The organism is Siminovitchia jepli, from assembly GCF_047228825.1.
GTDB lineage: Bacteria > Bacillota > Bacilli > Bacillales > Bacillaceae_C > Siminovitchia.
Genome location: NZ_JBFEGN010000012.1, coordinates 1 through 57,671, shown reverse-complemented (window position 1 = coordinate 57,671; position 57,671 = coordinate 1). Strand labels below are relative to the sequence as shown.

At 45.5% G+C, this 57,671-nt stretch carries 58 protein-coding genes and 1 riboswitch (1 of these 59 running past the window's edge); of the genes, 15 read left to right on the top strand and 43 right to left on the bottom strand.

The features are described from left to right. From AB1L08_RS07390 to AB1L08_RS07360, 7 genes are all read right to left on the bottom strand, one after another. On the bottom strand, positions 1–272 hold the 5' end (the start) of the coding sequence (locus tag AB1L08_RS07390; protein WP_413064025.1) for an acyl-CoA dehydrogenase. The gene continues 865 nt to the left of window position 1, outside the view; only the first 272 of its 1,137 coding nucleotides appear in the window; its start codon is at positions 270–272; its stop codon lies beyond the left edge, outside the window. Positions 273–285: 13 nt separating this feature from the next. Then, entirely contained in the window at positions 286–1,422 is a 1,137-nt protein-coding gene (locus tag AB1L08_RS07385; RefSeq protein WP_413064024.1) for an acyl-CoA dehydrogenase, read from the bottom strand. A 26-nt stretch (positions 1,423–1,448) separates the two neighbouring features. Next, positions 1,449–2,300 carry a 3-hydroxybutyryl-CoA dehydrogenase gene (locus AB1L08_RS07380; protein ID WP_413064023.1) on the bottom strand — a complete coding sequence of 284 codons (852 nt, stop codon included), beginning with the start codon at positions 2,298–2,300 and terminating at the stop codon, positions 1,449–1,451. A gap of 13 nt (positions 2,301–2,313) precedes the next feature. Beyond that, positions 2,314–3,504, bottom strand: coding sequence for an acetyl-CoA C-acetyltransferase (locus AB1L08_RS07375; protein ID WP_413064022.1), 1,191 nt, complete (start codon positions 3,502–3,504; stop codon positions 2,314–2,316). A 137-nt stretch (positions 3,505–3,641) separates the two neighbouring features. After that, on the bottom strand, positions 3,642–5,753 hold the full coding sequence (locus AB1L08_RS07370) for a heterodisulfide reductase-related iron-sulfur binding cluster (protein ID WP_413064021.1): 2,112 nt from the start codon (positions 5,751–5,753) through the stop codon (positions 3,642–3,644). A 161-nt stretch (positions 5,754–5,914) separates the two neighbouring features. Further along, positions 5,915–6,976, bottom strand: a complete 1,062-nt coding sequence (locus tag AB1L08_RS07365) for a FecCD family ABC transporter permease (protein ID WP_413064020.1) — start codon at positions 6,974–6,976, stop codon at positions 5,915–5,917. A gap of 14 nt (positions 6,977–6,990) precedes the next feature. After that, the gene (locus AB1L08_RS07360) at positions 6,991–7,203 is read right to left on the bottom strand and encodes a substrate-binding domain-containing protein (protein WP_413064019.1); all 213 of its coding nucleotides are present in this window, start codon (positions 7,201–7,203) and stop codon (positions 6,991–6,993) included. A 121-nt stretch (positions 7,204–7,324) separates the two neighbouring features. Further along, a riboswitch (cobalamin riboswitch) is annotated at positions 7,325–7,522 on the bottom strand. A gap of 126 nt (positions 7,523–7,648) precedes the next feature. Between AB1L08_RS07360 and cls the strand changes: the two genes are divergently transcribed. Then, the gene (cls, locus tag AB1L08_RS07355) at positions 7,649–8,851 is read left to right on the top strand and encodes a cardiolipin synthase (protein WP_413064018.1); all 1,203 of its coding nucleotides are present in this window, start codon (positions 7,649–7,651) and stop codon (positions 8,849–8,851) included. Positions 8,852–9,148: 297 nt separating this feature from the next. Here the strand turns inward: cls and argS are convergent, their stop codons facing one another. Further along, entirely contained in the window at positions 9,149–10,819 is a 1,671-nt protein-coding gene (argS, locus tag AB1L08_RS07350; protein ID WP_413064017.1) for an arginine--tRNA ligase, read from the bottom strand. An 8-nt stretch (positions 10,820–10,827) separates the two neighbouring features. Then, complete coding sequence (locus AB1L08_RS07345) at positions 10,828–11,259, bottom strand: YwiB family protein (protein WP_413064016.1); 432 nt, start codon at positions 11,257–11,259, stop codon at positions 10,828–10,830. 328 nt (positions 11,260–11,587) lie between these two features. Here AB1L08_RS07345 and AB1L08_RS07340 point away from each other — a divergent pair, with 328 nt between their 5' ends. Continuing rightward, entirely contained in the window at positions 11,588–13,639 is a 2,052-nt protein-coding gene (locus AB1L08_RS07340; protein ID WP_413064015.1) for a transglycosylase domain-containing protein, read from the top strand. Between the two features lie 38 nt (positions 13,640–13,677). Here the strand turns inward: AB1L08_RS07340 and AB1L08_RS07335 are convergent, their stop codons facing one another. From AB1L08_RS07335 to AB1L08_RS07320, 4 genes are all read right to left on the bottom strand, one after another. Then, a complete protein-coding gene (locus tag AB1L08_RS07335; RefSeq protein WP_413064014.1) occupies positions 13,678–15,504 on the bottom strand; it encodes an ABC transporter ATP-binding protein in 1,827 nt (608 codons plus the stop codon). Continuing rightward, on the bottom strand, positions 15,501–17,228 hold the full coding sequence (locus tag AB1L08_RS07330) for an ABC transporter ATP-binding protein (protein WP_413064013.1): 1,728 nt from the start codon (positions 17,226–17,228) through the stop codon (positions 15,501–15,503). Before AB1L08_RS07330 ends, AB1L08_RS07335 begins: the two co-directional genes overlap by 4 nt. A gap of 525 nt (positions 17,229–17,753) precedes the next feature. Then, the gene (locus AB1L08_RS07325) at positions 17,754–18,266 is read right to left on the bottom strand and encodes a YwhD family protein (protein ID WP_413064012.1); all 513 of its coding nucleotides are present in this window, start codon (positions 18,264–18,266) and stop codon (positions 17,754–17,756) included. Between the two features lie 15 nt (positions 18,267–18,281). Beyond that, positions 18,282–18,938, bottom strand: a complete 657-nt coding sequence (locus tag AB1L08_RS07320) for a site-2 protease family protein (protein ID WP_413064011.1) — start codon at positions 18,936–18,938, stop codon at positions 18,282–18,284. A gap of 147 nt (positions 18,939–19,085) precedes the next feature. On the opposite strand from AB1L08_RS07320, the gene thmT reads away from it, so the two are divergent. Further along, positions 19,086–19,271, top strand: coding sequence for a 2-hydroxymuconate tautomerase (gene thmT / locus AB1L08_RS07315; protein WP_413064010.1), 186 nt, complete (start codon positions 19,086–19,088; stop codon positions 19,269–19,271). A 31-nt stretch (positions 19,272–19,302) separates the two neighbouring features. On the opposite strand, the gene AB1L08_RS07310 is transcribed toward thmT, so the two are convergent. Continuing rightward, entirely contained in the window at positions 19,303–19,812 is a 510-nt protein-coding gene (locus AB1L08_RS07310; protein ID WP_413064009.1) for a YwgA family protein, read from the bottom strand. A gap of 60 nt (positions 19,813–19,872) precedes the next feature. Beyond that, positions 19,873–21,174, bottom strand: a complete 1,302-nt coding sequence (locus AB1L08_RS07305; RefSeq protein WP_413064033.1) for an HD domain-containing protein — start codon at positions 21,172–21,174, stop codon at positions 19,873–19,875. A 225-nt stretch (positions 21,175–21,399) separates the two neighbouring features. Between AB1L08_RS07305 and AB1L08_RS07300 the strand changes: the two genes are divergently transcribed. Continuing rightward, on the top strand, positions 21,400–22,116 hold the full coding sequence (locus tag AB1L08_RS07300; protein WP_413064008.1) for an RsfA family transcriptional regulator: 717 nt from the start codon (positions 21,400–21,402) through the stop codon (positions 22,114–22,116). A gap of 27 nt (positions 22,117–22,143) precedes the next feature. Here the strand turns inward: AB1L08_RS07300 and lipL are convergent, their stop codons facing one another. Continuing rightward, a complete protein-coding gene (gene lipL, locus AB1L08_RS07295; RefSeq protein WP_413064007.1) occupies positions 22,144–22,983 on the bottom strand; it encodes an octanoyl-[GcvH]:protein N-octanoyltransferase in 840 nt (279 codons plus the stop codon). A gap of 31 nt (positions 22,984–23,014) precedes the next feature. Further along, positions 23,015–23,995 carry a phosphate acetyltransferase gene (gene pta, locus AB1L08_RS07290; RefSeq protein ID WP_413064006.1) on the bottom strand — a complete coding sequence of 327 codons (981 nt, stop codon included), beginning with the start codon at positions 23,993–23,995 and terminating at the stop codon, positions 23,015–23,017. A gap of 164 nt (positions 23,996–24,159) precedes the next feature. Between pta and hemQ the strand changes: the two genes are divergently transcribed. Together hemQ and gerQ are read left to right on the top strand one after the other, a co-directional pair. Further along, entirely contained in the window at positions 24,160–24,912 is a 753-nt protein-coding gene (hemQ, locus tag AB1L08_RS07285) for a hydrogen peroxide-dependent heme synthase (RefSeq protein ID WP_413064005.1), read from the top strand. A 116-nt stretch (positions 24,913–25,028) separates the two neighbouring features. After that, positions 25,029–25,490: a spore coat protein GerQ gene (gene gerQ / locus AB1L08_RS07280; protein ID WP_413064004.1), complete on the top strand. Its 462-nt coding sequence runs from the start codon at positions 25,029–25,031 to the stop codon at positions 25,488–25,490. A gap of 106 nt (positions 25,491–25,596) precedes the next feature. On the opposite strand, the gene AB1L08_RS07275 is transcribed toward gerQ, so the two are convergent. The 3 genes from AB1L08_RS07275 to AB1L08_RS07265 form a co-directional block, all read right to left on the bottom strand. Next, positions 25,597–25,968, bottom strand: a complete 372-nt coding sequence (locus AB1L08_RS07275; protein ID WP_413064003.1) for a DUF423 domain-containing protein — start codon at positions 25,966–25,968, stop codon at positions 25,597–25,599. Positions 25,969–25,987: 19 nt separating this feature from the next. Beyond that, positions 25,988–26,245, bottom strand: coding sequence for a DUF5327 family protein (locus tag AB1L08_RS07270; protein ID WP_413064002.1), 258 nt, complete (start codon positions 26,243–26,245; stop codon positions 25,988–25,990). Positions 26,246–26,311: 66 nt separating this feature from the next. Next, positions 26,312–26,992 carry a uracil-DNA glycosylase gene (locus tag AB1L08_RS07265; RefSeq protein WP_413064001.1) on the bottom strand — a complete coding sequence of 227 codons (681 nt, stop codon included), beginning with the start codon at positions 26,990–26,992 and terminating at the stop codon, positions 26,312–26,314. A gap of 169 nt (positions 26,993–27,161) precedes the next feature. Here AB1L08_RS07265 and AB1L08_RS07260 point away from each other — a divergent pair, with 169 nt between their 5' ends. Continuing rightward, the gene (locus AB1L08_RS07260; RefSeq protein ID WP_413064000.1) at positions 27,162–27,485 is read left to right on the top strand and encodes a YflT domain-containing protein; all 324 of its coding nucleotides are present in this window, start codon (positions 27,162–27,164) and stop codon (positions 27,483–27,485) included. A gap of 247 nt (positions 27,486–27,732) precedes the next feature. Here the strand turns inward: AB1L08_RS07260 and AB1L08_RS07255 are convergent, their stop codons facing one another. From AB1L08_RS07255 to mobA, 4 genes are read right to left on the bottom strand one after another with little or no spacing between them, the layout of a single operon-like run. Continuing rightward, on the bottom strand, positions 27,733–28,761 hold the full coding sequence (locus tag AB1L08_RS07255) for a ThiF family adenylyltransferase (RefSeq protein WP_413063999.1): 1,029 nt from the start codon (positions 28,759–28,761) through the stop codon (positions 27,733–27,735). 5 nt (positions 28,762–28,766) lie between these two features. Continuing rightward, the gene (gene moaD / locus AB1L08_RS07250) at positions 28,767–29,009 is read right to left on the bottom strand and encodes a molybdopterin converting factor subunit 1 (RefSeq protein ID WP_413064032.1); all 243 of its coding nucleotides are present in this window, start codon (positions 29,007–29,009) and stop codon (positions 28,767–28,769) included. Continuing rightward, positions 28,993–29,457, bottom strand: a complete 465-nt coding sequence (locus AB1L08_RS07245) for a molybdenum cofactor biosynthesis protein MoaE (RefSeq protein ID WP_413063998.1) — start codon at positions 29,455–29,457, stop codon at positions 28,993–28,995. Before AB1L08_RS07245 ends, moaD begins: the two co-directional genes overlap by 17 nt. Continuing rightward, positions 29,447–30,040 carry a molybdenum cofactor guanylyltransferase gene (mobA, locus tag AB1L08_RS07240; protein WP_413063997.1) on the bottom strand — a complete coding sequence of 198 codons (594 nt, stop codon included), beginning with the start codon at positions 30,038–30,040 and terminating at the stop codon, positions 29,447–29,449. The genes AB1L08_RS07245 and mobA overlap by 11 nt, the downstream gene beginning before the upstream one ends. 174 nt (positions 30,041–30,214) lie before the next feature. Here mobA and pdxK point away from each other — a divergent pair, with 174 nt between their 5' ends. Further along, the gene (pdxK, locus tag AB1L08_RS07235; RefSeq protein ID WP_413063996.1) at positions 30,215–31,009 is read left to right on the top strand and encodes a pyridoxine/pyridoxal/pyridoxamine kinase; all 795 of its coding nucleotides are present in this window, start codon (positions 30,215–30,217) and stop codon (positions 31,007–31,009) included. 285 nt (positions 31,010–31,294) lie between these two features. Here the strand turns inward: pdxK and AB1L08_RS07230 are convergent, their stop codons facing one another. Continuing rightward, positions 31,295–31,474 carry a hypothetical protein gene (locus AB1L08_RS07230; RefSeq protein ID WP_413063995.1) on the bottom strand — a complete coding sequence of 60 codons (180 nt, stop codon included), beginning with the start codon at positions 31,472–31,474 and terminating at the stop codon, positions 31,295–31,297. 156 nt (positions 31,475–31,630) lie between these two features. Between AB1L08_RS07230 and AB1L08_RS07225 the strand changes: the two genes are divergently transcribed. After that, positions 31,631–31,978: a YojF family protein gene (locus AB1L08_RS07225; protein ID WP_413063994.1), complete on the top strand. Its 348-nt coding sequence runs from the start codon at positions 31,631–31,633 to the stop codon at positions 31,976–31,978. Positions 31,979–32,000: 22 nt separating this feature from the next. Next, positions 32,001–32,684 (top strand): bacillithiol biosynthesis deacetylase BshB2, encoded by a 684-nt coding sequence (gene bshB2 / locus AB1L08_RS07220; RefSeq protein ID WP_413063993.1) that lies wholly within the window; start codon positions 32,001–32,003, stop codon positions 32,682–32,684. A 39-nt stretch (positions 32,685–32,723) separates the two neighbouring features. Here bshB2 and AB1L08_RS07215 read toward each other — a convergent pair whose 3' ends face one another. The 7 genes from AB1L08_RS07215 to AB1L08_RS07185 form a co-directional block, all read right to left on the bottom strand. Further along, positions 32,724–33,596 carry a Cof-type HAD-IIB family hydrolase gene (locus tag AB1L08_RS07215; RefSeq protein WP_413063992.1) on the bottom strand — a complete coding sequence of 291 codons (873 nt, stop codon included), beginning with the start codon at positions 33,594–33,596 and terminating at the stop codon, positions 32,724–32,726. Between the two features lie 519 nt (positions 33,597–34,115). Beyond that, positions 34,116–36,251, bottom strand: a complete 2,136-nt coding sequence (gene recQ, locus AB1L08_RS07210; RefSeq protein ID WP_413063991.1) for a DNA helicase RecQ — start codon at positions 36,249–36,251, stop codon at positions 34,116–34,118. 58 nt (positions 36,252–36,309) lie between these two features. After that, a complete protein-coding gene (locus tag AB1L08_RS07205) occupies positions 36,310–37,269 on the bottom strand; it encodes an L-threonine 3-dehydrogenase (protein ID WP_413063990.1) in 960 nt (319 codons plus the stop codon). Positions 37,270–37,305: 36 nt separating this feature from the next. After that, complete coding sequence (locus AB1L08_RS07200) at positions 37,306–38,493, bottom strand: glycine C-acetyltransferase (protein ID WP_413063989.1); 1,188 nt, start codon at positions 38,491–38,493, stop codon at positions 37,306–37,308. A gap of 183 nt (positions 38,494–38,676) precedes the next feature. Next, positions 38,677–39,774: a hypothetical protein gene (locus AB1L08_RS07195; RefSeq protein WP_413063988.1), complete on the bottom strand. Its 1,098-nt coding sequence runs from the start codon at positions 39,772–39,774 to the stop codon at positions 38,677–38,679. Positions 39,775–39,853: 79 nt separating this feature from the next. After that, the gene (locus AB1L08_RS07190) at positions 39,854–40,042 is read right to left on the bottom strand and encodes an SE1832 family protein (RefSeq protein ID WP_413063987.1); all 189 of its coding nucleotides are present in this window, start codon (positions 40,040–40,042) and stop codon (positions 39,854–39,856) included. Between the two features lie 50 nt (positions 40,043–40,092). Continuing rightward, a complete protein-coding gene (locus AB1L08_RS07185; protein ID WP_413063986.1) occupies positions 40,093–41,292 on the bottom strand; it encodes a CynX/NimT family MFS transporter in 1,200 nt (399 codons plus the stop codon). Between the two features lie 122 nt (positions 41,293–41,414). Between AB1L08_RS07185 and AB1L08_RS07180 the strand changes: the two genes are divergently transcribed. Beyond that, entirely contained in the window at positions 41,415–42,392 is a 978-nt protein-coding gene (locus tag AB1L08_RS07180; protein WP_413063985.1) for an NAD(P)H-quinone oxidoreductase, read from the top strand. 32 nt (positions 42,393–42,424) lie between these two features. Further along, the gene (locus AB1L08_RS07175) at positions 42,425–43,222 is read left to right on the top strand and encodes a YihY/virulence factor BrkB family protein (protein WP_413063984.1); all 798 of its coding nucleotides are present in this window, start codon (positions 42,425–42,427) and stop codon (positions 43,220–43,222) included. Here AB1L08_RS07175 and AB1L08_RS07170 read toward each other — a convergent pair. Further along, positions 43,213–44,796 carry a bifunctional metallophosphatase/5'-nucleotidase gene (locus AB1L08_RS07170; RefSeq protein WP_413063983.1) on the bottom strand — a complete coding sequence of 528 codons (1,584 nt, stop codon included), beginning with the start codon at positions 44,794–44,796 and terminating at the stop codon, positions 43,213–43,215. The genes AB1L08_RS07175 and AB1L08_RS07170 overlap by 10 nt on opposite strands. 197 nt (positions 44,797–44,993) lie before the next feature. Here AB1L08_RS07170 and AB1L08_RS07165 point away from each other — a divergent pair, with 197 nt between their 5' ends. Continuing rightward, positions 44,994–45,749: an AAA family ATPase gene (locus tag AB1L08_RS07165; RefSeq protein ID WP_413063982.1), complete on the top strand. Its 756-nt coding sequence runs from the start codon at positions 44,994–44,996 to the stop codon at positions 45,747–45,749. Positions 45,750–46,170: 421 nt separating this feature from the next. Further along, the gene (locus AB1L08_RS07160) at positions 46,171–47,190 is read left to right on the top strand and encodes a DUF1646 family protein (protein ID WP_413063981.1); all 1,020 of its coding nucleotides are present in this window, start codon (positions 46,171–46,173) and stop codon (positions 47,188–47,190) included. 85 nt (positions 47,191–47,275) lie between these two features. Here AB1L08_RS07160 and AB1L08_RS07155 read toward each other — a convergent pair whose 3' ends face one another. From AB1L08_RS07155 to gltC, 6 genes are all read right to left on the bottom strand, one after another. Further along, positions 47,276–48,184, bottom strand: coding sequence for a DUF1002 domain-containing protein (locus AB1L08_RS07155; RefSeq protein WP_413063980.1), 909 nt, complete (start codon positions 48,182–48,184; stop codon positions 47,276–47,278). Between the two features lie 9 nt (positions 48,185–48,193). After that, complete coding sequence (locus AB1L08_RS07150) at positions 48,194–49,231, bottom strand: SepM family pheromone-processing serine protease (protein WP_413063979.1); 1,038 nt, start codon at positions 49,229–49,231, stop codon at positions 48,194–48,196. 128 nt (positions 49,232–49,359) lie between these two features. Continuing rightward, positions 49,360–50,142: a cobalamin-binding protein gene (locus AB1L08_RS07145; protein ID WP_413063978.1), complete on the bottom strand. Its 783-nt coding sequence runs from the start codon at positions 50,140–50,142 to the stop codon at positions 49,360–49,362. Between the two features lies 1 nt (position 50,143). Further along, entirely contained in the window at positions 50,144–50,602 is a 459-nt protein-coding gene (locus AB1L08_RS07140) for a nucleoside deaminase (RefSeq protein ID WP_413063977.1), read from the bottom strand. A gap of 36 nt (positions 50,603–50,638) precedes the next feature. Beyond that, complete coding sequence (locus AB1L08_RS07135; RefSeq protein ID WP_413063976.1) at positions 50,639–51,328, bottom strand: phosphoribosylaminoimidazolesuccinocarboxamide synthase; 690 nt, start codon at positions 51,326–51,328, stop codon at positions 50,639–50,641. Between the two features lie 97 nt (positions 51,329–51,425). Next, positions 51,426–52,328: a glutamate biosynthesis transcriptional regulator GltC gene (gltC, locus tag AB1L08_RS07130; RefSeq protein ID WP_413063975.1), complete on the bottom strand. Its 903-nt coding sequence runs from the start codon at positions 52,326–52,328 to the stop codon at positions 51,426–51,428. Between the two features lie 172 nt (positions 52,329–52,500). Between gltC and gdhA the strand changes: the two genes are divergently transcribed. Next, positions 52,501–53,877 (top strand): NADP-specific glutamate dehydrogenase, encoded by a 1,377-nt coding sequence (gene gdhA, locus AB1L08_RS07125; RefSeq protein WP_413064031.1) that lies wholly within the window; start codon positions 52,501–52,503, stop codon positions 53,875–53,877. Positions 53,878–53,906: 29 nt separating this feature from the next. On the opposite strand, the gene AB1L08_RS07120 is transcribed toward gdhA, so the two are convergent. From AB1L08_RS07120 to AB1L08_RS07105, 4 genes are all read right to left on the bottom strand, one after another. Continuing rightward, complete coding sequence (locus tag AB1L08_RS07120; protein ID WP_413063974.1) at positions 53,907–55,286, bottom strand: FAD-binding oxidoreductase; 1,380 nt, start codon at positions 55,284–55,286, stop codon at positions 53,907–53,909. Between the two features lie 276 nt (positions 55,287–55,562). Continuing rightward, on the bottom strand, positions 55,563–55,988 hold the full coding sequence (locus AB1L08_RS07115) for a DUF1801 domain-containing protein (protein ID WP_413063973.1): 426 nt from the start codon (positions 55,986–55,988) through the stop codon (positions 55,563–55,565). A 104-nt stretch (positions 55,989–56,092) separates the two neighbouring features. Beyond that, positions 56,093–56,512 (bottom strand): VOC family protein, encoded by a 420-nt coding sequence (locus AB1L08_RS07110; protein ID WP_413063972.1) that lies wholly within the window; start codon positions 56,510–56,512, stop codon positions 56,093–56,095. Positions 56,513–56,756: 244 nt separating this feature from the next. Beyond that, positions 56,757–57,671: IS1634 family transposase (locus AB1L08_RS07105; RefSeq protein ID WP_413063971.1), on the bottom strand; the 915-nt coding region annotated here is incomplete at its 5' end.

Sequence of the window (57,671 nt, the reverse complement as noted above, 5' to 3'; positions counted from 1 at the left end):
GTATGGGCGGAAAGTGTCACGCCAGTAGATGCACAGACACGGGATAATTCTTCCACCGCGATGCAATAAGCCAAATAGTCACTGCCGATCCCGCCATAAGATTCCGGCCAAGGAATACCTGTTAATCCGAGGCCGGCCATTTTTTCAAATATCTCCATATCAAAGCGTTCTTCTTCATCACGTTTCGCGGCTGTCGGTTCCACTTCGTTTACTGCAAAATCACGCACCATTTTCCGAATCATTTCATGCTCTTCGCTCAACTTAAAATTCATCCAAACCACTCCCCTAGTTCAACAAATGTTTACTGATCACCATTTTTTGAATTTCGCTCGTGCCCTCGTATATTTCCGTGACTTTCGCATCCCTGAAATACCTTTCGGCCGGATAGTCTTTCGTATAGCCGTAGCCGCCAAAAATCTGCACAGCCTCGATCGCCGTGTCTACCGCTGTTTTGGATGCGAACAGCTTTGCCATCGATACCTCTTTGACACATGGTTCACCGGATGCGCACATCGCAGCCGCCCTGTATACGAGCAGTCTTGCACTTTCAACATTCGTCGCCATGTCAGCGAGTTTAAAGGCAACCCCTTGCTGTTCGGCGATCTGCTTTCCGAACTGTTTTCTTTCCTTTGCGTATTCGGCTGCGGCTTCCAGCGCCGCTTCCGCGATACCGAGCGCTTGGGCGGCGATGCCGATGCGCCCGATATTTAAGTTGGACAGGGCAACTTTAAAGCCCATCCCCTCATCACCGAGCATATTTTCTGCCGGAACCTTCATGTCGTCAAACGTGATGGCAACCGTCCGGGATCCGTTCAGCCCCATCTTTTTCTCATCCTTTCCGATCACAAGACCCGGCGTGTCTTTGTCGACTATAAATGCCGAAATGCCGCGTTTTCCAAGTGCCGGATCCGTCACGGCGAACACGATATAGATGTCGGCTTCCCCGCCGTTCGTAATAAACACTTTGGATCCGTTGATGATAAATTCATCGCCCTTTCGGACCGCGCTTGTTTTGATGGCGCCCGCATCCGAGCCCGCACCCGGCTCCGTCAGGCAGAAAGCGGCGAGCGCCTGGCCTGCCGCCAGCTTTTCCACATATCTTTCCTTTTGTTCTTCTGTCCCAAATTTCAATATCGGGTTTGTACCGACGGATGTATGGACCGACAAAATGACCCCAACCGTTGCACTTACTTTGGAAAGCTCATGAATGGCGATAATGTAGGAGATAAAATCCATACCCGCGCCGCCGTACTGCTCCGGTACTGTAATGCCCATCAATCCCAGTTCGCCCATTTTATTCAAAATGGCACGCGGAAACTTTCCGGCTTCCATTTCCTCGATTACCGGCGTGATTTCGTTCTTTGCAAACTCGCGAACCATGTCCCTCATCATCAATTGCTCTTCAGTAAATCGAAGGTCCATGCCCTAACCTCCCCTGTTGTCATGTGTTACTCATACATATAAAAACCGCGGCCGGCTTTCTTTCCAAGCCAGCCGGCTTTTACATATTTTCTTAATAATGGGCATGGTCGGTATTTATCATCCCCAAACCCTTCATGAAGCGTTTCCATAATGTACAGGCAGGTGTCAAGCCCGATAAAATCCGCGAGCGTGAGCGGTCCCATCGGATGATTCATGCCGAGTTTCATCACTTCATCAATCGCTTCTTTCGTCGCCACTCCTTCATACAATGTGTAGATCGCTTCATTGATCATCGGCATGAGCACCCTGTTAGAAACAAATCCCGGGAAATCGTTCACTTCCACAGGCACCTTGCTCAACGATTTTGTCATGTTTTCAATCGCCTGGTACACTTCATCTTCCGTGGCAAGCCCGCGAATAATTTCAACGAGTTTCATAACAGGTACGGGATTCATAAAATGCATGCCGATCACTTTTCCGGGCCTCTTTGTTGCAGCAGCAATTTCCGTAATGGGAAGTGATGACGTATTGGATGCCAAAATGGCATGCTCCGGGGCATACTGATCCAGCGTTTCAAAAATGCGTGTCTTAATTTCCATGTTTTCAACGGCTGCTTCGATGGCAATATCTGCCTGTTCTGCATCCTTTAAATCAGTGGAGATGATGAACCGCTCCAAAATGCTCTTTTTCTCGCTTTCTGTCATTCTTTCTTTTTTCACTTGGCGATCCAGGTTTTTCCGGATAACATCAAGTCCTTTTTCCACAATATCTTCCTGTAAATCATTCAGATATACCTGATACCCTGCCTGCGCACATACTTGGGCGATCCCCGAGCCCATTTGTCCTGCTCCCACCACTAATACGTTTCGAATTTCCATCGTTTCTCCTCCCTCAGTTTGATTTCGGAACTTCAATCATGACGGCATCTCCCTGGCCGCCCCCGGAACAAATCGAAGCGATGCCGGTTCCTCCGCCGCGCCGTTTTAATTCGTATGCAAGTGTTAAAATAATCCGGGTGCCGCTTGCGCCGATCGGATGTCCCAGGGCCACCGCGCCGCCGTTAACGTTAATTTTTTCATTGTCCAAGCCGGCAATTTTTCCGCTTGTCAAGGCAACGGCCGCAAATGCTTCATTAATTTCAAACAGGTCGATCTCCTCCGGGGTTTTCCCCGTTTTTTCCAGCAGCTTATTAATGACGAGTCCCGGTGTCTGCGGAAAATGTTGGGATTCGACAGCAATTTCCGCATGGCCGACAATATAGGCGAGCGGTTCTTTTCCTTCCCGTTTTGCCCGTTCTTCGTTCATTACCACAACCGCTGCCGCACCATCATTTACTCCAGGGGCATTCCCTGCCGTAATGGTTCCGTCCTTGTCAAACGCAGGCTTCAATTTGGCGAGTTTCTCAAGCGTTGTATCTTTTCTCGGCGCTTCATCTCTTGCAACGACCACCGGTTCGCCTTTTCGCTGCGGGATCTCAACAGGAACAATTTCCTCGTCAAGCATGCCGTTTTCAATTGCTGCCAGCGCCCGTTTATGGCTCCTGAGCGCCCACTCATCCTGCGCTTCTCTTGTTATGTCAAATTCCTTCGCAGTATGATTTCCGTAGGTTCCCATGTGAACTCCGGCAAACGAGCAGGTCAAACCGTCATGGGTCATCAAATCAACCAATGCGGCGTCGCCCATTTTATAGCCCCACCGTGCTTGGGGAAGGATATAGGGGGCATTCGACATGGACTCCATTCCTCCGGCCACGATCACTTCTTCATCACCCGCCCGGATGATCTGATCAGCCAGCGTAACCGCCCTCATGCCTGATGCACACACTTTATTGATCGTTTCTGTTTTTACTTCCCACGGAATTCCCGCCTTCCTTGCTGCCTGTCTCGATGGAATTTGTCCTTGTCCGCCCTGCAGCACCGTTCCGAGTATGACCTCCTCGACTTCTTCAGGCTTTACACCCGCACGCAGCATGGCTTCCTTAACGGCGATTCCCCCAAGATCCGCTGCCGTCAAGGAACTGAGTGCTCCTCCAAATTTTCCGAATGGCGTGCGTGCTCCCGCAACAATTACTGACCTCGTCATCATTCCCTCTCCTTTATTCGTATTCTGTTAATTTAAGAATATATAAAAGTATAAAGCGCTTCCAGTAAATTGACTGAACGCTCGCTCGGAAAAGGGCCCAAGGGAAGGTGCTTCAGTGGGCTGAAGCACCTTGACCATTAACAAGCCTCTTCTTTCCCTTCCCCGCAGACCGCTTTTTCAAGCAATTCTGCCACATCGTATGTCTTTACGGTATCCTCTACTTCCTTCGCTTTCGTTCCGTCCGACAGCATTGTTAAACAGTACGGACAACCCGAGCTGATGACAGAAGGATCGGTTGCCAGCGCTTGTTCCGTCCTGGCCACGTTGATGCGCTGGCCTGTATCTTCCTCCATCCACATCAATCCGCCGCCGGCGCCGCAGCACATGCCGTTTTCCCGGTTGCGCTCTATTTCCACAAATGTCACTCCGGGGATCGATTTTAAAATTTCACGCGGCGGGTCATACACTTCGTTATATCTTCCCAAATAACACGAATCATGGAAAGTAATTTTTTCATTCACTTCATGAGTTGGTTTTAGCCGGCCCTCTTTTATGAGCCGGGCAAGCAATTCGGTATGATGATATACTTCCGCTTTGAGGCCAAAATCCGGATATTCGTTTTTAAAAATATTGTATGCATGCGGGTCAATCGTGACGATTTTTTGCACATTATTTTTCTCGAATTCTTTTATATTGGCGGCAGCCAATTCCTGGAACAGAAATTCGTTTCCGAGACGGCGCGGCGTATCGCCGGAATTTTTCTCCTTGTTGCCCAGTATGGCAAACTTGACGCCGGCTTCATTCAGCAGTTTGGCAAAAGACAGAGCAATTTTCTGGCTTCTGTTGTCAAAGGCCCCCATTGAGCCGACCCAAAGCAGGTATTCGAATTCCTCCCCTGCTTTCTTCAATTCTTTCACTGTCGGTACGTGTACATCATCGCGGAGTTCACGCCAGTTTTCTTTTTCTTTTCGGTTCAGCCCCCAAGGATTTCCTTGCCGTTCAATGTTTTGCATCGCCCTTTGCGCGTCGGGATTCATTTTTCCCTCCGTTAAAACGAGATAGCGGCGCATATCGATAATGTGGCTTACATGCTTGTTCATGACCGGACACTGGTCTTCACAGTTTCGGCACGTCGTGCATGCCCACAGCTCTTCTTCCGTAATAATGTCTCCAATCATGCTTGGCTCGTAATCCAATGCAGCAGCCGCTTCCCCGGCGCCTTTACCTGCGCCTGCCTTTGCAATTCTGTTTCCAAAAGTATTGGCAAATGCATATGCCGGCACCCAAGGCTGCTTTCTTGTAACGGCTGCCCCATAATTCGTTAAGTGGTCACGCAGCTTAATCATGATGTCCATCGGCGACAGCATTTTCCCTGTGCCTGTTGCCGGACACATGTTTGTACAGCGGCCGCACTCCACGCAGGCATATAGATCGAGCAGTTGAAGATCTGTAAATTCATCAATTTTTCCGACACCGAATGATTCAGCCGACTCATCTTCAAAATCAATCGGTTTCAGCCTGGTTTCGCCGTCAAGCGGTTCCAGGTACACATTTGCGGGACCGGCAATTAAATGGGCATGCTTGGACTGCGGAACATATACCAAAAAGGCCAGTAAGATGAGCAAGTGCACCCACCATGCCGCATAAAAAACAACTGCAGCCGAAAACGGGCTCATCCATCCAAATAAAGCCGCAATGCCTGACGCAACGGGTTCTGTCCATCCAAGGCTTTCACCTTGCCAAATGAGGGCCATGCCGTTTCCCAGAAGGACGGAAAGCATCAGTCCGCCAATAAAAAGCAATACAAGTCCTGCATAAAACCCGCGTTTTAAACGGACAAGCTTTTCAATATAGCGGCGGTAAAATGCCCAGACAACCGCCACCAAAATGACGAGCGTGACAATTTCCTGGAAAAATGTAAATCCGGGATAAAGGGGGCCAAGCGGAAGATGGGAGCCCGGAACGAGCCCTTTCCAAATAAAGTCGATTGCCCCAAATTGCACGAGAATGAATCCGTAAAAAAACATAACATGAATCATGCCGCTTTTTTTATCTTTTAAAAGCTTTTTTTGTCCAAACACGTACGTCCAAATATTTTTGAGCCTGGCCTTGACATCACGATCAAACTCTTCTTTTTTTCCCAGTTTAATAAACTGGATTCGTGTCCTTACAACATAGGCAAACAAATAAATACCGTAAGCGGTTACGAGCAAAAAGGCTATCCAGTTCAACAGCAGCAATCCATCCATATTGGTTTGCGCCCCCTTTTCATCTATTTTCAAACCGGCATTGTTTCGAACGTTATTACTACCATTATATAATGAATGAGCATTCAGTCAAGACGAAAGCGGTTGCGATTTTCGGGAAATTCGTTCTTTTTTTAAGAAAAGCCGCCCGAATCGGACAGCTTTCAGCTTCTTTTCCCCATTCTCCTTCGTATTAAAATGGCGGCGAACACCGGGGCACCGATCAGCGCGGTAATCACCCCAATCGGAAGCTCTGCAGGCTCGATGATGATTCTTGCCACAAGGTCGGCCAGGATCAGGAAAGCGGCGCCCGCCAAAACAGAAAGCGGGAGCAAATGTTTATGATCCGGACCCCATAAAATTCTCACCAGATGCGGAATGACCAGACCGACAAAACCGATTGTCCCCGACACTGCAACAGCGGCACCCGTCAAAACTGAACTGGAAGCCAGGACGGCAATTTTTCTTGAGCCTACATTGACGCCAAGTTGTTTGGCCCGCTCTTCGCCAAAAGCGATCGCATTCAGCTCACGGGCGTTCCAAAACAGAATGCAGCTGCCGATCAGTAAAAACGGCAACATAATTTGAACGAAGCTCCAGCCCCTCATCGAAACACTTCCCAAAAGCCAGCCGATGATTTGGCGCAGCTCCTCTCCGGATAAAGCAATCATTAATGAGATGACGGCACCGAGGAAAGAGCTGAAAATGATCCCCGTCAATATAATCGTTTCCACTTTCATCGTTCTGTCAATGCTTCGCGCAAAAAAAAGCACCAAAATGATTGTAATAAATGCGCAAGCAATACTTAAGAGCGGCAACGTGTACATGCCCGCCAACGGCAGGGATAATTGATAAAAAATCGTAACGACCGCGCCGACAGAAGCGCCCGATGAAACACCAAGCGTATAAGGATCCGCCAGCGGATTGCGCAACAGGCCTTGAAAAGCAGCTCCGGCAATGGCCAAAGATGCTCCCACCAGTCCCGCCAGCACAACACGGGGCAAGCGTATATTCATGACAATATTCATATACATCGGATCAGACTGAACTTCGATCGGCAGCCGGAAAGCTTCACTGCCGATAATGCGGGCAACATCCATGATGGGCACCTTTACGGAACCCGTTGAAATGCCGGCCAGCATTGCAGCAATCAGCAGCCCGGCAGCTGTTATATAAGGAAAAAGCGGCCTATTCTTTGAAAACATCCGGGTAAACAGCCTTCGCAAGCTCCTCTACTCCTTCAGCTAAACGCGGGCCTGGCCGGCTTGTCCCATTGTTCATTCACTTCAATGACCATCTTTTCTTTTACCGCCGTAATATCCTGCCAGCCTTTGCGCGCTACTGTATCATTGTAATTGAGTATGATTACGTCGAGTTTCATGGCGATGATGGCCTCTTCACTCATTTTTGGCCAGCCTTCCTCTTCCATGGCATGTTTCGGTAATCTTTTCAACGAATCCATCCCCATTTCTGTTATAACATGGTAAAAAAACACCCCATGCAGAGGTGTTCATAAAAGACAGATAAGCAACATCCTGTTTATCCGGTCTTCATCTCCCCATCCGCGCAGGTTGATTGGTGAAAATGAATCGGCAGATCTCCTGGCTCATGATCATCGCTTCCCGCCCCTTCCCGTACCGAATTGAACAGTGGTTATTGCAAGGTGCTCAACATTTACAGTGGCGGGACCGCGTTGGATTTGCACCAGCTTCCCCTTTTCAGCCTTTTTTACGGAATGTTCCGAAACTGACGCCGGATTTCGTTAAAAAGCCACCGATTGCCATACCATATCAAGTTATACAAGTATTATACATGAAAAATTTTTGTTTCACAGCTTTTTCCTTTATGAAATGGGAATACTATACAACACATATACACAGACATGAGGGGGATTCTTGTTGAAGTGGCTTGCATGGATTGCTATTATCATGACCGTTCTGTTCGTTTTATGCATGGCCGACTTTTACATTGGCCGATTCATTGCGCGAAAAAGAGGAAAACGGCCAAACTTCCCCTTCAGAAATGGGAACATGCAGCTGCTTGTCCGGGGGGAGGACTTGTTTTCCCATTATTTTGCTGACCTCCTGAAGGCTCAATCCAGCATTCATATCTTATTTTATATTGTAAAAAATGATCCTTTTGGCGATCTTTTTTTTAACATATTGATGAATCAGGCACAAAAAGGGGTCAAAGTCCGCTTGTTGCTTGACTGGTTTGGGTCCAGGACGGTTTCAAAACAGCTCATCCAAAAGGCGAGAAAAAGCGGAATGGATGTGTATTATTGCAACAAACCGGGCTTTCCGTTTTTCTTTTTTACCCTGCAGCGCCGCAATCACCGAAAAATAACAGTCATTGATGGAAAAATCGGTTATGTCGGGGGCTACAATATTGGAAAAGAGTATATTAATCTTGATTCAAGTCTCTCCCCGTGGCGGGATTACCACTTGCGCATTGAAGGAACCGGAGCAGCCGATTTGCAGGACGTCTTTTTGCTGGATTGGAAAAGAGCAACAGGAGAAGAAAACTTCGATGAACAGGCATTATTTCCTCCCCTTTCCGAAGGGCCCGTTACGTACCGCTTTTTCCCGACTGAAGGGATTGGTGCAGAGGAGGAAATCATCAGTCATATTGAAAAGGCTGCAAGCAGTATCTTTATTGGCACCCCTTATTTCATTCCACCGAAAAAAGTGATTGACTCACTAGAAAGAGCTTTGAAAAACAATGTAAAAGTGACAATTCTCGTACCGAGAGTGTCCGACCATCCCATCGTCAAAGAAGCATCTTTTCCCTATCTGCGGAAAATACTCGCCAAAGGAGGCACTATTTACCAATACAAAAAAGGATTTTTCCATGCGAAAGTTCTCTTGTTTGATGATGAGGTTTGTGACATCGGTACGGCCAATTTCGACTATCGAAGCTTATTGCTCAATGATGAAATCAATTGCTTTATATACGACCGGGAGTTTATTGCCCACGTTAAAAAAATAATCGCTGAAGACATCATGCAATCGAAAAAATTAAATGATCGGGATCTTCAATCGGTAAACCTTCGTTTCCGTGTAATAGAATGTATTGGAGGTTTGATAAAAGGGCTGTTGTAAGCCATGTACTGCAGTAAGTAAAGCGCAAACGCCTTGCTCATCGACGTACAGACTGAGCTGAAATGTGGAAGACGGCCGCTTAGGGGCGACAAGCGCTGGAGGGCAATCCAGCAAAGTCGCTCTTTGACTTCGCTGGATTGACCAAAGCGACCTCGAGCTTCTGCCGTCTGCAACTAGACAAAAGTGCCTCCGACGAGCTAGGCACAGAAAAGCTTCTTTTGAAGAAAAATTTCCTTGGCAAGTGATGCTTTCTTTGCTTACGAGAAAAAAAAGGAGCATTTCTGCTCCTCATTTGGTTCACATTTTCTCCGGCGTCGACACTCCAACAAGCGTAAGAGCATTTTTCAATGTAATTTGAACGGCTTTTATCAATGCAAGCCTTGCTCTCGTTTCTTTCGGCCGATCTTCATTCAATACTTTTTCAGCATTATAGTAGCTGTGGAAAGCCGAAGCCAAATCAAAAATGTAATTTGTAATCCGGTGCGGGATGCGCTTGGCTGCTGCTTCCGCCACTTCTTGGGGAAATTCGCCGAGTTTTTTCAGCAGTTCCATAGCCTTTTCACTCGTCAAACTGGAGAAATCGATGTCTTTTTCAACAGAGAATCCTTTCTCCTCGGCTGAACGCAATATGCTGCATATCCGGGCATGTGCATATTGGGCATAATAGACCGGATTGTCATTTGATTCCGCTACAGCCAGATCGAGATCAAAATCCATGTGCGTATCCGCACTTCTCATTGCAAAAAAATAACGGACAGCATCAAGGCCCACTTCTTCAATCAAATCGTTCATCGTCACGGCTTTACCGGACCGCTTGCTCATTTTCACCCTTTCCCCGTTCCGGTACAAATGAACGAGCTGGATAATTTCCACCTCCAGGCGGTCGCGGTCAAATCCCAATGCTTCAATTGCCGCTTTCATCCGGGGAATATAGCCATGGTGGTCTGCCCCCCAAATATTGATCAGCTTATCGAAACCGCGGTTCAATTTATCGAGGTGATAAGCAATATCCGGCGTGATGTACGTATATGTTCCGTCATTTTTAATCAGTACACGGTCTTTATCATCTCCAAAATCTGTTGAACGGAACCAGGTGGCGCCTTCTTTTTCATAGAGATGGCCTTTCTTGCGAAGGAGCTCCAATGTTTCTGCAACCTTTCCGCTTTCATACAAGGATGTTTCCGAAAACCAAACATCAAACGACACCCTGAATTGTTCCAGCACATCCTTCAGTTTGGCCAATTCAAAATCAAGGCCGTACCGGCGGAAAAAAGCGATGCGTTCTTCCTCGCTTTTATGGACAAATTCATCGCCGTACTTTTCCGCCAATTCTTTCCCGATTGCAATGATATCCTGGCCGTGATAGCCGTCTTCAGGCATTTTCTTATCGATTCCAAGCGCCTGAAAATAACGGGCTTCCACCGACAAAGCAAGATTATGTATTTGATTGCCGGCATCATTAATATAATATTCTCTTGAAACGTCATAACCCGCCATGTCTAAAATATTGCAAAGCGAGTCCCCTACTGCTGCACCGCGGGCATGACCAAGATGAAGATCCCCGGTCGGATTCGCTGAAACAAACTCCACCTGGATCTTTTCCCCTTTTCCCGAATTGGAACGGCCGTATTGATGATCTTGTTCCAAAATGGCCGGCACTAAATCCGTTAAGTAGCTGTTATCCATATAAAAATTAATAAAACCTGGTCCCGCGATATCAATTTTCTCGATCGAAGCTTTCGAACCATCGAGATGATCCCGAATTTCCTCGGCAACTTGGCGGGGTGCTTTTTTCGCTATTCTGGCAAGCTGCATCGCCATGTTCGTGGAATAATCCCCGTGTGACTTATCCTTTGGCTTTTCCAAAACCACTTCAGGAATTTGCTCTTCGGCTGCCAAGCCCGCCTTTAAAACGGCAGAGCGAATTTCCTGTTTCAATTTTCCCTGAATCTGCTCAACAACATTCATGTAATTACTTACTCCTCCTTATAATTTATCTCCATATCATATTCACCTGCATGCGCCCCTTGCATAAACAAATCGTACTGCAGTTTTACGGTCCCTTCGCATTTTTCGGTACTTTCTTTGTGGAAAATGCCCCTCGTATTGGTCGATAACAAAAGGCTTCCGAATTCACTCATGTGAGAACCGCTTTTTTGTTCATTCAAACGAAACTTGAGGCGCATGTCTATGACGCCTTTTCTAAAAATAGTGGCCTCATTCCCGTCCACTTTTACGACTGAACGAACTGTCCCTTCTTCTTGGACTTCTTCATATGTTAAATAAATTTTATTATTTTTTTTATAATAATGCCCAAAAACGACCAATTCGTATGTTTCCTCTTCATCTTCAAGCCGAATTTTCGTTACGAGATGGATTTTGACTGGGATTTCTGCTTCAGCCGTCAATGCCATCACTTCCTTTTATGCTTAATATAACCTTTATATTATAGGAAAAACCAGTAGGAAAGTCCATGGAACGAAAGCGATATTTGCCAAGATTTATTTATTTGTGAATTCGTTGTGAAATAAGCTGCTGATATTCCACCCGCCGTTTCAGTTCTGTTTCATAACAATAACACAGCAAAAATAAAAAAACTTCATATGGATGGCCGAAAGTGTGTGATACCCAAAACGGGTATTTTTTTTCCAAAAATCTCCCGGTTCATGAATAAATGCGGCCGTTTTCTCTCATACTGTTGAAAGAAGATTAGTAGAATTTTTGGGGGTGAAAGGGATGGAGGCCATAACAAAGGAAAAAAAATGGAGAACTTTTCGCATTTTTTCTTTTTTATTTATAATGGCGGCAACTGCTGTTGGCACGCTGCTGCTATCTTTTTTCTTATGGCTGAAAATACTTGGGCCCCCTCCACTGTCCATCCCGCAATCCACTTTGTATTACGCAGCGGATGGGTCGATCATCGGGGAAAGCAATAGCGGACAGAAAAGGTATTGGGTTTCACTTGATGAGATTTCTCCCCACGCCGTTGACGCGATGATTGCGATCGAGGACAGGACATTTTATGAACACAGTGGTTTTGACATCAAAAGAATTGGCGGAGCAGTACTTGCCAATATGAAATCCATGGGTAAAGTGCAGGGAGCGAGTACAATTACCCAACAGTATGCCCGAAATTTATTTTTAACGTTGGAGAAAACGTGGACAAGAAAGCTGCTCGAAGCTTTTTACACGATTCGGCTGGAGTTTCATTATAGCAAAGATGAAATTCTTGAGGGTTATTTTAATACCATTTCGTACGGACATGGCGCTTACGGAATTGAAGCTGCCAGCCAATTTTATTTCGGAAAGAGCGCGAAGGAGCTTTCTCTGGCCGAAGCCGCCATGCTCGCAGGGATTCCAAAGGGTCCGGGGATTTACTCTCCCCTTGTTTCCCCTGAAAAAGCAAAAGACAGGCAGCTCCTGATTTTAACCGCCATGCAGGAAACAGGGAAAATTTCCGTTTCCGAAAAAGAAACCGCAGCAAGGGAAAGACTTCATTTCATCGGAAAACATCCGCACCACAAAGCCGATTTTGCACCGTATTTTTATGATGTTGTAAAAAAAGAATTGTCTTCAAAGGCAGGATTGGATAATCGCGTCGTTGAACTGGGCGGCCTCAAAGTGTATACGACATTGGATTTACAATATCAGAAGATTGCCGAGGAGGTCGTTCGGGAAACCATATCCGAAAAATCCGAAATACAGGTTGGATTTGCAGCAATGGAGCCAGACACCGGATATGTCAAGGCTCTTGTAGGGGGAAGGGATTATAATGAAAGCCCCTTTAACCGGGCAGTGCAGGCAGTCAGACAACCCGGATCAACGATCAAGCCGATTCTTTATTACGCTGCATTGGAACGCGGATTTACACCGGCCACAATGCTGCGCAGTGAACCAACAACGTTCAGATTGAACGGGGAACATAACGAATATACACCGCATAACTTTAACAATCAATATGCAAATGAAGAAGTAACAATGGCCCAGGCGCTTGCCGTTTCAGACAACGTTTACGCGGTAAAAACCCACATGTTCCTTGGACAAAATGCCCTGATTGAAACAGCCAAAAAAATGGGAATCCAATCCGGCTTAAAAAAGGTCCCTTCCCTTGCACTTGGAACATCGGGGGTTAAGGTGATCGAACTGCTCAATGCATACAGCATGATTGCCAATGGCGGAACAAAGGTTGAACCCGTGTTTATTACGCGGGTGGAAGATTCCCGCGGAAAGGTCATTTACGAAGCACCTGCTTTTAAAGAGAAGGTGTTAAAGCCTGAACTTGCTTTTGTATTAAGCCATATGATGACAGGCATTTTCGATCCGAAACTGAGCGGGTATGCCACTGTTACAGGTGCATCGGTTGTCAATCAGATGTCCCGGGAATATGCCGGAAAGTCCGGTTCAACGAATTCGGACAGCTGGATGGCGGGTTTTACCCCGAAATTGGCATCTGTTGTTTGGACCGGATATGACAAAGGAAAAGAAATGACGTTAACGGAAGACAAATTGTATGCCAAAAATATATGGATTCGTTTCATGGAAGAGGCGCTCGAAGGACAAGATGAAAAGGATCACGCCTTTTCACCGCCGGCCAATACGGTGGCGGTTCCGATTGACCCGGCAAACGGAAAGATCGCCACAAATTCCTGCCCGGTGTTTCGCCTCACATACTTTGTAAAAGGGACGGAGCCAACAGAATATTGTACAGTCCACATGCATGATGAACCTTTGGAGGCGCCGGACCGGAAAAAAGAAAAGAAAAAACGGTGGTGGGAAAAAATATTTTGAATAAAAATGGCATCCCGGCTGTAGCAGGGATGCCGTTTCTATGCAAATTGGCTTTTATACAAATCCGCATAGAAGCCGTTTTGTTCCATCAGTAATTCATGCGCTCCTTTTTCAATAATGTCCCCCTCGTTCATAACGAGGATCACATCGGCGTCACGGATCGTCGACAGCCTGTGGGCGATGACGAAGCTTGTGCGGCCTGACATCAGCTTATTCATCGCCCGCTGAATATTCATTTCGGTCCTTGTGTCAACACTGCTTGTTGCCTCATCCAAAATCATCATTTTCGGGTCAGCCAAAATCGCCCGTGCAATCGTGATTAACTGCCGCTGGCCCTGTGAAATATTTGCCGCATCCTCACCAAGGATCGTATCATATCCATCGGGCAATGTCCGGATAAAGTCATCGGCATACGCACTCTTGGCTGCCCGGATGATCTCCCCCTCCGTTGCACCATCGCGTCCGTAGGCAATATTGTCCCGGATCGTTCCGTTAAAGAGCCATGTATCCTGAAGCACCATGCCAAACAGCGACCTGACCTCCTCCCGTGTAAGGTCGCGGATATTTATGTCATCGATCCATATGTTCCCGCCGTCGAGTTCATAAAATCTCATGAGCAAATTGATAATCGTTGTTTTGCCGGCACCTGTAGGCCCGACGATGGCAATCGTTTGTCCCGGTTGAACTTCCAGACTCAAGTTTTTAATAACCGGTTTCCCTTTTTCATAACCGAAGCGGACATGATCAAATGTAATTTTGCCCTTAATATGTTCGAACGGCACTTTAGAAGGAGCTTCCCCTGCTTCCTCAGGCTCATCCAACAATGTAAAAACCCGCTCGGCAGAGGCCAGCGCCGTTTGAACCATGTTGGCGATCCCGGCAGCCTGTGTAATCGGTTGCGAAAGCTGCTGTGAATATTGAATAAATGCCTGCACATCCCCGATACGGATGCTTCCGTTCAATACGAGAAGACCTCCGCAAATACTCACGAAGACAAATCCCAAGTTCCCGACAAAAGTCATCATCGGCATCATGATTCCGCTAATGAATTGTGCCCGCCAGCCGGACTGATAAAGACGTTCATTCACCTCGTCGAATGTTTTAATGGCTTTTTTCTCATGCCCAAACGCCTTGACCACCTGATGCCCGGAGAACATTTCTTCGATGTGGCCGTTGATATTTCCGAGCTCCACTTGCTGATTGACGAAATGCTTCTGGGAGCGGGACGCAATAAACCTGATAACAAGCGCACTCAATGGAAAAGTGATCAAAATGACCAAAGTCAACGTCGGGCTGATGACAAGCATCATGATGATTGTTCCAATGATACTAATGAAAGACGTGATCATTTGTGATAGTGCTTGTTGAATCGAGTTATTAATATTGTCAATATCATTAATCGCCCGGCTTAAAATATCCCCGTGCGGATGACGGTCATAATAACGAAGCGGCAGGCGGGCGAGTTTATCGTTCACGGCTTTTCTAAGCTCGGCCGTCGTTTTCTGGGAGATTCCCGCCATTAAATATTGCTGTAAATAAGTAAAGAGGGAAGAAACAATGTATAGACTCAACAACAACATAAGCAGCTTCTGTAAAAAAGGAAAATCGATCCCCGTTCCTCCCGTCACACTTGCAAAAATGGAGGATGTCGCATCCCCAAGCAGCTTTGGGGTAACGACACTAAATAATGTAGAAAAAAACGCTGCCACGGTTACGAAAAGCAGCTGAAATTTCCTTGGTTTTAAATGGCCCGCCAATCTCTTGAACGTCTTGTTGAATTCCTTCGGCTTTTCTCCCGGGGCGATTCCATGCCGTGAACCGCCCGGTCCGGGCCGAAAGCCCGGGCGACTGCTTTGTTTACTCATGCGCCTTCCTCCCCGGCCTGCTGGGAAAATACAATTTCCTGATAAATTTGATTTTCTGCCAGCAGTTCTTTGTGCGTTCCAATGCCGGCCACTTCCCCTTCATTCAATACGATAATTTGATCTGCATGTATGACCGTATTGACGCGCTGGGCGACAATGACGACACCAGCCTCTTTCGTAATGCCGGAAAGTGCGGTCCGCAATTTTGCATCCGTTTTAAAATCAAGCGCCGAAAAGCTGTCATCAAATAAATAAATGTCGGGCCTTCTGACGATGGCGCGGGCAATGGCGATGCGCTGTTTTTGCCCCCCGGACAAGTTGGCTCCACCCTGGTCCACAAACAGATCCAATCCTTCATTTTTTTCTTCTATAAATTTGGAAGCTTGAGCAATATCCAACGCCTCCCACATCTCCTCTTCAGTTGCATCTTCTTTTCCATAGCGCAAATTTTCAGCCACCGTACCGCTAAACAATATGGCTTTTTGGGGTACATAGCCGATTCTCTTCCTCAATTCTTGCTGGGGGATGTTTCGTACGTCCACCCCGTCAATCGAAACCGTACCCTCTTCAACATCATACATTCTCGGTATGAGTTTAAGAAGCGTCGATTTCCCTGAACCGGTGCTTCCGATGATCGCCGTCGTTTCGCCGGGCTTTACCTCAAATGATATCTTTTTTAACGCCGGCTTTTCGGCTCCTTCGTATCGGAAAGTAACATCGTGAAATTGGATGAACCCGTTCAGAGCACTCCCATTTCCCGGTGTCTCTGGATCCAAAATGTCATTTTCCATACGGAGCACTTCATCGATCCTTTTTAAGGAAGCCTGCGCCCGCGGAATCATGATAAATCCAAAGGAAAGCATGATCAAAGACATTAAAATCATCATGGCGTACTGTAAAAATGCCATCAAATTTCCTACCTGCATGAAGCCCTGGTCAATCCGGACAGCCCCGAACCAGACAATCGCAATACTCGTAAAATTCATAACCATCATCATGACCGGAAAAAGAACAGCCATCATTTTATTCACTTTAATCCCGGTATCGCGGAAATCTTCATTCGCGGCATTAAACCGATTCTTCTCACGGCCAACGTTGTTAAATGCCCGAATGACCCTGACTCCCGTTAAGCTTTGTCTGACAACGAGATTTAATTTGTCTGTTTTTTTCTGTAACGCCGCAAATAGCGGAATGGCTTTTTTGGATATGAAAAAAATCAGGAGCGCCAATATGGGCAGTGAACCGAGAAAAACAACGGAAAGTCCGGGCTCCCTCGCAACCGCCAAAATAATCCCCCCGACGAGCATTAGAGGAGCGCGCGTCATCATGCGCAATACCATGTTAAACACATCTTGAACTTGCTTTACATCGTTTGTCGTCCTCGTAATCAAAGATGCTGTTCCGATTTTATCAAATGTCTGCACGGAAAAGTTTTCAACGGTGACAAACAAATCACGCCTGACATCTCTGGCAAAACCGAGGGCGGTCCGGGAGGCAAAAAACGAAACCCCCGTCATGAGCAAGACGGCTGCCAATGCGCAAACGATCATGAGTCCGCCAATTTTTAAGATATAAGGAATATCACCTCTGACAATGCCAATATCGACGACGTTGGCCATGAGCGTCGGCAGCAGCAGCTCCAGCATAATGGCTCCAAGCGTAAGGAACACGACACAGGCAATTTGTATATAATACTTTTTTATATGAACAAGCATGGTAATCACATCCCATTCCTGTTTAGATGATGTGGCCAGGTAAATATACTTTTCTAGTTTATAATGAAAAAGATTGAGAATCAAAGCATTGATTGGAGTGAAAAAGATTTATTTCACTTTTGACGGAAAATGCGAAAGAGGCCGCGGGACCGGTATAAGGATGTATTCTGCGGTGAGGGACCCAAATTTCATTGGCTCTTGAACTTGAACAGGAAGAAATCGAAACGATTTCTCATCGGCCTGGCGAAAAAGGCCGCGTTGCAAAGGAGCTGCAAGACACTTTTTGGGGTGCAAATATCCAAAAGCAAAAGACCCATTCGGTGTCATTTGGGATATCGATTACACGAGGGTTTAAATAAAAAAGCGCTTGGGGTATGCTGCCCCAAGCTGTTTAAGCGCCAGCGCTTTTTATGTCCCAGTTTGCCATGTGCAAACTATCTTTAAGTTTACTTACTTTCCCGTAAATCGGCAAGCTGGTGCCCGGCATTTTTTTTAACTGTCATAGATTGTTCAAAAAGACGCTCGATTGAACGTTCAATTTTCCAATTCTTCTCTTAGCTCATCACTGGAATTGAGCCATATTTTTTCATCATGGTTTTTCAGGAAGTCGGCGAGGACTTTTCTTGATGGCTGATCCATATGGCGGACAATCACCCGCCCTTTCATTGCTTTATCCAAATGATTGACGTGCTCCGGCATTGATTTGTAGCCGCGGCGGGCCGGACGGTTGATCCATAGCTCGCAAGCGGCGACCCCCGCATAATACGGACCCTCATCTTTAATGTCCACGGCGACCCATACGACCCAGTATTTCTTGGCTCCCTCTTCGGGGAATTCGCTCCTGTCCTTCAAATATTTGACGCCGCGTTCCGTTTTGCTGCGCGCGTGCATTGCCTGTTCCTCAATCCAGGCCTCCCCTGCCTCGACATCAATCAAGATGGGCGTAATATTTTCAAGGCTGAGTGAACCGATTCCGAAGCCTTTATGTCCCATGGTAGGATCATTTTTTATGATATTAAACTCGACTTTTCTCTTTTGTTCCATCATAACTCCTCCTTTATACTACCGCAAAAACATCGCAAATACGTTATGTATGCTGTTGATGAAAAAAGGGACGACCGTGTTCAAAATCGGGTGAATCGTATAATACGACAGCGGAGTAATGACTAATATTAAAAATATGAGTGATCCATATTGCTCATACCGCGTCATTTTCGCCCTGGTATCAGGTGAAACAAGATCCTCCACAATACGGTATCCGTCCAGCGGCGGAAGGGGCAGCAAATTAAAAACAAACAACAATACGTTCATCCATATAAACAGGTTGAAAAATTGGGTCACAAAAACTGGCAGTTGCGCAGATACTCCCGTTACCATCAATATAAAAAATATGAAAGAGCCGAGAATAGCCAGGGCGAAATTGCTCACCGGCCCCATTAATGAAACAATGATGCCTGCAAGCCGCGGATTTTTAAAATGATAGCGGTTGACAGGAACCGGGCGCGCCCAGCCAAACCCGGCAATAAAAATCAGCAATGTCCCGATCGGATCCAAATGGTGGATTGGATTCAATGTAAGCCTGCCCTGATTTTTCGCCGTCGGGTCTCCAAACTTATATGCAGTATAAGCGTGGGCAAATTCATGTACCGTAAAGGCAATGAGCAGCACCGCCGCCACGATCGGAATTTGTTCCAGCGGAAACCTTAAAAATCTTTCCACATATCCAGCCCCTTTTTTTAGTCTATTGTTCATATTATACAAAATAAACGGGCTTTACTCATTCAATGTGTTTCTTCGCTTGAAAAGCAACCAGTAAAAGGCATACACTTTTAATGAAATGTCATTATTTTCGGGGAGGAAAAAACGATGCCGCTGGTGACCATTAAAATGTTTGAAGGACGGACAGATGAACAGAAAAAAGCGTTGGTGGAAAAAGTAACGGAAGCTGTAGCAGAAACAACAGGCGCTTCTACTGAATCCGTAACCATTGTGATTGAAGAAATGACGAGAAACCATTATGCCGTTGGCGGCAAAAGATTCAGCGACCAATAGCCGGGCTGAAAAAAGACAGTCTTTCCGAATGTTAATTCGGAGACACTGTCTTTTTTAATGATTGTATATAGCTGTATGCTTCGTCAATTTCCTTCATGGAGTAATTTTGCTTGCGTTTCAGTTCGGCAATTTTATCCGCCACTTCATTTTTCGGAAGATGTTCAAAATATAATACGGTAGAAACAAGCTCGAGAAATCGGGCGCTTTGTCCGTTCATATCGGTCAGGCATTCTTCCAAAAGGGGGATATTGACCGATTCGGATTCCAAAAATTCACGGCCCGACGGCGTGATCATATAGCGATATTGGCTGTACCCGCCCTTATCTTCCTTCATTTCTTCAATAAAACCGAAATTGCAAAGCTCTTCAATCCTCAACGTCAATTCTTCGGAATAGGGCCCGTAAAAATGAAACTCAAACTTCTCTTCAAATGGAAAATTCATTTTTTTTGCGATAAAAATCATTTTTTGCAGCTTTTTCCTGCCGACAATTTCACCAGCCGAAGCAAAGACTGTCATTAATTTCAGATGATCATGAAGCATGAATATATTTCAACCCCCGCTGTAAATTTTCCAATTTGTACATCCGTTCCACGGCATCCATTAAAATGTGTGCAGCATAGAAAGGATGCGCCTGGAAATATTATGTTCCCCGGATCTGCTTTGCAGCAAATCTTCAGGAAAATACAATTTATGATCGGTCCGCCTTTTTCCCGAAATCGCCTGGACAATCGCCGATTCTCTTGAAAGTTCGGACAGCTCGCCGTTTGGCATCAGCAAATGAATCGGCAGGCGCTCCTCTTCTTCTCCCGGACGGTAAAAATCATAAGGCAAATCCGATGAGGAATCAACCGCCAAATAATATTCCGGGTCAATGCCCGCTTCCCGAAATAAATCCTCCAATTCACGCAGCACCCTATATTGCCGGGCCGGCTCAAATTCCACGTATTTAAACAGGTTTCTGTTCATAAAACGGTGACATAAATCACATAAAATTCGATCATCCTCTTCTTCCCACATGTGAAAATAATAGAGGATGACGGGTTCGTCCAATTTTAAATAATCGGAGAGCGTCACTTTTTCTTCAAATAAAGATTGAAAGTGCACAGGTTCTTTCTTGAATGGGTATCCCATTTTATATAATGCTTTTACCCTTTGGAGTATTTTTGTTAAAATCACTTCCGCACTCCGGGTCACCGGATGAAAGTAAACTTGCCAATACATTTGATACCGGCTCATGATATAATCTTCCACCGCATGCATGCCGCTCGATTTAAACACGACATGATCCTCATGTGGCCGCATGACGCGCATGATCCTCTGCATGTCAAAGTGGCCGTAGCTCACACCGGTAAAATACGCATCCCTCTGCAAATAATCCATCCGGTCTGCATCTATTTGGCTTGAAATCAAACTCACAACAAGCTTGTCATGATACGTTTTTTGAATGACTTCAGCCACTTGTTGGGGAAAATCGTCGCCGACAGACTTGAGGACATCGTTGACCTCCGTATCCCCGAGGATAATATGTTTTGTAAAATGCTCATGATCAAGGCGAAACACTTTTTCAAATGAATGAGAAAACGGTCCATGGCCAAGATCGTGCAGCAAAGCCGCACAAAGTGACAGCAGGCGCTCATCCGGGTTCCATCCAGGATGCCCTTCAAAAACTTCATCGATAATTTGCCTGACAACTTCATAAACCCCGAGCGAATGGCTAAACCGGCTGTGCTCAGCCCCGTGAAAGGTCAGGTAGGTCGTGCCGAGCTGCTTGATGCGACGCAGCCGCTGAAATTCCCTCGTTCCAATCAGATCCCAGATGAGTTTATCCCTGACGTGTATGTAACCGTGAACAGGATCTTTAAACACTTTTTCCTCGCTTAATTTGATGCTGGAATCCACTATCGGCTCTCCTCTTCCTATCTATCATGTTTTCATTATAGCGGTTTTCAGCACGTAAAGAAAGAACGTTCATCTGGCCGAAGCTGCCGTTTCAATGCATAAGAAAACAAGATTAATTTTCAGCGTCCCATCAAAAACTATCAGCTTTTTTGCCATTTTGGTATAAAAACCATTTTTCTTGTACATCCTTTAACTAACCAAAAAATAGTTCAAAAGGAGTTGGTTAAGATGAAAACACGCCAAGATGCCTGGACAGAAGAAAATGATCTGCTTTTGGCCGAAACGGTTCTTAGGCATGTACGCGAAGGCAGTACCCAGTTAAATGCTTTTGAAGAAGTTGGAGACAAATTAAACCGAACATCTGCAGCCTGCGGATTCCGCTGGAATGCTGTCGTCCGCCAGCAATATGAAAAAGCGCTTGATTTGGCCAAAAAACAGCGAAAACAGCGGCAAAGGCTGTTGGGAAAAGACCAGGGCGGAAAGAAAAAATTATTATACCAGCCGCCGGTTCCATCTTTGGAGGATATCCAAGCCCCGGTTTTGGAGGACGTTAATGGAACAGAAATTGTTGATTCATCAGATTTTGATATGAAGGAAAACCAGGGCGCTACAAAAGAAATTGTCCCGTCCGGAAATGAAATCAATTTAGGCACGGTCATTGCTTATTTACAGCAGCTCCATCATTCGGAATTCAACTCAGAAATATTAAGAAGTGAGAATGAGAGATTAAAAAGGGAATTAACCGATCTAAAAGCTGAAAATAAAGAACTGGCCCAAAAAATAGAAGAACTGGAGAATACATCAGTTACGATGCAGGAAGATTATGAGACATTAATGAAAATCCTGAACCGTGCAAGAAAGCTTGTCCTGTTTGACGAGGAAGAACGCCCGTCCACAACCTTTAAAATGGATCGGAACGGTAATTTGGAGAAACTGGCTGAGTAAGAAAAAAGCCGCCCGGTGCGGCTTTTTCTATTTTTCCATAAATTTTCTGTTTCTGTCCACCATTCGTTCAAAATAATGAGGATACCATTCCAGCTCTTTCCCTTGGAGGCTGCTCATATAAAATTGCCCACCGGTACATTTCACTGCTTCCAATAGCCGCTGAGTGACGTCTGTTACTGTAATCGGTTCATTTAACAATTCGGATAAGGATGCCATGACGCCAGGCTGAACCGCAGGAAACACATATTTCATTGATTCATTGAATTTGGAATGTGTGTAAAACTGCTTTAATAATTCCGCCCGTTTTATTCCGCTTCCAGAAACGCACAAGTACACTTGAACAGCAACGCCTTTTCGAATTCTCCTTTGGGAAATGCCGGCAAATTTTTTTCCACGGATGCTTAAATCGTAGCTCCCGGGGCAATAGGAACCAATGATTTCACGTGCTTCAATCCCGTAGGGATAATCTTGGAACATGATCTTAACAAGCTCCCACATGGCATCATAACCGCGATTAATGTCAATGCCCCGTTCTGTGTCCGGAAATATGAGGGAAATATTCAATACCCCTTCATCAAGCAAAACGGCCAAGCCGCCGGAATTGCGCACGACCCATTTCATATTATTTTCTTCCAAAAACCGGAGCCCTTTTTCAAGCTGCGGAAGCTTCGTATCTTGAATACCCAATACCACTGTATCGGCATGGACCCAAGTGCGGATCACTGCCGGGGAATAACCGCTGCCGACAGACTGGCAAAGCGTATCATCGATCGCGAACGACTCCAATGCGTTAAAATGTGGGGCTATCCCGGATTGATCAATGATCCGCCATTGATCTTGGTATAATAAGGACTTGATTTCTGCCATCAGTTCTCTCCTCTTGTCTCTCTTGATGCCATTATGTTTGTCCCATTGATTGGACAGCTGTTATAATTGCAAGTCGATATACGTCCTCTTCACTGCATCCCCGGGAAAGGTCGTTCACGGGGGCGTTTAATCCTTGGAGGATTGGGCCGACTGCGGCAAAGCCACCCAGCCGTTCCGCAATTTTGTACCCGATGTTCCCTGCCTCCAGACTTGGGAAAATAAAAATGTTTGCATCCCCTTGAATTTCTGAATCGGGCGCTTTTTTGAACGCCACAGCCGGCACGAAAGCCGCATCAAACTGAAATTCGCCGTCAATCACCAGTTCAGGATGCATATTTTTGGCCAGTTGAACGGCCTCCGCCGCTTTAACTGTTTCTTCGGAGTGGGCCGACCCTTTCGTCGAAAAGCTGAGGACAGCCACACGGGGATCTATATCAAACATACGGGCCGTTTTTGCACTTTCCACGGCTATTTCCGCCAGCTCCCGGCCGGTTGGGGCAATATTGATCGCGCAATCGGCAAACATATACTTTTCTTCCTCCCTGACCATGAGAAATATGCCCGAAACCTTGCCGACTCCTTGTTTTGTTTTGATGATCTGAAGAGCGGGCCGGACCGTATCGGCAGTTGAATGCGCAGCCCCACTCACCAAACCATGGGCTTTTTTTAAATAGACGAGCATGGTACCAAAATAGTTTGCATCGAGTAATAGTTCCGAAGCTTCCGATTCCGTCACTTTTCCTTTTCTCCGCTCCACCAATGCTCCGATCATTTCATCCATTCCGACATATTTGTGGGGATCGTATATTTCCATTTCCTCCACAGAAATGTCCAGTTCTCGGGCAAATTTGCCAATTTCTTCAAAATCGCCGATTAATACCGGCGTCAATGCCCCCTCCTTTGCAAGCCGGCCTGCTGCAGCAAGAATCCGCGAGTCCATTGATTCGGGAAAAACAATTTTTCTTTCCCATCCGGCTGCCTTTGTTTTCAACCCATGAAATAATTCCTCCATATTCTTGCCTCCCAAATGTGATCCGAAATCATCACATATTTTACACTTTTTCAAGAAACGCCATTCTTTCCCTATTCCCTTTTTCAATAAGAGTGATGCGAATTTAAGAAACGGATAAACTGTGCTATAGTAATAATGGATTATAAAGTATGGGAGTGATCGTTGTGAGTGAACCGGCGCAAACGTTAGACGGTTGGTACGCGCTGCATGATTTTCGGACAATCGATTGGGCGGCATGGAAATTATTATCCAATGATGCACGGCAAGCCGCCATTCACGAATTCAAGCAGTTCCTTGGAAAACTGGATGATGTGCAAGACCGCAAAGAAGGCAGCCATGCCTTGTATACGATTATAGGGCAAAAGGCAGACTTCATGCTAATGATTTTGCGGCCAACAATGGAAGAATTGAATGATCTTGAAAATGAATTTAATAAACTGACAATTGCGGAGTATACAACACCGGCATATTCCTATTTTTCCGTCGTGGAATTAAGCAGCTATCTTGCCGGAGATTCTGATGAAGATCCATACGAGAATCCATATGTCCGTTCCCGTTTATACCCGATATTGCCCAAAACGAAATATGTTTCGTTTTATCCGATGGACAAGCGCCGGGAAGGCCATGACAACTGGTACATGCTGACAATGGAAGAACGGAAAGACCTTATGTATAGCCACGGATTGATCGGCCGCCAATATGCCGGGAAGGTAAAACAAATCATTACCGGTTCTGTCGGGTTTGATGATTACGAATGGGGAGTTACCCTCTTTTCCGATGATGTACTGCAATTCAAAAAACTTGTATACGAAATGCGCTTCGATGAAGTGAGTGCCCGCTACGGTGAATTCGGTTCGTTTTTTGTTGGACATTTGCTTGAAAGCAACCGGCTCGATCAATTTTTGCATGTAAAATAACCCTTCCCCCCATTTGTAATGAATGGGGGATTTTTTTCGCATGTTCCCCCTCCATTTTACATACATATAAAAGAACATTAAATCCAGAATAACTCATCTTTTGAGGAGGGAATGCTTTGGCGAAAACAAATCAACCGCAAGGGGGAGGTCCTTTCCCGCAAGGTCAGATCCCGCAAGGTCAAATCCCCTATGGCCAACAGCCTTATTATGGAATGATGCCGCCCCAAACGATGCAGCAGCCCATGCATGTTCCGACACCCGTGACAGGGACCAAAGGCGGCGTCAATGTCCCCGGCATGCTTCCAATAGAGGAGTCTTACATTGAAAATATTCTGCGTTTAAACAAAGGAAAACTTGTTGAGGTTCATGCTACATTTGAAAATAACAGGGAATGGAATGCAAAAATTTTCAGGGGACTGATCGAGGCGGCCGGCCGTGATCACCTTATCATCAGCGATCCGGAAACAGGGAAAAGATATTTGATCCCGATGGTGTATATCGATTATGTCACATTTAGCGAACCGATTGAATATGAATATCCTTTTGGGGCAGGCACAGCACGTTACGCACCCAGGTAAAATTAAGATAAGCACAAGCGCCTGTTTATCGTCGTACAGACCGGAGCAACTCCGGCCTTAACAAGCACAAAAACCTCGAATCTGTAAGGATCCGAGGTTTTTAGTCTTATAAATATTTAATTGAAAACAAGATAAGCAAAACCCAGGAGACAAGGAATGCCACCCCGCCAAACGGCGTAATGGCCCCCAGTACTTTTATCCCTGATGTACTGAGGACGTATAGGCTTCCGGAAAACAAAATAATGCCGATGAGCATCAGCCAGCCCGACCATGAAAGCAAGGAACTTGCCCCAACCTTCCCGGAAATGATGCCGATTGCCAGTAAACCAAGGGCATGAAACATTTGATATTGGACGCCCGTTTTCCATATTTCCAAATATTTGGGCTCAAGCTTATTTTCCAATCCATGGGCACCAAATGCCCCGAGTGCAACTGAAAGAAAGGCATTGACTGCTCCCAAAATAACAAATATTTTCATCCGTCTGCTCTCCCATCACTTAAAAATCAAAAATCGATTCCCCATTGGCTTCTTCATCCTTCAATATTTTGCCGCCAAGTTCTTTTACAGGACTTGAAGAAACATGATGCTCTTTTTGTTCTTTGCCGCCTCCTTGGCCACCCGCTTCGATGACCAGTTCGGCAAGGGCCTTGACAGCGAACATGCACCCGCGGATTTCTTCTGCGCTTTCCGCTTGTTTAGCCTTTAACAACTCCCGTTCCATTTTATCAATAAATGCGTTATATGTAACGTTCACGGATAATCCCCCTTGTATGGCTCTTACTTACAAGCATAAGGCCATTGAGCCAAAAAATCAAAAACGTTACAAGTTGGGAATCTGCCAATCAATTGGCTCTTCACCCATTTCTTGTAAAAATGCGTTCGTTTTGGTAAATGGGCGGCTTCCGAAAAAACCACGGTTCGCCGACAGAGGGCTCGGATGGGGAGATTGAATGATTTTGTGTTTTTTTGTATCTATCAGGCGCAGCTTCTCTCTTGCGGGCCTCCCCCAAAGAATAAACACGGCTGGTTTTGGGCGTTCATTGATTAACGAAATCACTTTATCCGTAAATATTTCCCAGCCTTTGCCGCGATGAGAGTGGGCCTGTCCCGCTCTTACCGTCAAAACCGTATTCAACAGCAGGATTCCTTCTTTGGCCCACTTTACCAAAAAACCGTTGTTCGGAATAAAGCAGCCCAAGTCATTCTCTAACTCTTTGAATATATTTTGAAGGGATGGGGGGATAGGGACGTCCGGCTTCACCGAAAAACTGAGGCCATGCGCCTGTCCCGGACCGTGGTAAGGATCCTGTCCGAGCAAAACAACTTTTACATCATTGTAAGGAGTATAATGCAAAGCATTGAAAATATCATGCATGGGCGGATAAACATTTTTTTCTCTGTATTCCTTTTTTAAAAACTCCCTCAGATTTAAATAATACGGCTTTTGAAACTCCTCTTCCAAAAGCGGTCCCCAGTCGTTTTTTAAAATTTTCTTCGACACGAAAGTTCCTCCTTTACACACATGCTACCATGCATTTATTCTTGCATATTTTACACTGGAAGAACATTAAAACGCCCATCGATGATGTTTAATGTGAAACTTGTCCGGATATATACATACTAGCGGACCGCTATTGGTCCCCAAAATAGACTTCAAAGGAGGCTTTTCCATGAATACTGTTAAAATATGCGAAAATGGAATACAGGCAAAGGAAGTTATTAACCAGTTAACAGCGGAAGGATATGATAAGGAAAATATATATTTATTTGCACACGGTGAAGAACGGGAAAAGGACTTGACGGAGGCATTGGACACAGGTGAAGTCGGAGTGGCAGAGCAAGGCTTGGTTAATTCTGTAACAAACATTTTCCGTAAAAGAGGCGATGAGCTCCGCTCCGAATTTGAAGCGGTCGGGCTGAGCAAAGCAGAGGCCGAAAAGTATGAAAAAGTGTTGGACGGCGGAGAAATTGTGTTGGTTGCGAAAAAACATTAATATGAAATGGCAAAAAGCGGGTGGAAAAGATCCACCTGCTTTTTTCAGTTTATATTCCCTATATTTCATCATGAACCAATCAATCAAGCACTTGGGCAAAAAGGATGAATGTCAGCGCACCATAATGAAAACTTTCAGCAAGATTGGAAGCTTCTTTTTAAAAAGAATCAGCAAAACGATCGGTGTTCCGACGGCAATCGTCGAACTCGAAACCAAACGGATTCTCCCCCTTCAGCCATTATTTCCATTATCCTACCAGTGAATGATAAATCTTTCTGGCTGTATCAGGATCGCTCGTCCCATGAATAAGCGCGCGGCCGTCGCGGAAAAATACGGCCCTGGTTCCATCCTTGCGGACGGAAACGAGAAAAGGATTTCCGCCTACTTCATACCCCGCTGAACGCCATTGCCTGACGATCTGTTCCAAAGGAAAATCCCCCTGCTCCGCCGGCCTGATTTGTACCGTATCACGGCCGCATAAAACGGCCACTTTCATTTCAAGCTCCGGGTCCAAAAACGGGTATACCGGCCTCTCGCCGCATGAACGGCAGCTGCTTTCCTTCAGTGCATCCGTTTTTAAAGATAAATATTCGTTTTCCCATAGATCGAAGGAAACGTACGTTTTTCTGACGGCATTCATGTTGCCGGATAAAATTTTCAACGCTTCCGCACCTTGATGGGCTGTTACCATTTGTACCGTTGGTGCGATAATGCCGACCGTATCACATGTTTGCCCTTGTAACGGAATTTTTTTCAGCAAACATTGCAGGCACGGCGTAACACCCGGAATAATGGAAAAAGCCATGCCAAAGCTGCCGAGGCAGGATCCGAATAAATAAGGAAGCCGGTATTTTTGTGCCAGATCATTCATTAAAAATCTAGTTTCAAAATTGTCCGTTCCATCTATTAATAGATCCGCACTCTCCACGACATTTTCCAGCAAGGAAGCATCTGCCTGGGCGACGATTGCGGAAATTTGCACGTCTTTATTAATAAGTTGCAGCTTCTCTTTTGCCGCCTCCGCTTTCGGCCATTTTTTCCTTGCATCTTCTTCTATAAACAAATGCTGGCGCTGCAGGTTGCTCATTTCTACATAATCCCTGTCTATCAAGGTCAGCTTCCCGACTCCGGCCCTTGCCAAAAGTTCAGAAGTGTGAGTCCCAAGCGCCCCCACACCGACAATGATGGCGTGTTTTTTGCGAATTTCTTTTTGTCCGGCGGGCCCGATCGGCTTAAAAAGCTCCTGCCGTGAATAACGTCCTGCTGGGTAAGCCATCGCCATCACCCCCCGCTGACAGGAGGAATTAACGCGATTTCGTCCTTTTCACCTATGACCCGTTCGTCTTTGGCAAATTCCTCATTGACCGCAATCATAATGCCGGCCAAACTGCCCAATGACGTTTCTTTTTCCAGGTAAGCGCGCAATTCTTTAACTGTTTTGCCGGCCGCATTGATTTCCATAAAGCTTTTTCCGGCATTTTCCTTTAAATGGGCAAACAACATAACCTTATTCAAGCAAATCACCTTCTTCCGGTTTTCTTGTGACATACTCTTTTGTTCCTTGTTGATTGCCGACCCATTCCTCCCCATCTTCCCAATGCTCTTTTTTCCAAATCGGCACCAGTTCTTTTACCCTTTCAATTGCGTGGCGATTCGCCTCATAGGCTTCGGGCCGATGCGGGGAAGATACGGCAATCGCGATCGCGATGTCGCTAATCTCCAGCCGGCCGATGCGGTGGATCATGGCCACTTCGACAACAGGCCACCTGTCCTTCATTTCATTGACAATTTGTTCCATTTGTTTAAGCGCCATTGACTCATACGCTTCATATTCCAAAAAAAGGGTTTTCCTTCCATGCGTCAGCTCGCGCACTGTTCCGGCAAACATTGTCACCGCTCCTGCTTCCCTTCGAACAACCTTTTGAAAAACATCATTAATATTGATCGGATCCCTCGTAATCTCACACGTCATTTTCCTCACACCCTTTAGCCATCTCGGCAGCTTTTATGTAGTCTTGGCTTGTATTCATATTCCAGACGTCCTTGATGCCTTCGCCCACATCCACATATTCGGCATCAATCCGGTCCAGCATTGATTTCACCGATCTTTTCCCATCCTCTAAAGCCGCTTTCGCCGCTTCGGCAATCCGGGCGTTATAGGCGGCAAAGAGCGGGTGGATCCGTTCAGGATCTGTTGGTATAACAGCGTCCCGGTCATTTTTCTCTAAAATATCAATAAGCTGGCAGCCCAACTTTGCAGAAGCAAACGGCATATCGCAGGCCACAACAAGACACGGTCCTTCCTCTGCTGTATATAAACCTGTATAGATGCCTGCAAGCGGTCCCTGCCCCTTATAGGAAGGAGCATCCTCAAGCAACAGCACATTCAAGTTTTGATAAGGCTCCGCATCGTTGGCAATAACAATGACTTTTTCCGAAACAGGCCGGAATTCAGCAATGATCCGGTCAATGACACGGACCCCGACTATTGGCATAAGCGCTTTATTTTGTCCCATCCGGCTAGATTTGCCCCCGGCTAAAATAATCGTTATCATGCTTCGGCGCCTCCCGAAATTCCATTTACAAAATGGTTGTCATCATTATAACAGAATTGACCTTTTTTTGGGCTTTGCGGCTTTGGGAACACAGCGTTTTCCTGTCAATTTTCTTTCTCCCGAAAGAGGGTATATAATTGGTACAACCTTTTTAATTGGAAGGAGCACGAGATAATGAAAAAAGCTTTGACACTCGCAGGGTCCGATTCCAGCGGAGGAGCCGGCATACAGGCGGATTTAAAAACGTTCCAAGAAAATGATGTGTATGGCATGACCGCACTTGCTTCCATTGTTGCAATGGATCCCGACAACAATTGGAATCATGAAGTTTTCCCCATTGATGCCAAAATCGTTGAAAAGCAATTGAACACCATCCTTTCTGTTGGAATCGATGCAATGAAAACAGGCATGCTTGGTTCAGTGGATATTATCGAGCTTGGCGCCAAGAAAATTGATGAACATGGATTAAAAAATGTCGTCATTGATCCGGTTATGGTCTGTAAAGGCGAAGACGAAGTCCTTCAGCCGGAAAATACAGATGCGATGCGCGAATTGCTCGTTCCCCGCGCCGCCATCGTTACGCCAAACTTGTTTGAAGCATGGCAGCTTGCCCAAACCGGTCCGATCAAAACAATCGATGACATGAAGGAAGCCGCCGCCAAGATATATGAACTTGGTGCCCAGAATGTCATCATTAAAGGGGGAACAGGATTAAATACGAATAAAGCGGTAGACCTGTTCTATAATGGCCAACAATTTATCTTATTGGAAAAAGACAAGCTGCATACAACATACAACCATGGTGCCGGGTGTACATTTGCCGCTGCCATTACAGCAAACTTGGCAAAAGGAAAGTCTGTGGAAGACGCTGTCAAAAGAGCAAAAGAATTTGTGACAGCTGCCATCAAACATGGATGGAAATTAAACGAATATGTCGGTCCGGTCATGCACGGTGCTTTTTATAAATAATGCCCCCCGATTAAAAAGCTTTTTTGCTTGTCCAGTCCCCCACTTACCGGCTATCGCCGCTTAAAGTGAGGGACTTTAGAAGCGATGATGCCGCCCATACTATAACCGAAAAATACAAAAGGCTCTTCCATGAAGGCACGAGGCAGGGCAGCTTCCAGATCTGATCGCCTGCTCCATATTTTCATGAAAAGGCTCGTTCATTTTGCTGCCCCGACCGGCCAACCCGATAGATGCATCTCGACAAAAGCTGGCAACTTCGTGCGCCAGAGAAGGGGGGAAGTGAAACTAATCGCGTTTATTTTTATCTTTGTTGTCTTCTTCGTCGGTCAAAGCATCGCGTATTCCTTCAAGCACCGTTTCGGAGATCGTCTCGGGCAAATTTTCCAACTCTTCCCCTACCTCTTTGACCTCTTTCGGTACATCCTTACCTTTGATAATACCGAAACGGAATTTTTTCTTGCTCATGTTCATTTCCCTCATTTCCCAATCATTGCTTTTATTTTATCATCATTATATGAACGTTCTATCTGTTCTGAGTATATTGCCCAAATCCTATCTTTCGTAATTCCGCCCGTTTTTTAGTAAAATGGGCTTAGTCCGAGGGTGAAGGAGGTCAACGACTTGGAAGAGATCAATGTGCAACAGGTACAGCATATGATTAATCAATTTGCAAGAGAAGCTGTATTCATCCACTTGGAAACGACAAACGGTGCATACGCTTCCCATAAAGATGAATCTTTTTTTTCATCCGGCGCATATATCCGCAATGCCGAAGTATGTTACGAACATGGAAAAATCACAGGCGACGGTCCCTTTAGGGTGGGCTTAAAGCTTCCGATCGGGTGGATTTATGCGGAAGGCTTGACGCATTTTGAAGTAGATGGTCCCGGAAGACTGCTTCTTGCCGGCCATGATTATTCCGGTAAATTGGCCGTTGCCCTGCAAATAAGCAAAACACCTTTTAAATAGATACAAAAAGGAGCTGACGCCAATGGAAAAAGAACGGCACGTCCTCGTTGTGTTCCCGCATCCCGATGATGAAGCCTTCGGCGTATCGGGAACGATTATTAAGCATATTCAAAACGGCACGCCGGTTACTTATGCATGCCTGACACTTGGAGAGATGGCGCGAAACCTGGGAAATCCGCCTTTTGCCACGAGGGAGTCGCTGCCTGAAATCAGAAAAGCGGAGCTTAAAAAGGCTGCCGAAATCATGGGTATTAAAGATCTCAGGCTCATGGGCTACCGGGATAAAACGCTCGAATTTGAAAATGATGAAGAACTGGCAAATATGGTATTTAAGATGATTGAAGAATTAAACCCATCCTTGATTATTTCGTTTTACCCCGGCTATTCCGTACACCCGGATCATGAAGCAACCGCACGGGCTGTTGTCCGGGCCGTTCGACGGCTGCCGAAAGAAAAAAGGCCGAAGCTGCACTGCGTCGCCTTCTCAAACAATCATGAAGAGGAACTCGGAAAAGCCAATATCATTCATGATGTGAGCGATGTTTGGGATCAGAAAGTCGCTGTCTTGAAGGCCCATATCTCACAGACTGCCTGGATGATGGATGAAATGCTCCAGGAGGTTGCTGCAAAAAATCCGGCCTGGGTAAAAAGAATGCTGAACGAACGTTTTTGGACGTACGACTGGGAAAATGACCGGGTATTATAAAAGTCTTCGGGAAAAGTACATTTCCCGCAGGCTTTTCGTTTAAGAGATCGGCATTTCTTTAATGACTTTATAAATCGCTTCGGCCACACCGTCCGCCGTATTTAACCCTGTCACATAGCGGCAGGCTGCTTTTACTTCCTGCTCGGCATTCCCCATGGCCACTGAATGCCCCACCATCCGAAGCATTGATAAGTCGTTGTAGTTGTCCCCCAGCGCCATCGTTTCTTCCAGGGAAATTCCCCTCTTTTCCGCATATCTTTTGAGAGCCGCCCCTTTTTGGGCATCCCTGTGCGTAATTTCGATATTATGGCGTCCTGATGCAGTAACGGTTATTCCCTTTATCCGTTCCAGCCGCTTGCTCAAATCGGCAAGGAGTGATTCATCTTTTGAAAAACCGAAAAACTTGTATGTCACAGTGTCTTCCGCTGCAAAAATGCCGTTATAACTGTCCACGATGCGAATGGCTCTTTTTTCAAACCGCTTTTCCACCCTTTCCCTTAAAGCAGATACTTCAATGGACGGATTTGCCGTACGGTAAATATCCATGATGGCCTGGATTCCTTTTTCAAAACTTGTCGCATACGTTCCCTCGCTCGTATACAGTTCAAAATACACGTCCGCCCTGTGGAGTACGGAAGCAACAGTCTTTGCCGTTTGTTCACCGAGTCCGACCCCATGTTCAATCTTCCCGTTTTCATCGCGGATTTCCGCCCCGTTCAGGCAAATCGCCGGGCAGACAATATTTGTTTTATCCAATACGTAGCGCATATCATGATATGACCTTCCGGTGGCCACAAGAAAATCAATTCCTTTTGCTTGCGCCAGCTTAACCGCTTCCTGGTTGGTCTTACTCACTTCCTGATTGGCATTGAGCAACGTTCCATCCATGTCGGTAGCAATACATTTAATCAATGACATGTCTCCTTCTGTTAAGGGCTTTCCCGCCCTTTTATATTGGCTAGTATTCTATGGGAAAAAAATTAAAAACGCAACAAACCCGCAAGGATTCAGTTCCTTTGTGGATCGCCACGCCGAACCATTCGTTTGGCGACATGCGATTACGATGTTTGTTTCATTTAATATATTATTCTTCTTGGACTGTTAATTGCCCTGCCCCTATTGAGCCGAATGGAGATGCCGGATAATAAAAGCCAGACGGTAACGATCGCTCCGCCGCTGTTTGAAGGTGCTCCGGAAAATTTTTTTAAAAACGGTGGCTGAGGCTGTATAAGGCGCTGGCGGAATTTTTTGGCCACTTTCCGTTTATGCAGGCATGATTGGGCATGGTGACTGTCTCCGGGCCGGAATCCGTAATGTCTGAAGCGTGATCATCAGCCTCGGAATGCCGCTCTTGTAATGAAATCAAACGTTTGTTTGGACTTCATTTTCCAATCAAACGTTTGTTTAATAACCTTTTAATCAAACGATTGATTAAACTGTTTTTTGTTTCTCCAAAAACGCCCTGATCATAAAATAACTGATTTCCTCAGGCAGTAGCTCCTTAATGGGCGTAAGCCTTTCAGTACCTGCTTCCTTTACCGCTTCGTCAATGATTTCTTCATAATTTTCCGGGATGAACGCTTCCCAGTCAACCGGCAGGCCGTCCGCGGGGCATTTTAACAGGTGGGTTTCAATTGTCCGCGCGGAAAGTCCCCTCTCTTTGGCAATTTCCGCAATCTCCATTCCTTTTTTCCACATCTCATACGTAATATGGTGGCTTGGCGTTTGCCCTTGTTTTACAGGCTTTGCTGCCTGAACGTTTTTCAAGTCAAACCGGCCGTCTCTTTCAATGCCATTCTCTTTACAATAACGGACAATTTCTGTAAGGAAAGCCGAGCCGTATGCTTCCAGCTTCTTCTCCCCTACCCCTTTCATTTGGCGCATTTCCTCTCCAGTCATGGGCAGGCGGGCGCTCATTTCTTTTAACGTTGTATCTGAAAAAATAATATAAGGAGGCACCCGTTCCGCAGCGGCAATTTCCCTGCGAAGCTTTCTAAGTACTTCAAATAACTGATCATCTTCCACAACCTGGGAAACGCTCACTTTTTCTTTCCGCTTCACTTGCTGCAGCCCCCGCAATACAGCGGCGGCTTTTTCCGTCAGCATCAACACGGGATAAGTCCCATCTGTTGGCCGCAAATATCCTTCTGCTGTTAAAAAATCGATCAGTTCAACCGTTTCCTTTTGGGTTTTTTCACTCATGATTCCATAGGTGGACAGCTTGTCAAAACCAAAATTCCTGATCTTTTGGTCTGAAGAGCCGGTGAGAACCTTTGCAATCATGGTTTTTCCAAATTTTTCATTCATCCTCCGAATGCATGACAGCACTTTCTGTGCTTCCACCGTGACGTCCATTTGCTCCCTGTCATCCGTACAATTCCCGCATCTTCCGCACTCGGGAGGCGACTCCTCGCCAAAGTAATGCAGTATATATTGCTGCAGACAAGATTCAGTATGGCCATAAGCCATCATTTTTCGCAGCTTGCCATATTCATTTTCTTTCCGCTGCTCGTCCATGTCCGATTGTTCAATCAGGAATGACTGGATATGGCTGTCCTGCGGGGCAAAAAGCAAAATGCAGTCACTGTCTTCCCCGTCGCGGCCTGCCCTCCCGGCTTCCTGGTAATACGCTTCAAGATTGCTTGGAATGTTATAGTGGATGACAAAACGAACATTTGATTTATTAATTCCCATGCCAAATGCATTTGTAGCAACGATGACCTGGATATCATCGAATAAAAACTGTTCCTGATATTGGCTCCGGGTATTTTCAGGCATGCCCGCATGGTATTTTCCTGCCTTTATGCCCTTTAAAACCAATTGGCGGTGCAATCGCTCCACTTCTTTTCTCGTTGCAGCATAAATAATGCCGGCCTGGCCGCTGTTTTTCTTTAAGTAATCCAGCAAAAACAGATCCCTGTCCTGGCCCTTTACGACATGGAAATGAAGATTTTCTCGTGCAAAACCGGTCACAACGACATGGTTATCTTTTATATGGAGCAGTTGGCGAATGTCCTCTCTCACCTGGGGAGTAGCCGTAGCCGTTAAGGCAAGGATGACGGGTTTGGGATGGATGTTGGCAATCAGTTTTTGGATTTTTAAATAGCTTGGCCGAAAATCATGGCCCCACTGAGAGATGCAATGGGCTTCATCGATTGCAATCAGGGATATATGGATTTGCTGTAACAGCCGCAAAAAACTCGGGGCTTCCAAACGTTCCGGCGCAATGTAAATCAACTTAAACTTCCCATGGTATACACCCGAAAGCCGTTCCCTCAAATCCTTATCGGATACACTGCTGTTAATATAGGTTGAGGGAATCCCCAGTTTATCCAACGCATCGACCTGGTCTTTCATTAAGGAAATAAGCGGGGAAATGACCAATGTAACCCCGCGCATCATAAGGGAAGGGATTTGGTAGCAAACGGACTTTCCGCCGCCTGTCGGCATGATGCCGAGTGTATCATTTCCTCCCAATACATTTTGAATGATGACGTCTTGACCCTGGCGGAATTGTTCATAACCAAAATACGACCGCAGCAGGTCATTTGCTTTTTTCAGCAACATAAAAACCTCCCATTGCCAATACATCCATTATACAAAAAAAGAAGGCCTCCAGCCATGATCACGAAGGACTTCTTCCGAGTTGCGCCTTAATTTTATCAAGCATATCCGCTGTCATTTTCGGCAAATCGTATTCTGTTTTAAACCCCCATTCAGCGCGGGCGCACGCATCATCAAGCGAATTCGGCCAGCTTTCGGCAATTTTTTGCCTGATCGGGTCCGGTTTATATTGAATGGAAAAATCGGGAATATGCTTTTTGATTTCCTCCGCAATGTGCTCGGGACCGATGCTCATGGCCGTAATATTATAAGCATTGCGGTGTTTGAGCCGTTCGGGATCCGCCTCCATCAGATGTATGATGGCTTGGAGTGCATCCGGCATATACATCATATCCAGGTATGTGCCTTTCTTAATAAACGATGTATACGTACCTTTTTGTACAGCTTCATAATAGATTTCGACAGCATAGTCCGTCGTTCCGCCGCCAGGGGGAGCCGCATAGGAGATGAGGCCCGGAAACCTCACCCCGCGCGTATCTACCTGGTATTTTTTAAAATAATAATCACATAAAAGTTCACCGGACACCTTGTTGATGCCGTACATCGTCTCCGGCCGCTGGACCGTTGTTTGCGGAGTTTTGGATTTTGGCGTGGAAGGACCGAAAGCGCCAATTGAACTGGGAACAAATAGTTTTAAATTCAATTCCCTGGCAGTTTCAAGTGCATTGATCAAACCGCCCATATTCAAATGCCAAGCCAATAGCGGCTTCGTTTCCGCCACCGCCGATAACATGGCCGCCAAGTGAATGATTGTATCGGCTTTGAAATTTTTTGCTGTTTCCAGCATTTTTTCGCCGTTGGTCACATCCAGTATTTCAAATGGGCCCGAATCAACGGCCTCCCCATTGGATGTGCGGATATCCGTGGCAAGAACATGATCTTTGCCATACTCTTCCCGCAGCTTTATAACAAGTTCCGAACCGATTTGGCCGAATGCGCCAGTCACCAAGATTCTTTTCATTTAAAAATTCCCCCTTGGTTCATGGATAACACCGGCTTAAATAACGCCAAGCTCCTTGCCCACTTTTTCATATACCACAATGGCCCGATCCAGCATTTCTTTCGTGTGTGCCGCTGTTGGCATGTTGCGCACGCGGCCGGTACCTTTCGGTACCGTTGGAAAAACAATGGACTTGGCATATACGCCTTCTTCAAATAAGCGCCGGCTAAATTGTTGTGTTGTTTTTTCCTCCCCGATGATACACGGAGTGATGGGCGTTTCACTTTTGCCTACGTCAAATCCCGATGCCCGTAGTCCTTTTTTCAAATAGCGGGCATTTTCCCAAAGACGCTCGCACAGGTCTGTACTTTCCTTTAATATCTCAATGGCTTTCGTTGCCGCCGCAGCATCCGCGGGCGTAACGGCTGTTGAAAACAAAAACGGCCTGGACCTGACTTTTAACCAATCAATCAATTGTCTTTTTCCGGCAACATAACCGCCCACAACACCGATCGCTTTTGATAGCGTGCCAATTTGGAAATCAATGTCATTTTGCAGGCCGAAGTGCTTAACCGTTCCGGCTCCCTTTCCAAGCACACCTGAACCGTGTGCATCATCCACATACGTAATCAAGTCAAACTCCTTGGCGATTTCCACAATTTCCGAAAGTTTGGCGATGTCGCCATCCATGGAAAAAACACCGTCCGTTATGACCATCACTTTTTCATAATCGCCTGATTCCTTTGCCTCCTTCGCCTTATTTCGCAAATCATCCATATCCGAATGATTGTAGCGGATGATGTTTGCCCGGGAAAGCCTGCATCCGTCAATGATGGAAGCGTGGTTTAGCTCATCCGACAAGATCGCATCATGTTTATCCATGACGGCCGAAATCGCTGCCATATTACAATTAAATCCAGACTGAAAAGAGATGGCAGCCTCTGTTCCTTTAAAATCAGCAATCGTTTCCTCAAGCTTTTCGTGGAGTGTAAGCGTCCCGTTTATCGTCCGGACAGCCCCTGAGCCAACTCCCCACTCCTTAACGGCTGAAATGGCTGCTTCCTTTAAACGTTTGTCCGTCGCCAAGCCGAGATAGTTATTGGAAGAGAGATTGATTTGCTCTTTTCCGGCAATTTTGATGACCGGCCCATTGGGGGTTTCCACCGTGTCAATTTCGTTGTAGAGGCCTTGGTGCCGCAACCCTGTTAAATTAGTTTCCAAAAATTGTTTGAGTGTCTCCGACATCGTTCTCCCTCCTGAATTTCAGGGCAATGCACAATTGTACTCTCCAAAAAGACAAAGTAGATTACCCTTTTGCAATTCCCTGTAATTAACAAGTAAAGTTATTATATATTGTTTTTCTTAAAAGGACAAACAGTTGAAACCGTTCCCAAAAACCAGAAGCCCCTTTTGACTCAAAAGAGGCTTCTAATGTTCTTCCAAATTATTGGCGACGTGTGTTATTTCATGTAAAATATCCGTATAAACTTCAGATAGGCGGGATTCATCAGATTGTTGTTGGTACATCGCGTCCAATTGATCCTCAAAATGTTTGGCCTCGGCTAAAAATTTCTTCCCCTTGTTCATTTGCTCCCGGTATTTGCTTTCCACTTTGGCGATCTCTTCCTTCATTAATTCATCTGTTCCCGGGGCAACAGTCAATTCATACATATCGATTACCTCGTCCCCGGCTTTTGATGGGAAATATTCGTGCGGTGCCGTGCTGTCAAAAACAGCCCAGCCAAGTTCCCTTACAAGCACCATATCCAGGCTTTCGGGATCAAAGCTGCAATGGTATATTTCCATGTCATAACCCCGCTTCTCCGCTTGCGCAGCAATCTTTTTCAGCAGTGTGGACTTCCCCGTTCCTGCCCGGCCTTTTAAAAAGTACCTTTCAGACAGGCCCTCCGTAATATTTTCAACAAAATCAAACGGGCCTAGAGGCGTTGCTGTTCCCAAAAACCGCCTTCTCGTTGTTCCTGTGCACCCTTTTGAATTATTTCCGAATAATCTCATGATCAAGGATTGTGCCACTTGATCCGCTTTTTCAAAATCCATTCTGTCAATATACAACTTTTCCCAATCATCATGGACTCGCAATGCTGCAGCGTAGCTTTCATACGCTTTGGCCAGGGCATGATTCCTGTCTTCAATCATTTTTTCCATTTCACCCCGGCGGACATTTGCCTTATCCATCACATCCAGATCAATTGTTTCCCAACCGTCTCCAATATAATCTTTTCCAACGTTACGCGGCGGGTCTCCATCCACGATACCGAACCCAAGCTCACGGATGATAAAACCTTCTACGGCCTTTGGATCATTTGCCCGGTGGATCGCCTCCAAGGCAAATCCCCTCCCGGCCCATTCATTCAATAGCTGACCGATTAATCGGGATTTTTCAACACTCGATTTCCCGGATAAAATAAATACGCGATCCAGCCCCCGCAAATTGTTGTCGTACAAACTGTAAAAACCCTTCGCGGTATTTCCGCCGGTAAAGTACCGTAATATGTTTGCGCCCACTTTTTCACTCCTTAAACAATAGCTTTTGTATCCTTGCTTCAGCCTATGCACGGAATCGCCAATGTGTACGTCGCATCTTTTATTCGGCCAGATCCAACTCATCAAGCATCTTGTAATATTTTTTTAATTCTTTTTCCAAATCTTCGAGCTGCCTTTCCAGCGGGTGAAGATTCCCTTTTACATACTCCAGCTTTTCCAAGTCATGCTGCAGCCTGACATAATCCGCTTTAATATCGGCAATTTTATATTCAATTTCAGACTTTTTCATTTCTTACCCCTCCCATACTTAGAAAAAAGCACGACAACATCAAAAAACACTCAAAGTACAAACCTATTTTTTCCCGCGCCAATTCCGGCTAAAATCAATACGCAAGCCACTGCCATCAAAGTGATGATCGGCCATGTCCAGGCTTGTGTATGGTCATATTCATAACCTACCAAAATGGGGCCAAAAGCGGACATAAGATAGCCTAAAGATTGCGCCATTCCAGACAAACGGGCTGCATCCATCACATCTTTCGCACGTAAAACGAAGAAAGTTAATGCCAGGCTGAAGCCGGCTCCCTGGGCAATCCCCAAGAATATAATCCAAACGGTCATAATCGCGTGGCCGCCCCCCGCCAAAAGACCGGAAAAAGCGATCAAATAAATGATACCGATCACAAGTACAATACTTTTTTGGTTTTTTAGCTTCCCGGCAATCACCGGGGCGATAAAAGAGGCCGGTAAACCTGCAAACTGAAGGATTGATAACATGAAGCCCGACATTGTACGGTCCAATCCATTGCTATAAGAAATTTCAGGAATCCACGTAATCAAGCTATAAAACAAAAAGGACTGCAACCCCATAAACAAAGTAACTTGCCAGGCAAGCTTGGATCGAAAAATATTCCCATTTGACTGAATGATGCGGATTTTTCCCTTGTCTTCATTTTGCTTGCGGATTTGTGGGAGCCAAACAAAAAACGCAATTCCTGCCAACAAAGCCCAGGCCAATAAAGCTTTTTTCCATCCCCATCCGAGATTTTCCGATAAGGGAACACTCATCCCGGAAGCGAGGGCTGCAAAAATGCCGAGCGACGTCGTATATACTCCCGTCATAAAGCTCGCCTTATCCGGAAATTTCAACTTAACGATACCCGGCAGCAATACATTGGCAATCGCAATTCCGATGCCGATCAAGGCTGTTCCGGCAAAAAGCAGACCGACACCTCCGGATGAACGGATGATGATGCCGGAGGCCAATAACCCTATTCCCAGTAATATGGCGAGCTCATTCCCCAGCTTCTGTCCGATGACAGGGGCAAAAGGAGAAAGTGCAGCAAATGCCAGCAGAGGCAAGGTTGTAAGCATTCCGGCCATCCCGTTGGACATCCCGAGATCAGTACGAATCGAACTGACAAGCGGACCGACGGAAGTGATGGCCGGCCGCAGGTTAAAAGCAATGAATATGATGGCAAACACAAGAAACAGCCTTTGATTTGCAGTTTGTTTCGCTTTTGCGGAAAGATCGTTCATTTTTCTCTACCTCTTTCTATAAAACCGATATTCTGGATAAAACGTGTTTATTTTTATACGATAACAGAGATGGCTCATATTTACATGAGTTTTGACTTTTTAAGTATGAACGGAGGGTCATGATGAAAGCAATCCTTGCAGATGAAAAGACCGGAAAATTAACGATCGGAACCGCCGAAAAGCCCATTATTGCCCCCGATGAACTTCTGGTTAGGGTGAAGGCGACGGCCTTAAACAGGGCAGACTTATTACAAAAACGCGGGCATTATCCTCCTCCTTCCGGTGCATCTTCCATTCTTGGCCTTGAAATGTGCGGAACCGTCGAAGAGATCGGCCCAAAAGCAACGGGCTGGAAAAAGGGAGACCGTGTGTGTGCCCTTCTTCCGGGAGGAGGCTATGCCCAATACACAGCGATCCCGGCAGGAATGGCCATGCCGTTGCCGGATAACTTGTCATTTGAAGAAGGAGCTGCCATTCCAGAGGTCTTTTTAACGGCTTATTTGAATTTGTTTGAAGCAGGAAAGCTGGAGAGCGGACAAACCGTATTGATTCACGCGGGAGCAAGCGGTGTCGGCACTGCCGCCATTCAGCTTGCAAGAGAGGCCGGCGCTCAGATCATTGCCACAGCAGGATCGAAGAAAAAACTTGAGATCTGCCGTTCTTTGGGAGCCGGTACAGTGATTGATTATAAGTCGGGACCCTTTCTTCCGGAGGTGAAAAAAGCGGCGCCTGACGGGGTGAACCTCATCCTGGACTTTGTCGGAGCCCCTTATTGGGAGCAGAATATGGACGCTTTATCCGTCGACGGCCGGCTGGTGCTAATCGGAACGATGGGTGGTTCAAAGGTAAAAGAGGTGAACTTGTTAAAGATTTTGTTTAAACGGATTCATGTAATTGGAACAACACTCAGGTCCCAGCCCGTTGAGAAAAAAGTGGCCCTTACCCGGTCCTTTGCTTCTTTTGCACTAAAGAAGTTTGCCGAAGGCCGCCTAAAACCGGTCATTGATTCGGTTTGGAATTGGGAAGATGTCAATAAAGCGCATGAACGAATGGAAAAAAACAAAAATGCCGGGAAAATTGTATTGAAAGTGGGGGAATAATAGAAACGAAGTACAGCTCGGAGGGAAAAGATATGAAAATCGTTTCTTCTGTTTTCAAGCGTTTTTTTGTCGAACGGTTTCATGATCAATCAGCACAAATGGCTTATTTTTTTATGTTATCCATCTTTCCCTTTCTGATTTTCGTCATTTCCCTGCTCAGTTTTTTACCGGTCCATTCAGCCGATGTCCTGACAGCCATTCAGCAATACGCCCCAAAAGGAAGTTATAAACTGATCGAAAGCAATGTTATGGCCATTTTAAGCCAGCACCGGACAAGGCTGGCTTCGATCAGTTTGCTCGCTGCTTTCTGGGTCTCCTTCATGGCCGTGCAGTCGCTTGTCCGGGCCATGAATGATGCCTACGGGATTAACCGAAAAGAAAGCTTTTTTCTCGTTTTTGGCAAGGATTTATTTCTGACCGCGGTCATGATGGTGACATTAACGATTTCCCTTCTCGTCCCCATCGGAGAGGAAATTGGCCGAATCTTTCTTTCCGCCCATTTGGAGCTCTCCCCCATGTCCTATCACTCATGGATGATCATTAAATGGGGAATTGGTTCTTTATATTTATTTTTGTTCTTTCTGTTCTTTTACAAGCTTGTACCGAGTGACAAGGTTCCGTTCTCTTCAGTTCTTCCAGGGGCGGTTTTTTCAACGATTGCATGGCAGGCCGTATCGGTCGGATTTTCTTATTATGTTGCTTATGTTAATTACTCCTTGCTTTACGGACAGCTCAGCAGCATGGTGGCGCTCATGGTTTGGTTTTATTTAACGGCAGCTGTCCTCCTGACCGGGGGCCTCGTCAATGCCGAATTTATTCATCAATCGTGAATCACTTTCCAATTATTGTTAACCGTTGCGTTTACTGTTTTTCTTTTTAATAAATAGTTGGCAATCAGTTCGGAAACATCCGTTGTAATTTCCTTAATGACCGGTTTGCCTTGATACATAAAATACTGGCCTCCGCCACCGGCGCGGTAGTTGCTCATCACGACATCGTAATGGGCGTCGGGCTTAACAGGCGCACCTTTATAATGAAGCTTGACGACCCGCTCTCCTTCCGGCCGTGAAATATTGATCAAGTACTCGATTCCTTCCCACATGTCATAATTGTAATGCTGCGGCTTTGGAGTCGTAAATGCCGGATTGACTTCAATTTCCCCGCCTTTATATTGTTTAAAATAAGAAGCCGAGCGCTCAAGTGCAGCTTTCATGTCTTTTCCCGTAATGCGTACAACTTTCAGCGTGTTTGGATATATGTAATTTGAGACCACGTCCCTCATCGTGACGTTCTCCGGAAATCCTGGTGATTCGTTGTCAAACAGGGCCGTTGTCGAAATATCGACACCTGCGGCATCCATTTGCACCTTATTAATAAACTCAATTAATGCATGATCCCGCAGCCTGATTTCCATGGCGTTTTTTACGAGCATGTCCCCTTTTATTTTGCCGATCGGCTGGTCAAGCCATTGCTGTGTGATCTGTTCATACACTTTTACCTTTTTCAGTACTGTCTGATCCTCGGGGACACCTTTAACGGGCAATAACTTCGACTGCTTATGTATAACCTTCCATTGCCCATTCCTTTTTTCCAGTTCAATTTCGACTTTTCCAAGAAAAGATCCCAAGCTTCCCGGCTGAAGGACGACAACGCCGTTCACTTTTTTTTCCGCAATTTGCCGATGCTGGTGCCCGGTCAACAGCACATCAATTCCTTCGACTTCCTGGCACAGGCGATAGCCCTGGTTCTCGCGGGTTATTTTTTCAATCGGCTTGCCCGTATCCAAATCGCGCTCGAATCCGCCATGATATGAAACAATGATGACGTCGGCCTTTTCCTTTTCTTTCAGAAACGGCACCCATTTTTTCGCCGTCTCAACCGGATCGTCAAAAGTGAGCCCCCGTATATGCTCCGGTTTTTCCCAATAAGGGACATAAGGCGTCGTCAAACCGAGTACGGCCGCTTTCAATCCATTTGAAAATGTCCTTATTGTGTAAGGCTTTCCAAAATACGGCTTGCCGTCGGCCATGTTTAAAATATTGGCGGACAGCCACGGATACCGGGCCTGGGATACCGCGGCTTTAAGTACTTCCAGGCCGTAATTGAATTCGTGGTTTCCCAAAACGCCCGCATCATACTCAAGTTCATTCAATACAACCACCATCGGATTTGGAAGGCGGTTTTTGGAATCCGAGCGGACATATTGATACGTTAACGGCGTTCCCTGGATCAGATCGCCGTTATCAATTAACAGGACATGGTCATTTTGCCTCCGTTCATCTTGTACAAGGGTGGAAATTTTGCCGAGCCCGACATCTGCATATTCATTCGTTCCATAGTTTATGGGAAAAATATGGCCGTGTACATCGCTTGTTTGCAGGACCACGAGTTTTGTTTTTTCCATGGCTATGATGTCTCCTCAAATTATAAATTAACCATAATATTATAATGGAAAGTTGACAGTGGCAAGAAGCTTGCCTCAAATCACCCAATGGAAAACTGTCGATTATTGCCGGGGAAATAAAAAACTTGCCATTCTTTCACGATTTTTTCCTGTCATTGGTGTAAGATGGAATCAATATATGTTTTGGAGCGATTCAGATGAGGTTAAATCAATCAAATCAATATATTAAAAGAGTTACATTAAAACATGAAAAAATACATTCCATTGACAAATATCCATTTAACCTTCCAGCCGTCAAAAATCTTCAGCAACTTCCTTTTCACCCACAAGTTACCTACTTTGTCGGAGAAAACGGCATGGGGAAATCAACACTGTTAGAAGCCGTCGCCATTGCGGCAGGCTTCAACCCGGAAGGCGGCACATTTCATTTTAACTTTTCAACCCATAACTCCCATTCGGAATTGGAGCAGCATCTTCGGCTGATAAAGGGGGTCCAAAAACCGAAGGACGGGTTTTTTCTGAGAGCAGAGACATTTTATAATTTGGCTACTTATATTGAAGAGCTTGATCAAGAAAGGGGCGGACCCCGCATCATTGATCAGTTCGGGGGTATTTCACTGCATGAACAGTCACACGGCGAGTCTTTTTTTGCCGCCTTCATGAATCGGTTTAGAGGAAACGGCCTATATATATTGGATGAACCGGAAGCGGCATTGTCCCCTTTAAGGCAATTGTCAATGCTGTCACGCATGCATGAACTCGCAGGGCAGTCCTCCCAGTTTATTGTGGCAACTCATTCGCCCATCATCATGGCGTATCCTGATTCTCTTATATATGAATTTACTAATGATGGATTAAGAAAAACAGAATTGGAAAGCACCGGGCACTATTCCATCATGAAACAATTTTTCGAGGATAAAGACCGGTTGCTTTTTCACTTATTTGGTCAATAACTGGTTTTTTTTCGCTTTTTTTCGGATCTGCCCCCCTGTTGACCACTCCTTTATGGCAAACTTCCCCTCATCATTACTTTACGTTCGGACAATGAAAATGTGCCGTTGATTAAATCAGCAAAATAACTGAAAGTAACTGCCGAAATTGCCGGAGCCGCCGTGTATCATCAGCCCGCCCCGATATACCGGCATTGGAAAGATCCCTGGTAACGCCCAAGCCTTTTTGAACATGAAAAAATCGCCGGCGGCATGCAGGAGCAAATGCGGGAAACAACATTCTCCCGCACTTTTTTTGTCTCGTAACTCGGAGCACAAAACCCGACACTTTCTTCTAAACTTTGATCCTTTTCCTTCATTTCCATGATTTCAATCATGTCTAATTATGTTATAATGGAAAGAAAAAAGAAAAGGACAGGAGTATATGATTTTAGGTTTAACGATTATATTAATTCTCGTTCTATTTTTACCGTTTACCGTTCATGCCGTTGAAAAGAACTTGGAAGCCTTTTTATTTATCATGGGGCTGTTGGCTGCCATAATCAGCCAGGTGCTTACAGGCGCTCTTTTTACAAAGGCGTTGGTGGATCCCATACATATTACGTTGGCAGTGCTGATTGCCGGCTTATTATTTAAGTGGTTTCAGACGTCTATTGAAAATGGCATTTTGGGAATGAGCCGGGCCATCCCGTCACGACTTTTCCTCGCTTTGGTTGTTATTATTCTTGGACTCATCTCCAGTATCATTACGGCCATTATTGCTGCAATCGTTTTAGTGGTCATTGTAAGCGTACTCCGTCTTGAAAGAAAATCAGAAATCCGCCTTGTGATATTGGCGTGTTTCTCCATCGGACTTGGGGCTGCTTTAACGCCGATCGGCGAACCGTTATCGACGATTGCCGTAAGCAAATTAAACGCGGACTTTTTCTATTTGATCCGTTTAATTGGCCCTGATGTAATACCGGCTGTCATATTATTTGGCATCCTTGCAGCCGTTATGGTCAACCCAAAAGGAAATGACCAAGGGCTTTCAGCCAAACTGGAATCTGAAAGCTATAAAGAAATTTTTATCAGGGCTTTTAAAGTGTATTTGTTCGTGATGGGACTGACCCTGCTTGGTGCCGGCTTTGAACCGTTTATCGAAAGATATTTACTTGGATTGAGCCCGCAAATTTTATATTGGATTAACATGATTTCCGCTATTTTGGATAATGCCACTTTAGCCGCAGCAGAAATCAGCCCCCAAATGGATGACACGACCTTAATTTCTATCTTGTTGGGTCTTCTCATCAGTGGAGGAATGCTGATTCCCGGAAATATACCGAACATTATTGCCGCCGGCAAGTTAAACATTACAAGCAGCGAGTGGGCACGTTTCGGCGTTCCGGTCGGATTGATTGCAATGGTGTTATACTTTATCGTAATCCTTATGTTCTACGTCTAACAAAAAACTCCCGTTCGGTGGTGACCCCAAAAGTGAGAGTGAAAACCTAACTTTGGGGTGCACTACCTTCGGGAGTTTTTTCTGTTTATTTGAATAAATTGCGGATGGAGTCGACTAATTTTTGGAAGAACTTTGCGACGCTGTCCCAAAACCCTTCATCGCCTACGACTCCCTCCAATTTTTCCTTAATATCTTTCGAAATGTCTTCAAGCTGCTGCTTCACACCGCCAAAATCAATTTCAAGTGACCTCATTTTATCAAACAGGTCAATTAATAACTGACGGTCCTTTTCGCTTAACTCGATGTTCATCTTATTCAATTGCTCTTCAACAATTTGTTCCACATCTTCCCTCGTGGCCGGATTTTGTTCGGCGATCATTTTCTTAATTTCAGTCAGCAGTTCCGTGACTTTTTCATCGTCCATTCCTTCTTTTTCAGCGAGCTCGGTTGCAAGGCTCAATTCTTCGTTCGCCACCTCCATGCGCTCTTTGTCGAGAACTTCGCCTTTTGATTCATATGCTTTATAAATCCCCACAAGTGCGGAGTGCCCGGTTACTTTCACAGGCGAAGCAACGTCTACATTGGCATTTTCGACACCTGCCGTTAACAGGGCATTTGCATACATTTCACTGGTTACTTCCGTAATATTTTCCGGGGTCACTATGGAAACGACAAGCCCATTCCCCTTTTCCTTCAAGGTAATTTTGGCTGAAGAAAACATGCGGGAGTTTGGGTTTCCGTCAATCAAACGCGCCAAATCCTGGGCGGTTACCGTGATTTCGTCGACATTTTCCGGATTGGTCACTTTGAGCAGCTTGCGCACCTCATCCTTTTGCTCCTTCGTTAAAGTTTCCCCATACACCACAATTGGAACGCCCAGCTTCTCATTGATGACATCGTCTGTCTGCGCTCCTGCAATCTTTTGTCCGGAAAAAACAAGTACCGAACAAATCAGACCCAATATGACTGCTTTTCCAATGCGTTTAAACAACATAATTCCCTCCTATTGTTTCGGCGGAAGTTTCTCCAAAAATTGGATGGCTTCCTCCAGCGTTTCAACTGGAACAATTTTCACGTCATAGCCATATTTCCCGGCTTCCTCCAAAACTTCTTTTTCATTTGTATCTCCTGGGGCAATATCTCTCGGACAAAAAAATATATCGATATCCGCTTGATCAACCGCTGCAATTTTTTCACGAATGCCGCCGATTTGGCCCACCCTTCCGTTCTGGTCAATTGTACCTGTACCGGCTATATTATAACCTTTCGTTATATCTTCTTTTTGAAGCTGTTTATAAACTTCCAATGAAAACATGAATCCTGCAGACGGCCCGCCTATATCTCCGGCTTGAATTTTTACATTCCGGGATGTTTCCATTTCCGTATGATCAGAAAGAACGATGCCAAGACCTGCTTTTGTTTCCGAATGGACAAGCGGAATGAGTTCAATGTCCCCGCTTTTCTTTTTTCCGTCCCGTTGAAATGCAACCGTCACAATATCTCCTGCATTTTTTCCTTTTAAATACGAAAGCAAATCAGAGGAATTGCGTACTGGCACATCGTCTACCGAATGAATGATGTCCCCTGCTTCAAGGATCCCTTTTGCCCTGGACTTGTCGTTAACCGTTTGGACGACGACGCCTTTAGCGTGAATCACGACGTCCTCCCCGGCAGCTTGCAAACCTGCAATGATGGCATTTTTCTGGGAGGAATTCATCAAGTATTCAAGCCAGCGGTTGTATTCTTTATCTGTCATGTCCCCTTTTACACTCGTGGAACGTTCCACGGCAGCGTGAGGTGCAAGAAGCCCGTAAGCCAAATAATATATATTGCTGGCCCTCATCGAAAGGACTGTAGTTAAATACAGCTTCCCTTCCGAAGACGGGTTCGCGTTCTCCACCGCTACTTTAGAGCTCAACTCCTCAACGGATCCAGGCTGAAAAATATAATAGGGGGTAGGAATAAATAATGAGACGGTAAGCAAGATGAAAATGCCCATTAGTATTCTTTTTTTTCTGCTGCTTTTCATTGAATGCGTCATTATTTATCCCTTTCTTTCTTAGAAAAAAATCATTCATTTTTATTTTACTTGAAAGCGAACGATTGTATAAAGAAAAAGTGCCCGGTTTTGCTTTCCGTTAAACAAATCAGTCCCCGCCATTCGGTACGTTACCGCGGCGGGGACTGACCCCACAAAGTATGAATCAGCTTGTCTAGTCCGAGAAGAAGCCTTGGCGAGGGCCGGCAATAAAGGGAATCTCCAAGGATATGGACAGATTGATTTTTTACTGCCTTCATCTCTTCCCATCCCGGCCGTTTCATCAGCAAACCGGGATTTACTTTTTCTTCATCAACTCCGACCCACACCATACAAATATGATCCGGATTTCTTTTCCGCACTTCTTCCCAGTCAGATTGTACATTTGCCTCCGGTTCTGTTGCAAAAACGTTATACGCACCGGCAAGCTCGCTTATTTCCGTTAACCAATTCGCTCTACCAGGGGTAAAAACCGGCTTTGGCCACCATTCCCAATAGAGGGAAGGTTTTTCAATTTTCTCATCGGCAAACTTTCTGTAACGGTGGACGCTCTCCCGAAAGGTGCGGGCCTTTTCGGCGCCGGTTTCCTTACAATGGAGCGCTTCTCCGACTGTTTCGATATCTTTTGCGATATCCTCTAAAGAATTCGGATTTAATGTGATATGCGGGATTCCCCTTTTGTTTAGCTCGTAAATATTTTTCTCCATTCCCGGGACACTGAGGGAAGCCAGAACAAGGTCCGGGCCGAGGGACTCGACTTTGTCCATATCGATTGCAAGATCGGGCCCTACCCGCGGCAAATCCGCCACTTCATCCGGCCAATTGGAATAATCATCAACAGCAACCAGCATGTCCGCTTTCCCCAAATACCCGACTACTTCCGTATTGCTTGGGCAGATGGATACAATCCGCATATTATTTTCCCTCTCTGCTTTGCCAATGTTTCATGGGGTCTTTCACATCACCGGCAAGAGGCATATGAATCATTTTGACGGCTCTTTTCTCCCTTGGTAAAGCCAGTTCGTTATATATGTAAACAGATGCACCCATGCCTGCCTTCTTGGCTTCCTCAATGGATCCGCCAAAATAGACCGTTTCGATCCCCGCATAATAAATGGCCGTCATGCACATGGGGCACGGTTCTCCGCTTGCATACATAATCGAGCCGCTTAAATCGTGGGTCTGTAATTGTTCCTGGGCTTTTCGGATGGCCAAAAGCTCGGCATGCCCGCTCACATCAAACTTTTTGTGGAGCTCGTTGACCCCTTCAGCAATCACTTCGCCATTTTTTACAAGAACAGCTCCGAAAGGCGTACCGCCTTCGTCCACATTATGATTCGCCAGCTCCACGGCTTTTTGCATAAATCGATCCATTTTACCCCTCCCGAATTTGTCGAAAATGGACTTTATTTACTCACCGTTCAGCATCAACCTGCCAAGCTCAAGCGGCTCAATATATTGGCCGTTTTTATACGCCCGCATGTTTCCGCCTGAAATTTCGTCAATCAGTGTCATTTTCCCGTTTGCGCCTACCCTGCCAAATTCAAATTTAATGTCGTACAACTCAATTCCTCGTTCACTTAACGCATCTTTTACGATTCCGCCGATTTTTCCCGCAAGTTCCTTCAACTGCCTATATTCTTCGTACGTTAAAATGCCCAGCATGGCCAACGCATCTTCGCTGATGGGGGGATCCTGGCGCTCATCGTCCTTCAGTGTAACTTCAATAAATCCGTCCAGCGGCTGTCCTTCCTCGCAATATGCACCATACCTGCGGTAAAAACTTCCCACAGCCCTGTAGCGGCAAATCACTTCAAGCCCGTTTCCAAATATTTTGGCCGGCTTGACAATCATCGTATTTTCTTGCACATTTGCGCTCACATAATGGGTGGGTATGCCCTTGTCCTCCAAAAGTTCAAAAAAGTATTTTGTCAACCGAAGACCGGTTTGTCCTGCTCCTTCAATTGTCAATCCGACAGTATTGGCCCCGGGGTCAAAAACTCCGTCTTCGCCGGTGACATCATCCTTAAACTGAAGCAAATAGTTCCCGTCTTCAAGCTCATACACATTTTTTGTTTTTCCTTCATACGTCAGTTTCATAAAGGCCCCCCATATGTTGATAAAATTTTACTGAATCTCACCTATTAATATACATCAAATGAATACGTATGTCTCATTGTTTCTACCAATAACCACATTAACGGTAACCGCTCAGTTTTTGGAAAAATCCCTTTAAAAACTGATGAAAAACCAATTCTGTCGGGAGCAATTTTCGGTTTTTGGGGATAATCATTCCAACAGTCCGAGTTACATGCGGTTCAGAAAGAGGAACTTTTGCCGTTGAGCGCGGCAAGCTGTCGACCAGTGTAATTTCAGGGAGCAATGTTACCCCCAATCCCGCGGCAACAAGCCCTTTGATCGCATCAATATCCTTGCCTTCAAAAGAGACCGCCGGCATAAATCCATATTGCCGACATGCATTTTCTACAATGCTCCGCATGATATATTCCTTTGGAGATAAAATAAACGGATCCCCCCGCAATTCATCCAGGTGAATGGACGCTTTGGATGCCAGCGGATGGCCAATATGCAGCAAGGCCACAAGATTTTCAACGAATAAAATCTCACTTTTGACCCTTGTTTCCTTTGTCGGAACCGGTCCCAGCAAAGCCAGATCGACATTTCCCATTACAACGGCATCCACAAGATGGCGATAAGAATCCTGGTAAAGCTGGATTTTTACATTGGGATGGTTTTTTCTAAATGCGGATATCACCGTTGGCAGCAAGTATGCCGCCAAGCTGCTCGGAAAACCGATGCGGACCGTTCCTTTTTCGGGATCAAGACGCTCTTCGATCTCTCTTTGCGCCTGCTCAATCAAGTCCATGGCATGTTCCATTTTCTCAAGAAACATTTGTCCAATTGCCGTCAAGCGAATGTTCCGGCCTTCACGAATGAATAAATCAATTCCAAGCTCCGCCTCCAGGTTGACAATTTGCCTGCTCACAGCCGACTGGGCAACATGCAGCGCCTCGGCCGCTTCTGTCATATGTTCCCTTTTGGCCACTTCTATAAAGTATTGAATTTGTCTCAATTCCACCCTATAAACCCCCTCTCAAACGATTGATCTAATTTTGGCATTAAATTTATCTCATATTCATATTGTATAGATTAATTGTAAAAGATAAAATGAATTGTACCAAGTTTTTAGAACGTGGAAATTTATGAAAATGATTTGAAAATATTGGTGAACGGGAGTGAAAACAATGGCGATGATTATGAAAATGGAAAATCATAAAGTAAAAGCAGCAAAAGCCTACATTGACAATGTATATCACACTGTAAAGGAAAGAAATGCAAACGAGCCGGAATTTTTACAAGCCGTTCAGGAAATATTCCACTCTCTTCTTCCTGTATTCGTCAAACATCCGCAATATATGGAAAATGGTATTCTTGAAAGAATTGTAGAACCGGAGCGCATGATTACATTCCGTGTGCCATGGGTGGACGACCAAGGCAAAGTGAGAGTAAACCGCGGCTTCCGGGTACAATATAACAGTGCATTGGGACCATATAAAGGCGGGTTAAGATTCCATCCTTCCGTCAACGCCAGCATCATCAAATTTTTGGGATTTGAACAAATTTTCAAGAACGCCTTGACAGGTCAGGCGATCGGCGGCGGCAAAGGCGGGGCGGACTTTGACCCGAAAGGCAAATCTGATGCTGAAATCATGCGATTCACACAAAGCTTTATGACAGAGCTCAGCAAATATATCGGATCTGATGTTGACGTTCCGGCCGGCGATATTGGCGTAGGCGCCCGGGAAATCGGCTACATGTTCGGCCAATACCGCAGAATGCGCGGCCACTTTGACGCTGGCGTCCTGACAGGAAAAGGCGTTGGTTACGGCGGAAGCCTTGCACGGACGGAAGCGACCGGATACGGCCTTGTTTATTTTGTGGAAGAAATGCTCAAAGACAAGGGAATGAGCTTCGAAGGAAAAACCGTGGTCGTCTCCGGATCAGGAAACGTATCGATCTATGCGATTGAAAAAGCGCAGCAATTCGGTGCAAAAGTCGTTGCGTGCAGCGATTCAAACGGATACATTTACGATCCTGAAGGCATTTGTCTTGAAACATTAAAGCACTTAAAAGAAGTTGAAAGATCAAGAATTTGCGAATACATTGACGAACGCCCGAATGCCCGATATTTTGAGGGCAGTGAAAATATCTGGACAATTCCTTGCGACATCGCCCTTCCATGTGCAACGCAAAATGAATTGGACAAGAAAGCGGCTGAAACCCTCGTAGAAAATGGAGTAAAAGCGGTCGGAGAAGGGGCAAACATGCCTTGTACGCATGACGCAGCGGAAATCTTCCTTAATAATGAGGTCCTTTATGCACCGGGCAAAGCATCCAACGCCGGCGGCGTGGCTGTATCCGCCCTCGAAATGGCGCAGAACAGCTCAAGAATGCCATGGTCATTCGAAAAGGTAGACAAAGAACTGAAAAACATCATGAGGAACATTTATCAGGACAGCATAAAAGCGGCGGATGAATACGGCATGAACGGCAACCTCGTTGCGGGCGCCAATATCGCCGGATTTATAAAAGTAGCGGACGCGATGCTGTTTCAAGGGATCATCTAAAATGAAAATGCGTAGGGAAAATCGGTTCTCTACGCATTTTTTTTATGGACCGGAAGGACTTTTCCGGGATTCAAAATATTGTTCGGATCCAATAATTGTTTAAAGCCAATCATGACATCCAGGGCTTCCCCGTGCTCTTTTCTTTGAAACTCCATTTTCCCAAGGCCAACCCCGTGCTCCCCGGTACACGTTCCTCCTGAAAGTAATGCTTTGTTTACAATTTGTCGGTTTAATTCTTTCGCTTTGGCGATTTCCCCGGGGGAATTCGGATCAAATAAAATCATGACATGAAAATTTCCGTCTCCCACATGGCCCACGATGCTGCCTTTTAAGCCAAGGGAATCCAACTGGCTGTCCGCAAACGCCACATTATCCGGAAGGGCGGATATCGGAACACAAACATCCGTTGTTAAACTTGCCTGCCCGGGACTGCCATGCCTTAATGCATAATTTAATCCATGGCGCGCCTTCCATAACACTGCCCGCTTGAGAGAGTCCGTTTCAAACAAAAATTCCAGGCAGCCTGCTTCTTCTACAATCCCTTTTACAAAATCGATGTCTTCCTGATTTCCTGCCTGGTTTCCGTGGAATTCAAGAAAAAGTGACGGCGCCTCCGGGTAATCGGTGTCGGAGTATGCGTTGACTGCTTTGATGCTTCTGGAATCGACCAGTTCAATCCGGGCAATCGGAATGCCGGCAGTCAAAATGGCAACAGCCGCATCAACACAGTCCCGTACTGTTTTGAAAAAACAGCGGGCTGCCACGATGTTTTCCGGAATGCCGTGAAGCTTAAGGGCAATTTCCGTAAACACGCCAAGCGTCCCTTCAGATCCGGCAAATAAACCATTTAAGTGATATCCCGATGAAGATTTTTTGGCGAGGCTCCCTGTTTGAATAACGCGCCCGTCGGCAAGCACCGCTTCCAAATTCAAAATTTGATCCCGCATTCCTCCGTAGCGAACCGTCAACGTACCGCTGGCGTTTGTAGCAGCCATGCCGCCAATGGATGCATCCGCACCGGGGTCCACTGAAAAAAACAATCCATATTTTTTAAGTTCTTCATTTAATTGCACGCGCGTTACACCGGGCTGAACGATGGCAACCAAATCTTCCGGCCTTACTTCCACGATTTTATTCATTCGTTCAAAATTGATGGAAATCCCTTTATGAATTGGAATCGCCTGGCCTTCCAAACCGGATCCTGCACCGAACGGCACAACCGGAATACGGTTCTCATTCGCATATTGAACAATTTTGACGACATCTTCTTTTGATTCGGGAAAGACGACAACATCCGGCTCCACCGCTTTATGATCGGACTCATCCTTGCTGTGGTGCAGTAAAAGCGTTTCATTGACAGACGCTTTATCCTTTCCGATTAAAGAACAAATCTCTTCGTATACAGTCATGGCCAAATCCCCCAGCTTTTTAAAAGAATGTGTTTTAAACAATCATATCATATGGGAGGAGCCGCCTTGCGAATTTTTTTCGAGAAAAATCTTAAAGCAAAATGCCCGGATCTGTTAGATGGGTTCACACCTATAAAGGGGGATAGAAACCGCAATCTCCTAAAAAGGGTATTCGGAGAATATTTCGTAAATTCAATCAATTTTATCTATTTATTTACCCGTGTTCTAAGCTAATATTGCTATGACGTTAAGGAGCTTTTGAATATACCTGAATTTTCACATTGTCATATCAATCCATTTATTTATGACTTTTCTAAGGTCATTTTCCTTGGATTTCACATCATTCATATCAATAAATTTCGCTATGGCTCTATCTCCAGTAGCCCACTCCAATAATCCGGTATTATCTACAAACAGAGGTTCCTTATTTGCAGTATTTTTGACCTTAGTTCCACAGTGAAAGACCAGTCGGAAAAAACCTTTTCCATGGAGATTAAAGGTTATTCTATCATCATCATCAACACAGAAACTCGGTGCATTCCATTTGATTTTTTCAGTGATTCTGCTGTTTGTTCCTAAAATAATTTTTCTAACTTCCGCTATTTCCTCTTTAAAGGGGTGGTCAAGGCTGTTCATAAATTTTGCGACCTGTTCGGGACCAGACAATTTCTCCTTTTCACCAGTTTTTTTATTTGATGGCATTTTCTTTTATCCCTCCATATTTTATTACTCCTTACAAAGTACTTTAGTTGGTTATTGCACCCTACGTTCATTTTGCGTATTCCATACGATCATCCGAATACCCTTTATTCCCAGTTATTTTTCATTTCTTGAATTCTCTTTGCCTGTTCTTGAGGGGTCAAGTCTTCAATATGAGTCGCAATCCACCAAATATTACCTGAAACGTCTTTTACTCCTCCGTACCTTTCACCTGCGTGCTTCATATCCGTCGGGGGCATGATCGGTTCTGCTCCGTTTTGAAGGGCTTTTTCGTAAATGGCATCACAGTCTGGAACGTAAAGATAAAGGGATGCCGGCATTGACCCATATTTCTCCATAGGCTCACCCGCCATAATGATAGAATCTTCAATTATTATCTCAGCGTGCATAATGGTTCCGTTTGGTCTGTCAAGTTTATACTTTAAATTTCCGCCGAATACTGTTTCTATAAAATCTATTAACTGCGCTACATTGTCAACCATTAAGTAAGGATTGACTGTTTTCATTCCTTCGGGCTGATGGTTTACCCTTTTTGTGTTTATTTTCGGTTCCCTCCCGTTTTTTTAAAATGGTATTGAAACATGCATCCTATTTTCCGCTAATCGTATTATGTCAGATTGTAAAATAGAAAAATGACATTTTTTACTTTTTTTCTTCAGGGATTGTCCCTAAAAAGGCGTACTTTAATAGGGGAATGTTTTTCCTTCCCCTTATTTCGACATTTTGGCCTTTCCGCCCGACATTTTTTGATTATCCCGCCCCGCTCCGTTTTAGGTATATGCTCTCATCAAGGCCCAACCACTGTAATATCAGCTGCGTTGTTTCGTTTATATTCGACATCATTCTTTTTTCGTCTGTGAATGATGTACCTTTGAATTCTATTACGCTTACATAGTCGAACTGCTCGAGAATCGTCTTTCCTGTTGGTCTGTAAAATTTTTTTCCGTATAGTCGCAACGGTTTATCCTCTTCGGCAATCTTGATTCTCACCCTACGCTGTATCAGTGCGTAGATGAGAAGTCCTATCACCAGTACATAGCACAACCCAAGGATCCTGGCTTCATTTTTTAAAAATACGCCATGGACAAAATATGGATGCTTCAAGGCCCTGAAAAGATTCTCCACTTCAATCTGTGATTTATACCTACGAAGCAGACCGAGGCATGAGGGCACTTTATCCCGGCTCGCATTGCTTATGAGGACGAATGTACTTTCCATATCCCGCTGTTTTTGAATCTGTTCCTCATCCCTTACAAGGGTGAATTCACAGACATAAAAGGTCTTGGTGGGCGGTTTTTCTGTTTTGGAAGGTCGTCCAGGGCGCCGCTTGATCTGTTCCTTTTGCACAACCATGCCTTCCAGCCTATGAAATTTCAACGGCATCTTTAGGCATTCTGCCAATCGGGCATCGGCGTCTTCCCGGCAATGGTACTCCACCTTACCCCACTCCCTGATGGACTTTTCCCCTTTGGATTGTTCATCCTTGATCTGCTTGTCAATCTTTTTTTGCTTTCTTCGGTCGAGGGTGGAGGAGTGCACGATGGTAAAGCGATAATCACGCCCGTATAGTTCCTCTTCGACCCCTTGTATCCGGTAGGTTGCGGCATCCTTTTTGTCATTCAAGGGGCCAACGTGGACCCAATCGGCTTCATTCCTGTATGCCTG

What these genes read in the sequence shown, in the direction of transcription:
- AB1L08_RS07385 (WP_413064024.1), bottom strand. Translation starts at nt 1,422, where the DNA reads ATGGACCTTCGATTTACTGAAGAGCAATTGATGATGAGGGACATGGTT.
- AB1L08_RS07380 (WP_413064023.1), bottom strand. Translation starts at nt 2,300, where the DNA reads ATGGAAATTCGAAACGTATTAGTGGTGGGAGCAGGACAAATGGGCTCG.
- AB1L08_RS07375 (WP_413064022.1), bottom strand. Translation starts at nt 3,504, where the DNA reads ATGACGAGGTCAGTAATTGTTGCGGGAGCACGCACGCCATTCGGAAAA.
- AB1L08_RS07370 (WP_413064021.1), bottom strand. Translation starts at nt 5,753, where the DNA reads ATGGATGGATTGCTGCTGTTGAACTGGATAGCCTTTTTGCTCGTAACC.
- argS (WP_413064017.1), bottom strand. Translation starts at nt 10,819, where the DNA reads ATGAATGTTGTTGAGCAGATTCAGGGAAAATTGAAACAGGAAATTCGC.
- AB1L08_RS07340 (WP_413064015.1), top strand. Translation starts at nt 11,588, where the DNA reads ATGGAGGCCATAACAAAGGAAAAAAAATGGAGAACTTTTCGCATTTTT.
- AB1L08_RS07335 (WP_413064014.1), bottom strand. Translation starts at nt 15,504, where the DNA reads ATGAGTAAACAAAGCAGTCGCCCGGGCTTTCGGCCCGGACCGGGCGGT.
- AB1L08_RS07325 (WP_413064012.1), bottom strand. Translation starts at nt 18,266, where the DNA reads ATGATGGAACAAAAGAGAAAAGTCGAGTTTAATATCATAAAAAATGAT.
- thmT (WP_413064010.1), top strand. Translation starts at nt 19,086, where the DNA reads ATGCCGCTGGTGACCATTAAAATGTTTGAAGGACGGACAGATGAACAG.
- AB1L08_RS07310 (WP_413064009.1), bottom strand. Translation starts at nt 19,812, where the DNA reads ATGCTTCATGATCATCTGAAATTAATGACAGTCTTTGCTTCGGCTGGT.
- AB1L08_RS07300 (WP_413064008.1), top strand. Translation starts at nt 21,400, where the DNA reads ATGAAAACACGCCAAGATGCCTGGACAGAAGAAAATGATCTGCTTTTG.
- lipL (WP_413064007.1), bottom strand. Translation starts at nt 22,983, where the DNA reads ATGGCAGAAATCAAGTCCTTATTATACCAAGATCAATGGCGGATCATT.
- pta (WP_413064006.1), bottom strand. Translation starts at nt 23,995, where the DNA reads ATGGAGGAATTATTTCATGGGTTGAAAACAAAGGCAGCCGGATGGGAA.
- AB1L08_RS07275 (WP_413064003.1), bottom strand. Translation starts at nt 25,968, where the DNA reads ATGAAAATATTTGTTATTTTGGGAGCAGTCAATGCCTTTCTTTCAGTT.
- AB1L08_RS07260 (WP_413064000.1), top strand. Translation starts at nt 27,162, where the DNA reads ATGAATACTGTTAAAATATGCGAAAATGGAATACAGGCAAAGGAAGTT.
- AB1L08_RS07255 (WP_413063999.1), bottom strand. Translation starts at nt 28,761, where the DNA reads ATGGCTTACCCAGCAGGACGTTATTCACGGCAGGAGCTTTTTAAGCCG.
- AB1L08_RS07245 (WP_413063998.1), bottom strand. Translation starts at nt 29,457, where the DNA reads ATGACGTGTGAGATTACGAGGGATCCGATCAATATTAATGATGTTTTT.
- mobA (WP_413063997.1), bottom strand. Translation starts at nt 30,040, where the DNA reads ATGATAACGATTATTTTAGCCGGGGGCAAATCTAGCCGGATGGGACAA.
- pdxK (WP_413063996.1), top strand. Translation starts at nt 30,215, where the DNA reads ATGAAAAAAGCTTTGACACTCGCAGGGTCCGATTCCAGCGGAGGAGCC.
- AB1L08_RS07230 (WP_413063995.1), bottom strand. Translation starts at nt 31,474, where the DNA reads ATGAGCAAGAAAAAATTCCGTTTCGGTATTATCAAAGGTAAGGATGTA.
- bshB2 (WP_413063993.1), top strand. Translation starts at nt 32,001, where the DNA reads ATGGAAAAAGAACGGCACGTCCTCGTTGTGTTCCCGCATCCCGATGAT.
- recQ (WP_413063991.1), bottom strand. Translation starts at nt 36,251, where the DNA reads ATGTTGCTGAAAAAAGCAAATGACCTGCTGCGGTCGTATTTTGGTTAT.
- AB1L08_RS07205 (WP_413063990.1), bottom strand. Translation starts at nt 37,269, where the DNA reads ATGAAAAGAATCTTGGTGACTGGCGCATTCGGCCAAATCGGTTCGGAA.
- AB1L08_RS07200 (WP_413063989.1), bottom strand. Translation starts at nt 38,493, where the DNA reads ATGTCGGAGACACTCAAACAATTTTTGGAAACTAATTTAACAGGGTTG.
- AB1L08_RS07190 (WP_413063987.1), bottom strand. Translation starts at nt 40,042, where the DNA reads ATGAAAAAGTCTGAAATTGAATATAAAATTGCCGATATTAAAGCGGAT.
- AB1L08_RS07185 (WP_413063986.1), bottom strand. Translation starts at nt 41,292, where the DNA reads ATGAACGATCTTTCCGCAAAAGCGAAACAAACTGCAAATCAAAGGCTG.
- AB1L08_RS07180 (WP_413063985.1), top strand. Translation starts at nt 41,415, where the DNA reads ATGAAAGCAATCCTTGCAGATGAAAAGACCGGAAAATTAACGATCGGA.
- AB1L08_RS07175 (WP_413063984.1), top strand. Translation starts at nt 42,425, where the DNA reads ATGAAAATCGTTTCTTCTGTTTTCAAGCGTTTTTTTGTCGAACGGTTT.
- AB1L08_RS07170 (WP_413063983.1), bottom strand. Translation starts at nt 44,796, where the DNA reads ATGGAAAAAACAAAACTCGTGGTCCTGCAAACAAGCGATGTACACGGC.
- AB1L08_RS07165 (WP_413063982.1), top strand. Translation starts at nt 44,994, where the DNA reads ATGAGGTTAAATCAATCAAATCAATATATTAAAAGAGTTACATTAAAA.
- AB1L08_RS07160 (WP_413063981.1), top strand. Translation starts at nt 46,171, where the DNA reads ATGATTTTAGGTTTAACGATTATATTAATTCTCGTTCTATTTTTACCG.
- AB1L08_RS07155 (WP_413063980.1), bottom strand. Translation starts at nt 48,184, where the DNA reads ATGTTGTTTAAACGCATTGGAAAAGCAGTCATATTGGGTCTGATTTGT.
- AB1L08_RS07150 (WP_413063979.1), bottom strand. Translation starts at nt 49,231, where the DNA reads ATGACGCATTCAATGAAAAGCAGCAGAAAAAAAAGAATACTAATGGGC.
- AB1L08_RS07145 (WP_413063978.1), bottom strand. Translation starts at nt 50,142, where the DNA reads ATGCGGATTGTATCCATCTGCCCAAGCAATACGGAAGTAGTCGGGTAT.
- AB1L08_RS07140 (WP_413063977.1), bottom strand. Translation starts at nt 50,602, where the DNA reads ATGGATCGATTTATGCAAAAAGCCGTGGAGCTGGCGAATCATAATGTG.
- AB1L08_RS07135 (WP_413063976.1), bottom strand. Translation starts at nt 51,328, where the DNA reads ATGAAACTGACGTATGAAGGAAAAACAAAAAATGTGTATGAGCTTGAA.
- gdhA (WP_413064031.1), top strand. Translation starts at nt 52,501, where the DNA reads ATGATTATGAAAATGGAAAATCATAAAGTAAAAGCAGCAAAAGCCTAC.
- AB1L08_RS07120 (WP_413063974.1), bottom strand. Translation starts at nt 55,286, where the DNA reads ATGACTGTATACGAAGAGATTTGTTCTTTAATCGGAAAGGATAAAGCG.
- AB1L08_RS07115 (WP_413063973.1), bottom strand. Translation starts at nt 55,988, where the DNA reads ATGCCATCAAATAAAAAAACTGGTGAAAAGGAGAAATTGTCTGGTCCC.
- AB1L08_RS07110 (WP_413063972.1), bottom strand. Translation starts at nt 56,512, where the DNA reads ATGAAAACAGTCAATCCTTACTTAATGGTTGACAATGTAGCGCAGTTA.